Consider the following 56,671-nt stretch of genomic DNA (forward strand, 5'->3'; position numbering starts at 1 on the left):
AAAGGCGCTTCACGGAAGCATCGATATCGGCGTTGCTGAAGCTCTTGCCAGGGACAATCGTGATGTTCGCACGAACCGTTTCAGCGCTGACGCGCGTGGCTCCGCGGACTTCAACACGACTAATGGTCGCGGCCTCTGCGACGGAAGCGCCTGCGAGCAATCCAACACCAGCGCCAGAAACCACCATACTCGTGGACAGCGCAAACGCCGACACCGCGTTCAAAAACCTTGAACCAGCTTTCATGTTCAAATCTTACCTTTTCCCAACGTCGCGCGGCAATTTCGTGCCGACTCCGGTCACGGTTGCCGTTTTACCCGCTTTTCCCATACAAGCAAGTCAGCTCGTTAATTTCTGTTTACTTCAATTCGAACCGTGGCTTAACGGCCACTACAGATTCGAGTTATCGTAAACAAATCCTTGCTGGACAAGCCATTGAAATCCAATCGTTCACAGTATCGGTCGTCGTCCGCCTCAGATGCTCGCCGGCCGAACGCTAGCCGAAGAACATCGAAATGTCGTTCCAGGTCGCAAAAACCATGAGCATCAGCACCATGGCAAAGCCGATCCGATAAGCGACGTCCTGCGCAGCAGCTCCAACCGGCTTTCCGCGCAAGGCCTCAACCGCATAGAACATCAGGTGGCCGCCATCAAGCACCGGAACCGGCATGAGGTTAAGCAATCCTATGGAAACTGACAGGACGGCTGCAAGCTGCAGCACGGCAGCCACACCCAGTGTCGCCATTTGGCCCGAGGCCTGAGCGACACGGATCGGACCACCAAGCTGATCCGCCTTCATACGTCCCGTAACGAGGTTCGCCAGATAGTCGAACGTGCCGGTGACAATGTGCCAGCTCTGAAGCGCCCCCTGCCCTATGGCTTCGATCGGACCGTAAGTCACCAGTCGGAAATTGCCCGCATCCTGATCGGTGACGATACCGATGATTCCGACCTCCATCTTGTTGCCGAACTGGTCCGATATCTCGGTTCGCTCAGGCACCATCGGAAGATCCAGGAATGAACCGTCCCGCTGGATCCGGATCTTGATTTCCAGTTCAGGTCGCACGCTGACATAGCGGCGAACGTCGTCGAAGGTCGCGACCGGCGTTCCGTCGATGGCGATCAACCTATCGCGCGGAAGAATGCCTGCCTTGGCGGCAGCACTGTTCTCTTTCACCTGGGCAACGACCGGGTCCGCAACCGAACGCCCATAAACGGCGAAGAGAACGGCAAAAATGGCGATGGCAAGGATGAAGTTGGCGATCGGACCGGCCGCAACGGTCGCGGCACGCTTCCACAGCTTGGCGCCCAGGAAGGTTCGTGACCGTTCCTCAGGCGAGATCGCCTCCAGCCGCTTGTAATCGGGCGTACTGGCCGCATCCTCGTCGCCATAGAACTTGACGTAGCCGCCCAGCGGTATTGCACAGAACTTCCACCTCGTGCCGTGTTTATCGGTCCACCCGAGCAGTTCCGGCCCGAAGCCGACCGAAAAAGCCAGGATACGAATGCCCGACCACCGGCCGACGAGGTAGTGTCCCATTTCATGCACGAAGACCAAAAGGGTCAGCACCAACAGGAAGGGTACGATGTAGCCGGTCACGAATTGCAGGCCAACAAGCAGATATGTCATGAACTTTCCTTAAGCCTGCCACCAGCATCACAGGCCGAGCAAGACCGAACCAAAGGCGATCTGACGCCCATCGCTGAGGACATACTGTATCAGCACCAGGACCAGCGTAGCGATGCAGGCAAAGACCAATCCGTCGACCCGATCCATGACCCCGCCATGCCCAGGAATGAGATGGCTCGAATCCTTGACGCCGAATCGGCGCTTTATGAAGGATTCGAAGAGGTCTCCGATCTGGCTCGCGACGGAGAGAACCAGCGCCACAGCCGGGACACGCAGATCTTGCAGCGGAAAATATGCCATAAAAACGGCAATGCCGGCCACAACGCCGGAAATCGTCCCGCCAATGGCGCCCGACCAGGTCTTGCCGGGCGAAATGCGCGGCGCGAGCTTGGGGCCTCCGATCGCCCGACCGACGAAATAGGCAAGAATATCGGTTCCCCAAACGACGGCGAAGACGAACAAGGTCGCGATCAGGCCGGGTTGGTCAACCCCGCGCAGGGCCGCCAGCGAGATGCCGGTCAATCCTGCGTAGACGATGCCGCCGGGCAACCACCAGCTGCCTTTCTTGAGCGATACCCAAAGCACTGCGATAACGACAGCAATGAGCAAGGCCGGCAGACTGTAGCCGATATATCCGAGAAGAATGAGAGCGGCGATTATCGCCAGCGACAGCCAACCGAAGGCATTGCCTTGAAAATCGCGCTCCGGCAGCCCGGTAATCGTCGACCACTCGTAGTAAACGAGCAGTGCGATCAGGACCGAAAGAAGCTGGAAGGCCAAGCCGCCGAACCAGGTCGCACCGAGTGCGACCGCCGCGAGCACCACTCCCGAGGCGATGCGAAGCTTGAGTTCTGTTTGCATTTACGAACCAACCGCTAACGTCGGCTGCGCCAGACCGCCGAAGCGACGCTCGCGGCAGGCGAATTTCTCGAGCGCAGACAGAAACGTCTCACGCGTGAAGTCTGGCCAAAGCTCCGGAACGAACAGCAGTTCGGAATAGGCTCCCTGCCAAAGAAGAAAGTTTGAAAGCCGTTCTTCGCCGCTGGTGCGAATAATGAGATCCGGATCGGGAATGCCGGCCGTATCGAGCGAAGCGGCGATGCGCTCAGGCGTTATGTCCTCTGGCCGCAGACGGCCTTCGGCAACTTCAGTTGCCAGGCGGCGCATGGCGCGCGTCATCTCGTCACGCGCACCATAGTTGAAGGCGATCACCAGCGTAATGCCGGTATTCCCGCTCGTCGTCTCCTCAGCCTCGATCAGCAGGGGCAGGATGTCGCCGCGCAGGTTCGATCGCTCCCCGATGACGCGGATGCGAACGTTCTCGCGGTGCAGGTCGGCAAGGTCGCGACGAATGAAGGCCTTGAGCAAGCCCATCAGATCCGTCACTTCGGCCTGCGGCCTGTTCCAGTTTTCGGACGAGAAGGCAAACAGCGTGAGGTAACGGATCCCCGCTTCAGCCGCCGTCTTCACCGCGTCACGAACCGCTTCAACACCCTTGCGGTGTCCCATCGTGCGCGGCAGACCGCGCGCATTCGCCCAGCGCCCGTTGCCATCCATGATGATGGCAACGTGTTCCGGAACGGTGATCGGGATGAGATTTTGCATAAGGCGTCCGCGAAAGGAGACTCAGATCAAGAGCAGATCAGACCTGCATAATTTCCTTTTCCTTATCGACGAGCAAGCGGTCGATATCGGAAATCGTTTCATCGGTCATCTTTTGCACCCGCTCAGACTGAGCACGGCTAATATCCTGTCCGATGTCGCCATCCTTTTCGGCTTTTTTCAGGTCGTCCATACCATCGCGCCGAACATGGCGGACCGCGACCTTGGCCTTCTCGGCATAGTCGTGCGCCACCTTGACCAGCGACTTGCGGCGCTCCTCGTTGAGTTCAGGCAGCGGGATGCGCAGGTTCTGGCCGTCGATGATCGGGTTCAGGCCGAGGTTCGATTCGCGGATGCCACGGTCGACAGCGCCGACCATCTGCTTGTCCCATACCGAAACGGACAGCATGCGCGGTTCCGGCACGGTGATGTTTGCCACCTGATTGAGCGGAACACGCGAGCCGTAGGCTTCAACGGTTACCGGATCGAGAACATTCGCCGACGCGCGGCCGGTGCGCAGCGACGCGATATCGCTCTTGAATGCGGAGATAGCGCCGTCCATGCGACGCTTCAGTTCCTTCAGGTCTACACCTTCACTCATGGCTGGAAACTCCCGTTCTGTCTTTCATCGGCCGATAGCCGTCTTGCAGCTCTTAATTGTCGGTAACGATGGTGGCGCGGCCGCCACCCGTCAATATTTCAGCGAAGCCACCCTTCTCGTGGATCGAGAAGACGACGATCGGAATGGCGTTCTCGCGTGCGAGCGCCACCGCTGCCACGTCCATGACCGCGAGGCCCTTTTCCAGGACTGCGCTGTGGGTCAGGCGGTCGAAGCGTGTGGCCGTCGGATCCTTCTTCGGATCAGCGGAATAAATGCCGTCGACCTGCGTGCCCTTGAAGATCGCCTGTGCGCCCATTTCGGCGGCGCGCAAGGCAGCGGCAGAATCGGTCGTGAAGAACGGATTGCCCGTGCCGCCTGCAAAGATCACAACGCGTCCGAGCGACAGATGATAAAGCGTTGCGCGCTGCGAGAAGCTCTCGCAGATTTCCGGCATTGCGATTGCCGAGAGCACCACCGTGTCGATGTCGAGCTTGCGCAGAGACGTCGCCAGCGCCAGCGCGTTGATGACGGTCGCCAGCATGCCCATATGGTCGCCAGTTACCCGGTCGCCGCCCTTGGAGGCAACGGCCACGCCGCGGAAGATGTTGCCGCCGCCAACGACGACGCCCACTTCGACGCCCATGGCGCGTGCTTCGGCAATGTCGGCGGCAATGCGGTCGGCAACCGCCACATCGATACCGAAGCCCTGGCTTCCCATCAGGGCTTCACCGGAGGCTTTGAGTAGAACACGCTTGTAGATTGGCTCGGCCGACATCATCGCTCCTGAACAGATCGGTACGCGGGCGCACAAAACGGCGCGCTGCGTATAAGGACATATTGCGCTACCCGGTTTCAACCGCTGCGGAGCTTTTTCCGGCGGGTCCGGCGCATTGACGAAGCCGGATACACGAAGGGCACCGCGTTGTCACGCGATGCCCCAAGGTTTTCCAAACAAGGGTGAAGAAATCAGCCCTTGGCGACAGCCGCAACTTCGGCTGCGAAGTCCGATTCTTCCTTCTCGACGCCTTCGCCGAGCAGAAGGCGCGCCATGCCGGTCACTTCGATCGGTGCGCCAGCGAGCTTTTCAGCGTCCTTGACGGCCTGACCGACGGTGATTTCCGGGTTCATGACGAAGGCCTGCGACAGCAGGGCGACTTCTTCGAAGAACTTGCGCATACGGCCTTCGACCATCTTTTCGATGATGTTGTCCGGCTTGCCCGAAGCGCGCGACTGTTCGATGAACACGTTGCGCTCGCGCTCGGCGACAGCGGCGTCGACTTCGTCGGCGCGGATTGCCAGCGGGTTGGTGGCAGCAATGTGCATGGCGACCTGACGACCGACCGAGAACAGAACTTCCTTGTCGCCAACCGACTTCAGCGCAACGAGAACGCCGAGCTTGCCGATGCCGTCGCCGGCAGCGTTGTGGATGTAGGTGGCAACGACGCCATCTTCGACCTTGAGCAAGGCTGCGCGGCGAAGCGTCATGTTCTCGCCGATCGTGGCAATCGCGTCCTTGATCGTCTCGTCGACCGACTTGCCGGTTGCCGGGTAGTTGGCATTGGCAATGGCTTCGACAGAACCGTCGGTGCCGAGCGCGACGTTGGCAACGCCACGAACGAGTTCCTGGAAGGCTTCGTTGCGGGCAACGAAGTCGGTCTCCGAGTTGACTTCGACGACAACGGCCTTGACGCCGCCGCTGACAATACCGATGAGGCCTTCAGCAGCCGTGCGGCCCGACTTCTTGTCGGCCTTGGCGATGCCCTTGGCACGCAGCCAGTCGATCGCAGCTTCCATGTCGCCGTTGGTTTCGGCGAGCGCCTTCTTGCAATCCATCATGCCTGCGCCGGTCTTTTCGCGCAGTTCCTTCACCATTGCTGCAGTTACACTCATCTTTTTGCCTCTTTGTCTGTTTGGCTGGCGCGCTGCCCGCAAGTGGCGCGGCACCAGGAGGTGTGGCAGGGGAATGGCTTGCGTATGTGACACCGTGATGAACGCGCCCACCGCGATGATATCCGGGGCGCGGATCGCCGGCCCAAGCCGCTTCATCCCTCGCTGAAAAGAACAAGGCCGTTCAGACTTTTCATCACAAACGGCCTCGCCCCGACATTAGATTGGTGCGGCGGTTCATGCCCGCCGCGCCTTCCGATCAGGCTTCGGAGGCTTCGTCGAGCGCCGGCTCGATCATAGCTTCAGCCGATGCGCCGAGATCGCGGCCCGATGCGCCCTGCTGACGGGCAATGCCGTCGATGGCTGCACGAGCGATGAGATCGCAGTAAAGAGCGATCGCACGCGAGGCGTCGTCATTGCCCGGGATCGGGTAGTCGATCTGGTCCGGATCGCAGTTGGAGTCGATAACGGCAACAACCGGGATGCCAAGACGCTTGGCTTCGTCGATTGCAATCGATTCCTTGTTGGTGTCGATGATGAACATCAGGTCCGGCGTGCCGCCCATGTCGCGGATACCGCCGAGAGCGCGGTTGAGCTTTTCGCGTTCGCGCTCGAGGTTCAGGCGCTCCTTCTTCGTGAAGCCCGAAGCTTCCGAAGCGAGGATTTCGTCGAGCTTGCGCAGGCGCTGGATCGAGTTCGAAATCGTCTTCCAGTTGGTCATCATGCCGCCGAGCCAGCGAGCATTGACGTAGTACTGGGCCGAACGCTTGGCGGCGTCAGCAATGATTTCCGAAGCCTGGCGCTTGGTGCCGACGAACAGAACGCGGCCGCCGTTGGCGACGGTGTCGCTTACGATCTGCAGGGCGCGCGACAGCATCGGAACCGTCTGTGCGAGGTCGATGATGTGAACGTTGTTACGATCGCCGAAGATGTAGGGCTTCATCTTCGGGTTCCAGCGATGCGTCTGGTGGCCGAAGTGAACACCAGCTTCAAGCAGCTGGCGCATGCTAAAATCAGGCAATGCCATGCCTTTTCTCCTTTTCCGGTTGAACCTCCGCGAGACGTCGAGCTCATCTTTCGAAAAGCCCACCGGCGGAACGATCCGGATTTCTCCCGGAACATCCCATGCCTCACGTGTGGAATGGGCAGCCCCTTAGCGGCTACTGCCCGACAAATCAAGACTTGAAGTCTGTTTTTGTCATATCGACTACTTGCATTCCTCCGATTTGAAGACTTCGAGGTCGGCAAGCTTGCCGCTCAGCACGAAGTCGCCGTAATCCATCGTCAGGTCGCGGGTGATGCCGTTTTCGTAGAGTTTGAACGACATGCGGTAGATCGGCAGCGCGTCGCTGCTGTTGTCGTCGTTGAAATAGGAAATGGTGACCGGCCAATAATTCTCGGCGCCGAGCTTGCCGGCCTTGCCTGCATCCGGCTCATCGGGCGCCGGTTTACGCGACTTGCCGACGAAGGTCGAGGTGATCAGCGTCTTGTCGCCCGAATCGGAACCATCGAAGATCCGTGCCTCGAAAAAGCTCTCGCCCTTCTTGGCACGATCGATGACTTCGACCATGTGCTGGGTCGGAAACCGGCTTGCAGCCAGCTCGACCTCGCGCTTGTCCGGCGCGGTCAGCTCGACCTTGACGCCGGTCTTGTCGTCATGGGCCGTGCCGCGCACCTCCTTGTCGAGCTTTTCGTCGGTGAAGGAGCGGGTCAGAAAGCGGAAGTTGCCCGACTTCAGATCCTCATAGGTGGTCGTCTGCTGGTCGGTCATGCGCGTTTCTTCGCCGGTATTCACCTGCGTCACGAAACGGAAGCTGACCGTATACCCCTCGCAGGCCGATCCGTTGAACTCGTAGACCATGCGGCCGTACATGCCGGAGATACCCGAGCGGTCGGAAGCGTCTTTGAGTTCGAGATCGTAGACCGCCCGATGTGGCACGAGGACACTGGCGCTTGCCGTACCGACGCCCGAAACCGTCATCACCGCGAAGCAGGCGCTGCCTAAACTGGCGAGACCGAAGCCTTTACGAAACATCCGTTTCCTCCTGTTGGACTCGCCGGCAATGCTATAAACAAGCTTTCGGCAGAAGCGAGGCGTCACCACATTTAAATGCCGCATCCCGCTGCGATCCGGTCTGAATGCCGGATTTTAACACAAAAGACAACAACGGAGCTTTCCATGTCCGCAGAGATCGAAACGCGCCTCAAGGACCTCGGCGTCACCCTTCCCCAGGCTGCAGCCCCGGCGGCGAACTATGTGCCCTACGTCATCAGCGGCTCGATGCTCTACATCTCCGGACAGCTGCCAATGGAAGGCGGAAAGATCGCCGTTACCGGCCATGTGGGCAAGGACGTTGACGTCGCGGGCGCCCAGCGCGCCGCCGAACTCTGCGCGATCAACATTCTGGCACAAGCCAAATCCGCACTTGGCGGCGACCTCGGCCGCATCCGCCGGCTGGTCAAGATCAACGGCTTCGTTGCCTCGACACCAGAGTTCATCGAACAGCATCTCGTCCTCAACGGCGCATCCAACCTGCTTGCAAACGTCCTTGGCGACGCCGGCAAGCACGCGCGCGCTGCCGTCGGCATGGCCGCCCTGCCCTTCAATGCCGCCGTCGAGATCGACGCGGTCATCGAGATCGCGTGATCGGGTGCCGGGCATGACAGATATTTCCTGGCTGAAAGCTCAACCGATCGCCCATCGCGGCTATCACGACATGAACAAGCAAGTCTGGGAAAACACGCTTTCGGCGTTTTCCCGCGCTGTTGATGCCGGCTTTGCGATCGAATGCGACCTGCAATACACCGCCGACAGCGTGCCGGTCGTCTTCCACGACGACGACACCGAGCGGCTGTGCGGCATCAAGGGTGACGTGCGATCGAGGACGGCCGGCGAGCTCGGCCTGATGTCCATCGGCGGAACGAAGGACAGGGTGCCAACGCTGTCGCAAATGCTTCGGCTCGTCAAAGGGCGCGTGCCGCTCATCATCGAGCTCAAGGGACGCAAGGACGACGACGAGGGGTTTGCCGCCGCCGTCCTGGAAACGCTCGAAGGCTACAAAGGCCATGTCGCCCTCATGAGCTTCGACCATTGGTTGCTCAAGGATCTGAAAGCGCTCGATGCACCCTATCCGCTCGGGTTGATCGCCGAGGGGGCAAGGCCGGAGACCTTCTTCGTGCATGAAGAGGCCATGCAACTCGGCCTCGACTTCATCTCCTACCACTACGGCCATCTGCCGAACTCGTTCATCACCAAGGAACGTACGCTAGGCCGAACGATCATCACCTGGACCGTTCGCGACAGGCAGGCTGAAGAATATACCTACGCCAACGCCGATCAGATGACCTTCGAGGGTTTCGACCCGCGGGAGGCATTGATTTCCTGAGCTCATGTCCGACGCCGTCACCATCCGCATAGAGCAATCCTTCTCCGAGATACCGGCGGCGCGCTGGAACATGCTTTCCGGCGCGGCGAAGGGACGAGACGGGGCGGTCTACAACCCGTTCGTCTCGCACGCCTATCTCTCGGCGCTGGAGGAATCGGGCTCGGCCACGGCCAAAAGCGGCTGGCTCGGCCAACACCTGCTGATGGAGGGCGCTGACGGAGAGCTTCTTGGGGCGCTCGTCTGCTATCTGAAAAACCATAGCCAGGGCGAATATGTCTTCGACCACGGCTGGGCGGATGCGTTCGAGCGCGCCGGCGGTCGTTATTACCCCAAACTTCAAGGCTCCATTCCCTTCACGCCCGCAACCGGACCGAGGCTCCTGACGGTTTCGGGCCAAGACGGCTCGCCCGTACAGGACGGGCTTGCGGCAGGTCTGAAGGAGCTTGCACGGCGGCATGACGCCTCATCGGCGCATGTGACCTTCGTCCCGGATGCCGAGATGCCGGTATTCGAACGGGCAGGTTTCCTGCATCGAACCGACCAGCAGTTCCATTTCCTGAACGAAGGCTATGGCACGCACGGCGAATTCCTGGAAACGCTGGCATCCAGAAAGCGCAAGGCCCTGAAGAAGGAGCGTCGCGCCGCACTCGAAAACGGCATCACGATCGACTGGTTGACCGGCAGCGATCTGACGGAAGCAATCTGGGACCAGTTCTTCACGTTCTACATGGACACCGGCGACCGCAAATGGGGGCGCCCCTATCTCACCCGCGCCTTCTATTCGCTGATCGGCGAGCGCATGGCGGACGACATTGTGCTGGTGATGGCACGGCGCAACGGCCGCTATATCGCAGGCGCGATCAACTTCATCGGCGGCGACGCGCTCTATGGCCGCCACTGGGGCTGCATCGAGGAGCACCCCTTCCTGCATTTCGAAGTCTGCTATCACCAGGCCATCGATTTCGCCATCGCAAAGTGCCTCAAACGCGTGGAAGCCGGCGCGCAGGGCGAGCACAAGCTCGCCCGCGGCTACATGCCGGTCACGACGCATTCAGCGCACTACATCAGCCATCCCGGCCTCGCCCGGGCGGTCTCGGACTATCTCGTTCGCGAACGAAGGGATGTGGAAGAGACGGCTGAGTTTCTTGCCGAACACGGCCCTTTCCGCAAAGGTGAGCGCCAGGACGATTGAACCGCTCTCGGCGCTGGCCGGATCCAATCTACGAGGAAATACAATGAGCGTTTACGACACCAACAACATCTTCGCGAAGATCCTGCGGGGCGAGATCCCGTCGCACCGGGTCTACGAGGACGATGCGACGATCGCCTTCATGGATGTGATGCCGCAGGCTGAAGGCCACATACTGGTCGTCCCCAAAGCCGCTTCCCGCAATCTGCTGGATGCCGACGCTACGAGCCTGCCGGCACTGATCACCGCCGTTCAGAAAATCGCCGTCGCAGCCAAGGAAGCCTTCGACGCCGACGGCGTGACGATCATGCAGTTCAACGAGGCTCCTGCCGGCCAGTCCGTCTTCCACCTGCACTTCCACGTTATCCCGCGGCGCGACGGAATTCCGCTGAAGCCGCATTCCGGCACGATGGAAGATGGCGCGGTATTGGCCGCCAACGCCGAGAAAGTGCGCCAGGCACTTTAAATGCGAATCTGACGGTCGCACCAGCGGCCGTCGCCGGCTGCGTATTGAGCCCCTAAAGTATGTCCCGCAAAAGTGTTCAGCGGTTTTGCGATAACGACATACGCAAAAACAAAAGCTTAAAGCGCATCAAGTGAATCTGAAAGATCGCGACGCACTTTAGAAGCCCAGCCACCATAGGCCTGCAGCCAACGTTGCGATCGTTGTTGCTATGCCGATTGCCGGTTTGCGGCCAAGCAGGAAGAATGCCGTTGCCCCTATCGCGACGGCTCCCAGACGCAGCCATAACGGCGATTGCTCAAGAACGCCTGTCGGATAGAGTATGAGCTTGGCAATGACGGCTGCGACGAGCGCAGTCGCCACCGCCCTCACCCAGTTCAATGCCTCGGAATCGTCGCGCAGCCGGTTTCCGGCGATAACACCCAGCCAGCGCCAGATGTCGGTCGCGAGCCAGCCGGCGATCGCGATGAAGGCGTAGGCCCACCAACCGTCCTGCCAGGTCATGCGCCGATCTCCCGGCGACGGCGCCAGAGCCCTTCCACCGCCCAGGCCAGCGTGCCGCCGCCAACGCCTGCGAGCAGGATGTCAAATTCAGGGGCGAGCCAATAGAACAGCGGACTGGCGATAAGACCGAAGAGCAGCGCGATGTAGACCACCGGATGACGTGCCGAATGCCAGATCGAAGCCAGGAAGTAGATCGGCGTCAGGAAGAACAGGCAGCCGGCGACAATCGGCGGAAAATCGGCGACAAAGTGATAGACGATGGCGACCAACACCATGTTGGCGACGACGAGCGTGATGCCAAAGCCGGCGAAGAAGGCAACGCGCTTCTCGCGTGGCACCGCCTGCACCTTTTCCATGGCAAAGACCCAGGCGGTGATCGCGACAAAGTGCGACAAGAACAGCAGTAGCCATGTCGGCGTTTTCGCTGTGCGCAGCTCCGGAATGAGTGCTGCAACCATCGGCATCAACCGGACAGACGAAAGCGACACAGCGAGGAAAGCAGCCGCGAGACTGGCACCGCTCATCATCGAACTGACGAGAATGACCTTGGCCGGCAGTGCCCACACCATGCCGGTCATGAAAACGACCTGCTCCGGCGGAATTCCAGCCTGAGCCGTCAGGGAACAGAAGCCGACGAAGGACAGCATCAGGATAAAGGCCGGAAGGCTGAACAGGCCACGCATCCCAGTCAGAAACCAGACGACCGACGACTGGTCGTTTTCATCACTCTTCATCAGTCATTCCGGGATTGTTTTCATTCAGAGAAACGCTGCCGGATGAGACCATCCGGCAGCGCCAAACATCATGCCCGATCGGGCTACTTCTTGCGTGGCACCTTCGGCACCGTCTTGCCCTTTCGTGGGCTCGCCTCGCCGGCAGCCTTACCGTCGTCGTCCGAAGACGACTTGGTTGCTACCTTCTTCGGCTTGGCCTTCGGTGCCGGTTCAGCGCCGACGGCTTCCTTTTCCTCGGCCTTCTTCGGTTTGGCGCTCTTCATCGCGGGGCGGGTCACTTCCGCCTTCGGCCTGATTGGCGCCGTTTCCGGAACGGCATCAAGCAGCAACCCCTTGGTTCCGTCGGCCTTCGTGCCGATCGTCACGCGCAGTACGCCGCCCTTCTTCAACTTGCCGAACAGAATCTCGTCGGCGAGCGGTTTCTTGATGTGCTCCTGGATGACGCGGGCGAGCGGCCGCGCACCCATCTTCTCGTCGTAGCCCTTCTCGGCAAGCCACGCGATGGCATCGGGCGCCAGATCGAACGTGACGTTGCGTTCGGCCAACTGGGTTTCCAGCTGCATGACGAACTTCTGCACGACCTGATGGATAACCGGCGTCGGCAGCGATGCGAACGGGATGACCGCATCGAGACGGTTGCGGAACTCGGGCGTGAACAGGCGGTTCAACGCTTCTTCGTCCTCGCCGGTGCGCTTGGACGACCCGAAGCCGATAGCGGCCCGTGCCATTTCCGAAGCGCCCGCATTGGTCGTCATGATCAGGATGACGTTACGGAAGTCGATCTTCTTGCCGTTGTGATCCGTGAGCGAGCCATGGTCCATGACCTGCAGCAGGATGTTGAACAGGTCTGGATGCGCCTTCTCGATTTCGTCAAGCAGCAGCACGCAATGCGGATGCTGGTCGACGCCATCGGTCAGAAGGCCGCCCTGGTCGAAGCCGACATAGCCGGGAGGTGCACCGAGCAGACGCGACACGGTGTGCCGCTCCATGTATTCCGACATATCGAAACGTAGGAGCTCGACGCCGAGCGACGTCGCAAGCTGCTTGGCGACTTCGGTCTTGCCGACGCCGGTCGGACCGGAGAAGACGTAGCAGCCGATCGGCTTGTTCGGTTCACGCAGGCCCGCGCGGGCGAGCTTGATCGACGAGGCAAGCGCCTCGATCGCCAGATCCTGGCCGTAGACGACGGAACGCAGTTCCTTCTCGAGGTTGGCCAGCACCGCCTCGTCGTCCTTGGAGACGGTCTTCGGCGGAATGCGGGCCATTGTCGCGACGGTGGCTTCGATCTCCCGCTCGGTGATCAGCTTGCGGCGCTTGCTGACCGGCAGCAACATCTGGGCTGCACCGGATTCGTCGATCACGTCGATCGCCTTGTCCGGCAGCTTGCGGTCGTTGATGTAGCGGGCCGAAAGCTCGACCGCCGCCTTGATCGCCTCGTTCGAGTATTTCAGATGATGATAATCCTCGAAGTAGGGCTTCAGGCCTTTCATGATCTCGATGGTATCGGCGATCGTCGGCTCGTTGACGTCGATCTTCTGGAAGCGGCGCACCAGCGCGCGGTCCTTTTCGAAGAACTGCCGGTATTCCTTGTAGGTGGTCGACCCGATGCAGCGGATCGCGCCCGACGAAAGCGCAGGCTTCAACAGGTTCGACGCATCCATAGCGCCGCCTGAGGTGGCGCCGGCACCGATGACCGTATGGATTTCATCGATGAACAGCACCGCACCCGGGTAGTCCTCGAGTTCCTTGACGACCTGCTTCAGGCGCTCTTCGAAATCGCCGCGATAGCGCGTTCCGGCCAGCAGCGTGCCCATGTCGAGCGAAAAGATCGTCGCGTCCTGGAGCGCCTCCGGCACCTTCTTTTCGATGATGCGCTTGGCAAGGCCCTCGGCGATCGCCGTCTTGCCGACGCCGGGGTCGCCGACATAGAGCGGGTTGTTCTTCGAACGGCGGCAGAGAACCTGGATCGTGCGGTTGACCTCGGCGTGGCGGCCGATCAGAGGATCGATCTTGCCGGACTTCGCCTTTTCGTTGAGATTGACGCAATAGGCCGTCAGGGCATCCTGCTGCTTTTTGGCGCTTGCCTCTTCGTTTTCGCGTGCAGGCTTCTGCTCGGATTCGTGTTCCTCAGCTCCGCGCACCGGACGTGCCTCGGAGCTTCCCGGCCGTTTGCCGATACCGTGCGAGATGAAGTTGACCGCGTCGTAGCGCGTCATCTCCTGCTCCTGCAGGAAATAGGCGGCATGGCTCTCGCGCTCGGCGAAGATGGCAACGAGAACGTTCGCCCCCGTCACTTCCTCGCGTCCGGACGATTGGACATGAATGACGGCGCGCTGGATGACGCGCTGGAAACCGGCGGTCGGCTTCGAATCCTCGTCATAGCCGGTGATCAGGTTCGACAATTCGTTGTCGACATAATCTGTCACGGTCTTGCGCAGCGTCTCGAGATTGACGTTGCACGCGCCCATCACGGCCGCTGCGTCGGCATCGTCGATCAATGCCAGAAGCAGATGCTCAAGCGTCGCATATTCGTGGTGGCGCTCGTTGGCAAAAGTCAGTGCCTGGTGCAGCGCCTTTTCGAGGCTGGGCGAAAATGTTGGCACGTTAGTTCCTCATTTCTTTTCCATGACGCATTGCAACGGATGCTGATGCTGGCGGGCGAAATCCATCACCTGCGTCACCTTCGTTTCGGCGACTTCGTACGTAAAGACGCCGCACTCCCCCACACCGTGATTGTGGACGTGGAGCATAATGCGAGTCGCCTCTTCCGGGTTCTTCTGAAAAAAACGTTCCAGAATGTGGATGACAAACTCCATTGGCGTGTAATCGTCATTCAAAAGCAGAACGCGATACAAACTCGGCTTCTTGGTCTTCGGCTTGGTGCGCGTGATGACGGAGGTGCTGCGATTGCTTCCGCCTCCTTCGTCGTCGCTTCCTTGCTGCATCCGGACCGGCATGGCGATCATTCGTGTCTTTTCCTTAGTACAAGCCGCGGATCCATCTGATGTGGCCGCAGCGTGCTTGCCCTTTATCTAATGGTTCGTTTCTAGATTTTAAGACCGAACCAACGCACTGCAATCATAATCGCACGGAGAGGCAGAAGATTGATCAACTTTCTTCGATCCACCGCGAAGTGCGCGAAACAGCAAAAAGGCCGGTCGCTGTATCGGCGACCGGCCTTCCAAATGACGGCAATGATCCGTTGCGTTACGCGGCAGCAGCAGCCTTGACCGCTGCGGTTGCCTTGGCAACCGGCGCTTCGTACGGCTTGTAGGCGTCCTTGGCGAGGTCGGCATACATCTCGCCGATCTTGGTTGCCTCGGCAAAGAAGCCTTCATAGCTCGACTTCAGGAAATTGGTCTGCAGTTCGAAGGCCGTCTCGACGCTCTTGACGCTGGAGAGCTTCTCCACATGGGCAACGCTGTCTTCGAAGGACTTCTTGGAAAAATCGGCAGCCTCGGTCGCAATGGCCTGAAGGCCCTTGGTCCAGGCGGAATAGCTTTTCACAGCCACGTCAATGGCTTCTTTGCTTTTCTTGTTTGCATCATCGAAGTTGAACATCGGGTGTCTCCTTAGTGACGGCCTGATCTGAAGGCTTTAGTTTATGTGCACTGCACAAAAAGTCAAGTCCAGCGTGCAGTGCAATAAAACACAATACTTGCAACAGCTTGATGAAAAAACGCAGCCGACGTTCAAAATTCTTCGACTTTACGCCCTGAAAAAACATGAAAGCATTGAAAAACCCGGCGCGATCGCTCGCCACCGGGTCATTTCCTGAAACCATCGATCAGCGACTTAGAGGTCGATGTCAAGGATCGCCATGGAGAAGTTGTAGGACAGTTCGCCATCTTCTTCGTCGCGGAAGACGACGCCGAGGAATTCGTCACCGAGATAGACTTCAGCCGACTCGTCCTTCTTCGGGCGAGCCTTGACGACCATCGACTGGTTGAACGTGCGCTTGAGGTAGGCTTCAAGCTTGCGGATTTCTTCGGGCTTCAAATGTCTTCTCCGTAGCCGTTTTTGATGTGCGGCGCTTCTCGCACGCTGCATTGGCGGGTGTAAACCCCTCGAAAGCAGCTACGCACCGGTTCCCGATGGTTCAAATTTCGAAGCTGCTCAGGATCTGGTCCATCTGGCGCGACGGTTCGGAACACCCGGCTTCGCCGACGACCTTGGCGGGAACGCCCGCAACCGTCGTTTTCGGCGGCACCGGTTTGAGGACGACCGAGCCGGCAGCAATGCGCGAGCAGTGGCCGATGTGGATATTGCCGAGGATCTTGGCGCCTGCACCGATCAGCACGCCGTCGGCGATCTTCGGATGACGGTCGCTGCCTTCCTTGCCGGTGCCGCCAAGCGTGACCCCATGCAGGATTGAAACGTTGTCGCCGATGACAGCGGTTTCGCCGACCACCAGCCCGGTGGCGTGATCGAGGAAGATACCGCGGCCGATCCGGGCAGCCGGATTGATGTCGGTCTGGTAGACGCTGGATGCCCTGCTCTGCAGATAGAACGCGAAATCCCGGCGCCCGCGCTTCAGGAGCCAATGGGCGAGACGGTGCGTCTGGATCGCGTGAAAGCCTTTGAAGTAAAGCACGGGCTCAAGGAAGCGGGTGCAGGCCGGGTCTCGATCGTAGACGGCCTGGATGTCGACGCGCAGGATCGCGCCCCATTCCGGCCAATCCTCCAGCATTTCGGCAAATGTCTGCCGCAGCAGGTTCGCCTGCAGATCGGGATGATCGAGGCGCTCGCAGATACGGTAGATGACGCTTTCTTCCAGCGAATGCTGGTTGACGACCGTCGAATAGAGGAACGCTGCCAGCATCGGATCCTGCTCGGCGGCAAGACGGGCCTCCTCGCGCAGGCTGCTCCAGATCGGGTCCATCAACTTGAGGGATTCCGTCTGACGAAGTTCGGTCGTCGCGACCATCGTCGCACTCCTTCTTAATCGGTCGATGCCTTCAATATAGGGGAAATCCGGCAGGACATAAATGGCCGGGCCACAGTTCGACCAGAGGTCGTAGACACACCTAAGCTCGCCCCACCTCTTCGAGAAATTCGAGTACCGCCTTCTTGAACACCCGATCACCGACCGCAAGCATATGGTCCCTGCCCGGAATATCAAGCGCACAGGCATTCGGCATCAGGTCTGCAAGTTCCTGCGGCGAGCCGGCGATATCGTCCGTTGTGCCGACGCCGATCAAGGTCGGAGCGTCGATGCGGCCCATATCCTCGGCGGTCAGAAGGTCACGCGACGTCGATATGCAGGCGGCCAGTGCCTGACGATCGCTCTTGGTCTGGTCGGCAAACGCGCGGAACATGCGGCCGCGTGCATGCGTCACCACATCGAGCGACGGCGCAACCAGCGCGTCGGCGATCGGGTCCCAATCGCCGACCCCGGTGACCATGCCCATACCGAGGCCACCGAACACCAGAGAGCGCACGCGGTCGGGATGGGCAAGCGCCAGGAATGCGGAGATGCGCGCGCCCATCGAATAGCCCATCACATGCGCCTCTGCGATGCCGAGATGCCCGAGCAGTGCGACCGCATCGCCGGCCATCTGCTGGGGATGGTAGAGGGCTGGATCGTATGGCTTGCTACTTTTGCCATGGCCACGGTTGTCGAACGCGATTACCCGGTAACCGGCATCGCCAAGCGTCTTCAGCCAGCCGGGAAAAACCCAGTTGACGTTGGCGCTCGAAGCAAAGCCGTGAACGAGCAGGATCGGCGCACCGGAAGGATCGCCCTCGTCGAAGAAGGCGATATCCAGCCCTTCATGCGTGAAGTGCGAAAATGGCGGCGGATTGAGATCCATCATTCTGGTCCTTGAGGCGGCATCGGTTTGGCGCAACCTAATTTGTCGTCCCGTAGAGGGGAACCCCGGCCCGGCAAAAACCACAGGTGCGGCGTGTTTGCCGCTACACTTTTGCAACAAAGCTCACTATGGTGCCGGCAAATTCGACCCTCAAAGACTTGCATACATCGGAGCATGACATGGCCGGCCACAGCATCCCCCATTTCCAGAATGACGGCGGACATCAGGCAATCGAGATCGGCGTCAAGGAATTCATGTGCACCGGCGCGTCCGTTCCCTACGACCACCCGCACATCTTCATCGACATGGGCGACGACAATGAAAAGGTCTGCTCCTACTGCTCGACGCTCTATCGCTACAATCCGAAGCTGAAGGCGACCGAAACCAACCCGCCGGGCTGTCTCTTCACCTTCCAGGCGACCTGATACCCGCGCGGATGTCAACCGCGGTCGCGATCGTCGGTGCCGGCATCGGCGGGCTCACGGCGGCCCTGTGCCTCGCGCATCGCGGCTTCGACGTCGACATTATCGAACAGGCGGCCGTTCTGACCGAAGTCGGCGCCGGGCTTCAGCTTTCCCCGAATGCATCGCGCATCCTCAGCGAACTCGGCTTGCTCGACGCGCTCGAATCCGTCTGGACCGAGCCGGATGCGATCACGCTCGTCGATGGAAAGTCGCTTCGCGCGCTTGCACGCGTTCCCTCGGGGCGTTTTGCCCGTGACCGCTGGAGCGCGCCCTACGGCGTGTTACACCGGGCAAGCCTTCAACGAATCCTGATTGCCGCCGTGACGGCCGAGCCGCGCTGCCGTCTCCACCTGGGACACCGCATCGAAGGCGATGCCGAACAGGCGATTGCCTCCACTACCGGGCGGACGCCGGCGCTGATCATCGGTGCCGATGGCATCTGGTCGCGCCTGCGCAATGCGATTGCGGGTGCTGGCACCGTCCAGTTTTCGGGCAATGTCGCCTGGCGCTTGACGGTCACGCGCGCTGCCGCCGACAACCTTCTGCAGCCGGATCGCGTTACCGCCTTTCTTGGCGCACGGGCGCATCTTGTCGCCTATCCCCTGCGAGAAATTGGCGGCTTCAACCTGGTTGCGATCATCGAAGGCAAGGAAACCGACGGCGTCTGGGTCGGCAAGGATTCCGAAGTCAGGCGTCGCGACTACCTTGACGCCTTCTCAACCTGGAACAACGGCCTGCAAACATTGCTGAAAAACGCCGACGCGCCGACCTATTGGCCACTTTGCACAGTGACTGACGGCGCTTGGCAGGATGGACGAAAGATCGTTCTGATCGGGGACGCTGCCCATGCGATGACGCCGTTTGCGGCGCAAGGCGCTGCCATGGCGATCGAAGATGCAGACGCACTTGCAGCCTGCCTCAGCAGCGCAAACGACATCAGCGAAGCGCTGAGGGCCTTCGAGGCCACACGCCGGCCACGCATCGCCCAAGTGCGCCGCCGCGCCGCTTTCAACCGCTTCGCCTACCACGCCCGCGGCCCGTTCCGGCTCGGGCGAGATATCGTCCTGTCGATGAAGGGTCCGGAAGCGCTCGCAGCCGATTTCGATTGGCTCTACGGCTACGGCGCTCCCGAACGCTAAAAACGGTCAGACTGCCCTTGCTGCGGCAAGTCCCGCCTCGATATCCCGGCGAATATCGGCAACATCCTCAAGACCGATCTGCAGGCGAAGGACCGGCCCCTCGGTCGGCGCCAACGCCACCTTTCGATCCGACAGGCCAACGTGAAGCGCCAGACTTTCGAAGCCGCCCCAGGAATATCCAAGGCCGAACAGCGACAGCGCATCGAGGAACGCGTGCGCCTTCGCCTTGAAGCGCTCGGGGCTTTCAGCTTTCAGCACGAAGGAAAAGATGCCGCTCGCCCCGGTAAAATCGCGCTTCCAGAGGTCGTGGCCGGGGAAGCTCGGAAGCGCCGGATGCAGAACGCGGGCAACCTCATCACGGCCTTCCAGCCACGTGGCGAGCGACAGCGCGCTTTCCTGGTGCCGCTCGAGGCGGATGCCCATGGTGCGCAGCCCGCGCAGGATCTGGTAGCTGTCATCCGGAGACACGCAGACGCCGAGCGTGACCATGGCTTCCGTCAGCGCCGGCCAATGGGCGGCGTTGGCGGAGACCGTGCCGAGCAGCACGTCGGAATGGCCTGAGGGATATTTGGTGGAAGCATGGATCGACACGTCGACGCCATGGTCGAGCGGTTTGAAATAGACCGGTGTCGCCCAGGTGTTGTCCATGGTGACAACGCAGCCGTGGCGGTGCGCGACGTCGGCTATCGCCCGGATATCCTGCATCTCGAACGTATTGGAGCCTGGCGCCTCCGTATGAACCAGGCGCGTGTTCGGGCGAACCAGGCTTTCGATCGCAGCGCCAATCATCGGGTCGTAATATTCGACGGTAACGCCGAGACGCTTCAGCATCGTGTCGCAGAAATGCCGGGTCGGGAAATAGACCGAATCGACGATGAGCGCATGGTCGCCGGACGAGAGATAGGCGAGGAACGGCACGGTGACGGCAGCAAGGCCCGAGGGAACGAGGATCGTGCCTGCAGCTCCCTCGAGCTCGTTGATCGCGTCACAGAGCGCATCCGTCGTCGGTGTGCCACGGGTGCCGTAGGTGTATTTCTGCTCGCGCGTCTCCATCGCCCTGGCGTTCGGGAACAGCACCGTGGACGCGTGAACGACCGGTGGATTGACGAAACCGAAATAGTCGGAAGGTTTGTTTCCGGTATGGGCCAGTCGGGTGTTGATACCCATCTTGCCATTCACATTGCCGCTGTCTGCCATTGAATATTCCGATGTTGAAAAACCGATCCGGAACTCTTCGAACGCCCTACAACCGCGGTCAAGTGGCAAAATCCGACAAAGGCGCTTTGCGACCGAAAGCAGCAGCCATTGACGAATTTTCGCCCAGCAATTGCCCGTTCTCTGCAAAACCTGCCTAAACTTCTGGCTTATTTCAGGTTTTTTACTCGCAAGTTCAGAAAATCGGCGACGTCTCTTGACCCTCATTGATTTTGAGCATGAGATAGATTGCACTCGCGCCATGAGGGTGGCGGAGGCTGCACGCGCAGGGAGACGCGCTGGTGCAGACGGGAACGAACGACAACAGAAAAAGGTTCTAAAAATGGCAAGAAGAATTCTGACAGCCCTCGTTGGCGCTGCTGTCATGGGGATTGGCGCACATGCGGCTTCGGCTGCGACACTCGATGACGTGAAGGCCAAGGGCTTTGTCCAATGCGGCGTGAATACCGGCCTCGCCGGCTTCGCTGCCCCGGACGCTTCGGGCAACTGGAGCGGATTCGACATTGATTATTGCAAGGCGATCGCTGCCGCGATCTTCGCGGATGGCTCCAAGGTAAAATACACACCCACTTCGGCCAAGGAACGTTTCCCGGCCCTGCAGTCCGGTGAAGTCGACGTGCTTGCCCGTAACACCACGTGGACGATCAACCGCGACACCGCTCTCGGCTTCAACTTCCGCCCGGTCAACTATTACGACGGCCAGGGCTTCATGGTCCGCAAGGGCCTGAACGTTAAGTCGGCCCTCGAACTCTCCGGCGCCGCCGTCTGCGTACAGACCGGCACCACCACCGAGCTCAACCTTGCCGACTATTTCAAGTCCAACAACCTGCAGTACAACCCGGTCGTCTTCGAAAAGCTCGACGAAGTGAACGCGGCCTATGACGCCGGTCGTTGCGACGTCTACACCACCGACCAGTCGGGCCTCTATTCGCTGCGCCTGACGCTTTCCAAGCCCGACGATCACATGATCCTGCCGGAAATCATCTCGAAGGAGCCGCTTGGTCCGGCCGTCCGCCAGGGTGACGACCAGTGGTTCGATATCGTCAGCTGGGTTCACTACGCGCTGATCCAGGCCGAAGAGTTCGGCGTCACGCAGGCAAACGTCGAAGAAATGAAGAAGTCCACCAACCCGGACGTTCAGCGCTTCCTCGGCGTCGAAGCTGACAGCAAGATCGGCACCGACCTCGGCCTCACCAACGAATGGGCCGTCAACGTCATCAAGGCAGTCGGCAACTACGGCGAAGTCTTCGACCGTAACATTGGCGCCGGCAGCCCGCTGAAGATCGAACGCGGCCTCAACGCGCTGTGGAGCAAGGGCGGAATTCAGTACGCTCCTCCGGTCCGTTAAGACGGCCCGACACGAAAGGGGGAAGCGGCACGCCGCTTCCCCATCCCAACGATAAAAACACCCAAAAGGGTGACAAGGGGAAAGAGGCATTGCATGGCGATTGGCGTCACAACTACGCCTGAGAAGAGCAAACCTTCGGGCTCGTTCATCAACGACCCGCAAGTGCGCGGGATATTTTACCAGGTCATAACCGTCGTTATCCTCGTTGCCGTCGTCTATTGGATAGCGGACAACACGATCGAAAACCTCAAGCGTGCGAACATCGCGTCCGGCTACGGCTTCCTCAAGGGGCGTGCCGGTTTCGACGTCGGACAGTCCTTGATCGCCTATACCAGCGATTCCACCTACGGGCGCGCGCTCGTCGTCGGTTTCGTCAATACGCTGCTGGTTGCCGTGACCGGCATCATCACCGCAACGATCATCGGCTTCATTGTCGGCATCGGGCGGCTCTCGCACAATTGGCTGATCGCGAAACTGTCACTCGCCTATGTCGAAGTGTTCCGCAACATCCCGCCGCTGCTGGTCATCTTCTTCTGGTACAGCGGCGTTCTGGCCGTGCTTCCGCAACCGCGGGAATCGGCAGCGCTGCCGCTCAACATCTTCCTCAACAACCGCGGCATTGCCTTTCCGAAGCCGGTCTTCGGCGACGGCTCGCAGTATGTCTTCTACGCGTTCGTGATCGCCGTCATCGCCAGCTTCTTCGTGGCCCGCTATGCGCGCATCAAGCAGGAAGCAACCGGACAGCGCCTCCCGGTTCTGTGGATAGTGCTAGGCCTCGTCGTCGGCCTCCCGCTCCTTGTCTTCCTTGCAACGGGTTCGCCGATCACCTTCGACGTGCCGGTCGCCGGCAAGTTCAACCTCACCGGCGGCTCGGTCATCGGACCGGAGTTCCTGTCGCTGTTCCTGGCGCTTTCCTTCTATACCGCAGCCTTTATCGCCGAAATCGTTCGGGCAGGTATCCGTGGCGTGTCAACGGGACAGACCGAGGCAGCCCACGCGCTGGGCGTCCGGCCCGGTCTCACGACCCGCCTCGTCGTCGTGCCGCAGGCGATGCGGATCATCATTCCGCCACTCACCAGCCAGTATCTCAACCTGACCAAGAACTCGTCGCTGGCGATCGCCATCGGCTACGCAGACTTGGTTGCCGTCGGCGGAACGATCCTCAACCAGACTGGTCAAGCGGTCGAGATCGTGTCGATCTGGATCATCGTCTACCTGTCGTTGAGCCTGTCGACGTCCTTGCTGATGAACTGGTTCAATGCCCGCATGGCCCTGGTGGAAAGGTAAGATCATGAACACGCACCAGGGAAATTTCGTCCGCACTTCGATGATCGAGGCTGCACCCGCTCCCATACTGACGGGCGGCCTTGCCTACTGGCTTCGCAAGAACCTCTTTGCGACGCCGAAGGATTCGATTCTTACGATCATAAGCCTGCTCGTGCTCGCCTGGCTCGTACCGCCGGCAGTGCAATGGCTCTTCATCGATGCCGCCTGGACGGGCGGCGGGCGTGGGGTCTGCGCCACCGTCGCACAGGGCGGCTCGCAGCCGGACGGCTGGAGCGGCGCGTGCTGGGCCTTCGTCAATGCCAAGTTCGACCAATTCCTCTTCGGGCGTTACCCGATCGAGGAGCGCTGGCGGCCGGCCCTCATCGGCATCCTGTTCATCCTGTTCCTGACGCCGATGCTGATCCCGAAGGTCCCCTACAAGAACATTAATGCGATCCTGCTTCTCGTCGTGCTACCGATCCTGTCGCTTATCCTTTTGCCAGGCGGTTGGTTTGGTCTGACCTTCGTCGAAACCCCACTGTGGGGCGGCCTGATGGTGACGCTGGTGCTGTCGTTCGTCGGCATCGCGGTATCGCTGCCCCTAGGCATCCTGCTTGCGCTTGGCCGAAAATCGACCATGCCGGTGATCAAGATGCTGTGCACGTTCTTCATCGAAGTTGTGCGCGGCATCCCGCTCATCACCGTTCTGTTCATGGCCAGTGTCATGCTGCCGCTGTTCCTGCCGCAGGGTGTGACCTTCGACAAGTTCCTGCGCGCGCTGATCGGCGTGTCGTTCTTCGCCTCCGCCTATATGGCCGAGGTGGTGCGCGGCGGTCTGCAGGCGATCGGCAAGGGGCAGTATGAGGGTGCCGATTCGCTCGGCCTCAGCTACTGGCAGAAGATGAACCTCATCGTGCTGCCGCAGGCGCTGAAGCTGGTGATCCCCGGCATCGTCAACACCTTCATCGGACTGTTCAAGGATACGTCGCTGGTTTCGATCATCGGCATGTTCGATCTGCTCGGCATCGTCCGGCTGAACTTCTCGGATGCCAACTGGGCCTCGGCGGTCACGCCGATCTCCGGGCTAATTTTCGCAGGCTTCATATTCTGGCTTTTCTGCTTTGGTATGTCGCGCTATTCAGGCTTCATGGAACGTGTGCTCGACACGGCCCATAAACGATAAAAGGGGGGAACCGCATGGCAAATACAGCCACTGCTTCCAAGATGACCGTATCCGCGACCGACGTTGCGGTCGAAATCAACGGAATGAACAAATGGTACGGGGACTTCCACGTTCTCCGTGACATCAACCTGAAGGTCATGAAGGGCGAGCGTATCGTCATCGCCGGCCCGTCGGGCTCCGGCAAATCGACGATGATCCGCTGCATCAACCGACTGGAAGAGCACCAGAAGGGCAAGATCGTCGTCGACGGCATCGAGCTCACCAACGACCTGAAGAAGATCGATGAAGTGCGCCGCGAAGTCGGCATGGTGTTCCAGCACTTCAACCTGTTCCCGCACCTGACTATCCTGGAAAACTGCACGCTTGCACCGATCTGGGTTCGCAAGATGCCGAAGAAGCAGGCCGAAGAAATCGCGATGCACTTCCTGAAGCGCGTCAAGATCCCCNCTGGAAAACTGCACGCTTGCACCGATCTGGGTTCGCAAGATGCCGAAGAAGCAGGCCGAAGAAATCGCGATGCACTTCCTGAAGCGCGTCAAGATCCCAGAGCAGGCCCTCAAATATCCAGGCCAGCTTTCGGGCGGTCAGCAGCAGCGCGTGGCGATCGCCCGCTCGCTGTGCATGAAGCCAAAAATCCTGCTGTTTGATGAGCCCACTTCGGCGCTCGACCCGGAAATGGTCAAGGAAGTGCTCGATACGATGGTCGGCCTTGCTGAAGAAGGCATGACCATGCTGTGCGTGACCCACGAAATGGGCTTTGCCCGCCAGGTCGCCAACCGCGTGATCTTCATGGACCAGGGCCAGATCGTCGAACAGAACTCGCCTGCCGAGTTCTTCGACAATCCGCAGCATGAGCGCACCAAGCTCTTCCTCAGCCAGATCCTGCACTAGGCATCCGAGCTAGACTTCAAACAGAAAGCCCGCCTTTCCGGCGGGCTTTTTTGCTATCTGGCCGTCGTGAAATGCGGTCACTCGACGTGATAGCGCAGCATACCGACCGACCAGCGGATGCCGCGCTTATCCAGGTCCTCGGTCCAGGTCTTCTGCAACCGCGAGACTATTTCGCTCAAGGTCTCGCGCGCGCGGAGCTCGACCTTGAGTCCCCGTGCCTTCGGCGCGACCGCCGCCAGATCAACGGGATCGTTGACCACCAGGGCAACGAACGCACTCTCACCTTCGCCCGATGCTTCGAAGTCGAAGCCGTAATATTCGTCCGGCAGTGTCAAAGGCACGTTGGCGCTGAGTGGGGTAATCTTCTGCGCGAACTCGTTGGGAAAGATCTGGGTTGCTGCGCCCTCTGCATTGACGTCGAGCAGGATGAGGCTCCCGGCAATCTTGCTTGCGACCGTCAGCTTGAACACGTCACCGGCCTTCATCGACGTTGGCCTGTCGATGCCGAGGGTCACGTCACCAGCGTCGGCCTTGCCGACGATATCGCCGACCGCATCGATTGCATTCGCATCCTGATAGCTTACCTGGCCGGTACTGCTGCCGGTAACGGGCTGATACCGAGCCTTCGCATCCGCACGCGCCTGTACCGGCACTATGGCACTGGCACCGAGGTTCTGCGCCTTCGTCTCCAGTTGCGGGTCGAGGGTCTCGCATTTTTTCTGCGAGGCGCAGTAAGCGGCAGATTGCACCGTGACATATTCGAAAAGCTCGGCGTTGCTGGTCAGGCCATTGGCGTTCGCGTCCGCCGCCGCCCCCATCTGCCCGGCGACATAGGCCGCGGTGAAGACACCGTGACGGCTTTCGACGGGCAGCCGCACATCGTCCCAGGCCACCTGATAGGGCGCGCTTGCGCTCCAGGCAACGGTACCGCTTTCGTTGACGTGGGCCGGCTTGTCGACGACGCCGAGATCGATCCGCAGCCCGCGCGTCAGTGCCTGCTCCACCGGTTTCGCCACGGGGCGCGGTAGGAAACGCGCGCCGTCGATGCCTGCGGACACATCGTTGGAGAGCGACCGCGAGATCGTGCCAGAGTGACAGGCGTCGATCACCAGGGTCACCGCCCTGCCCTTCAAGCGTTCGAGGATGGCATCGAGCTCGTCATCAGTGATGGCGCCATCCCAATCCTTGTTCTTGGCGACCAGATCGAATGGCGCCAGCGCCTCATCCATGCCGTCGTCCTCGTCGTCATCGAGATCCGTCACCTGAAGACCGTGACCCGAATAATAGAGATAGGCCCGGTCACCGGGCTGCGTGCCCGCGACCAGCCATTCTTCGATCGACGACAGGATGGCCGCGCCCGTCGCCTGCTCATCCTTCAGTACTCGGATCGCGGAACGATCGAAGCCGAGTGTGCCTGTCAGCAATCCTTCCATGGCAACGAGGTCGTTTTTCGGGCCGTGCAGGAACAGCTTCGGCGGCAGGTTCTGATAGTTTCCTATCCCGATGAGCAAGGCCCGGTCCGCAGCCAAGACAGGCGAACAGGTCCCCAGCGCCATGAGCGGCAGCAGGAAACGCCAGACACCGATGTCCGCGGTCATTGCCCGCGCTCCCGCGTGTAGAGCGGTTGGATAGCGACGGCACTGTCGGTGCCGTCCAGCCGCTCTTCCAGAAGGCGCAGAAACTCGGATGCCTCGACGCCTGGGCTGGATAAAGCAGCAACCACCGCATCGATCGGGGCGTTTGTCGAGACGACCACAAGATGATCGGCGCCAAAAGGTTTGACCACCTCCAGGTCCCTGAGCTTGAACACATGGCTGCCGGAGCCCGAGACCTGGGCATCGAGAAGCTGGACTTCCCCGGTATTAGCCAGATTGAACACCAGCATGTTCGCGTATCCGGACTGCGGAGCGTCGAAGTTCAGGCGGTCGCCTGATGAATAGATGTCCTTGACCGGCGTCAGCGAGACTTTGCCCGGGTTCTGCGCGGCAAGCACCTTCAGGAAATCAAGAAGGATGAATTTATCGACCACACCCTGCACCATGTCGGCAGCGACATGTTCGCCGGCAACGTCGCCGTTCGGCGTGTAGAATGTGCCGCTCGTGGCATCCCATCGATAGGGAACACCGCTGCCACCGACATTTTCAAGCGTCGGCGCTGTGCCGTTGACGCTGAGCGCCAGCGTTCCTGTCCAACCCATGTCTCGGGCGGGCTTCAGCTTTGACGACCGGCCTGTTGCTGCTGCACCATTGCCGTCTGCCAGCGCCGCACTTCTCGGCAGCGACAGGACGATCTCCCTGTCCGATCGCGGCACCTGTGGTGTGAAGTTCGGCACCTGCAGCGCCTCGGACTGGAGCTTGACGTTGGAGAAGACGTAATCCTCGAGTTCGACCCGCGAAATCAGCCCGTCGCCATCGCGATCGGCGGCCCCCTCAAGCGCGCGGGCGAAACTCCAACTGAGCGCGCCGCGCGGCTCGCCTTCAATCACCACCTCCGGTGTCAGCTGGCTCTCAAGCGATGCGGCAAGGATAGTCACCTGCGACAGGTCCGCATCCTTCACCGCCGCGCCGGAAACCGCCTCTTGCGACGGCGGCGGCAACTGCGCCCGCACCGTCGGTGCGAGCCGCGTCTTGCCGGAGATCGATCGGTTCATGCCGCCGGAATAACAGCTGTCGGAGACAAACAGCACCTGGACACCCTTGGCCTCAGCTTCCGCGAACCAGGCATTGAGTTCATTGTCGACGATGATCTCCTTTGCCGTCTCCTCGGCCCGGCTACGATCGAATCCCGGCAACTCCAGAAACTCATCAAGCCCATCCGGCTCGCTGCCGGCGACAAGTTCCGGCATCTGGGCGCCGTGACCGGCATAAGTGAAGATGATCATGTCGCCTTTTGTCGCGGCACCGACAAGTTCCAGCCAGCCGGCGCGGATCGCGTCCTTCGTCGCCTTTTCGTTGATGAATTCGCGGATGGTGCCGACGTCCGCCGTCTTCAGTGCCTGGGCAACGTCGCGCGCATCCTTGACCGCGCCATCGAGGCTGACCTCATGCGGATAGACGTCGACGCCGACGACAAGCGCCGACGTGGCCGCCAGCGCCGGCAGACCCGCTAGACTAAAGAAAGCGCACGAAATCAGAGCCTTGCGCAGCACAGCCTATTTCTCCACATCAACTTCGACGCGGCGATCCAACTGATGTAGCATCGCTTCGTCGTAGGCACCCGGATCATCCGGTTTGAACGGCTCCTCCTCGCCCTTGCCAATCGTCGTCCAGGTGCCCTTGTAGCCAGCACCGACAAGATAGTTGGCAAGCGCCTCGGCCCTTGCCAACGACAGTTTCAGGTTCGCCTCAGCGCTGCCGATCGGATCAGTATGGCCGATCAAGGTAATTGCATCCGCCTTTGCCGATTTCAGGCACTCGAACAAATCCTTTGCCGACTGCAACCCTTCAGGCGTGAACTCGGCTGTTCCGAAGACATAGCGAACCGGCGTCGCCTTCTTTCTGATCGAGACACCGCGATAGGAGAACTTGCAGGCGCCGCGCATCGCAAGCTTCACCGGCTTGATTGCTGCAAGCCGCATCTCGGAGGCGAGCCGATCGAGGCGCAGAATGTAAGCCTTGTCCGGCGCCATCCACTCGGGCGTCAGTTCCTCGTTGGCCGCATCCTCAAGTGCCTGCTGGTAATAGGTTGCCGCACGTTCATAGTTCTTTCGCTCCCGGTCGATGTCGCCGAGCGCGTCGAGGATCTGCCAAGGCCCACCGACGTCGCTCAGCACAGCTTCAAGCTCACCCTCGAAAGTATCGAGCCTGGCACCGGCCCCGACTGCGTTGGCGATGCGATTGAACGTTGCTAGCGCCGCTACACGCCGGGTAAGCGCTGCCTCGGTACTCGAACATGCATTCGTGCGCTCCGGCGCGGCCGCTGCCCGCGCCCCGACCTCGTCGCCCCTGTTGAGAGCCTCCGAGGTTTTCACTAACGCGTCGCAGGCGCGCGCCGGGTAAGCGAGCGGCAAAAGCATTGCGGATGCGACGATCAACCCTTTCATCAATTCATCCATCGCGCATCCGCTATTCTCTAATCTCGAAAGTTACCATCTGCACGCTGCTGGCGCCGTTGTCGGCCTGCGCCTTCTTCGCGAGATTGACCGCCAATCCGCGCGTCGGCGGCAACTTCGATTGGACGACGAATGCGCGCGCTTTCTCCACCGTGAGCCTTTGATCGGCCAGACCGCCAACCCGGCAGAAGGCCAGCATGGTTTCGGCGGGCGCTGCCGTATCGAAGGTCAGCGTGCCGGTTCCCGGCTGCGGGATCAGCCTGCTTTCGCCGGGCTGCAGCGTCGTGTGGCCGATCATCTCATCTGGGATGATTTCGACATTGCCGTTTTCCTCGACATAGAGGATCTGCAGTTCGCAGGCCTGATTGACGCTGAGTTCGAACGACAGCTGGTCACCGACCTTGGCCGTCGTCGTCGGCACCTTCAAGGCAAGCTCAAGCTTGGTGCCGCCAGCCTTCTCCTGCTTGCGATAGTCAGGCGCGGCTGCGGCTACGGATTGCGGTTTTTCCTCCGACTGCTGCTCGGTGCCGGCAACGACGATCGTGCTGGTATCGAGCGGGCGCCGCTGGGCGAGCGGCTCCAGCAACAGGGCATATTGCTGTTCGACCTCGTTGCGCGGAACAGTCCCGCCAGCTTCGAGCGTCGTGACCCAATCAAGCCCGAGACGCAGGACATCCACTTCCGCTACTCGCTTGATCGCCTCAGAAAACTGCTGCGGCGTCATGTCGAACTCCGCCGCCAGAGCATCGAAGTCGAGCTCATCTTCATACTTGTCGGCAAAGTAGGTGACGATCTCGGCGTCGCCGGGTGCGTGCTTGCTCTGAAGCCCGCCATCCGGCGTCGGTTCGGTTACGTCGAGTTTTTGCAGAGCCTCGACGAAGCGTTCGCGGTCCTTGCGGTAGGCCTCGTCCAGCTCCTCCTGCTTCACGTACATGGCCAACAGCACGCCCTGCTGGTCCTTGCTGAACAGCGTCGACGTGGCGATATGCTCGCGCAACTGATCACGTTTCGACAGAATGCCATCGGCGTGGCAATCGAAGCAGGAGCGGGCATTGACGATCTCCACGCCCTTGCCGATCGGCCGGTCACGGAACGAAACGATGGTCGTCGGCCCGACATCGAGCTGTTTTCCTGCCGCGGTCGACAGATAATAACCCTGCATGCCGTTGGGCAGTGAAAAGATCATCTCGCCACCGTCGTGCTCGAACGGCACAAGGCCGGCATCGAGCGCACCCAACTCCTTGGGTCCATGCGGAAAACGCTTGAGCACCTGTTTGCCGACATCGCCGGCGAAATCGTAGGATTTCCAATAGTAGCCGCCAAACGGCATGTCGTGACGCTCGAGCATGCGATTGTGGTCCGATACGCCGGACGAACCGTCAGCAAAGCCGGCACGCAGAACGTTACGCCGCCTTATGTTGTCGTCGACATCGATCTTGAAGCGCGTTTCCAGCTCGCGAATATGCGTCGGCAGCTTCATCAGTCTGTTATAGACCTCCGGCCGGGCGCCATTGCTCATGAACCAGTCGATCCGCATGATCGGCAGTTGCGTATGCGTCTCGGTGGAAAGCGCCTGAAGCGACGCATCGCTCGTCGGATCAACGCCGTAGAAATAGCGCTTGATCAGGAAATCGTAATCAGCGTTATCCCACTGCAGCTCGCGCAGATCGACCCGGACGAGCAGACCATTGGTGCCGTCCACCTCCGCCGGCACCACCAGCTTCGGGCCATAGGACAAGGAATTCAGCAGCTTCTTGAAGCCACCGGCCAGCACGTCCATGCGCTTCATGAACGTGGCGTCGTCTTCGCAACCCATCATGCCGTTATACTGGTCACGGTAGGAGAAATAGCGCATGTGCTGACGATCAAGCGCACTGACCTTGGAAATGTCCTTGAGCGCCGCCTCGACGAACTGGTCATGGGACAGCATCGGGCGCGATCGGGCGGGTTTGGTGGCTGCCGTCTGCGGCAGGTTCTTTTCGCTGAGCGAATTGATCCAGTCCTCGAGCACCTTGACCTCTTCGTCCGTCGGGCGCTTGCCAAGCGGCATGCGGCCGCTGGTGACCGAGGTGAAGAGGCGCGATTTCGCAGCATTGCCCGGCGTGACGAAATTGGCATCGGCGGCGATCGATGTCAGCTCACCGGCGGGGTAGCTGCCTTGAGAGCTTTCACCCGGCCCATGGCAGTTGCGGCAATACTTGCCGATGAAGGCATCGGCCTGTTGGGCGACTTCGGCATTGTCGCCGGTCAGCGCCGTCGAGGCCGTGGTCTCCTTGCACACTGCCGTCACAGACTGCGCCACCGGCGCCGGTGCTTTCACCTCGCGATCGGACAGGAACGCGTAGATCGCGCGACGATCGTCGTCGCTGAGTATCGAAAGTCCCTTGGCGATCCGTCGCATGACCGGGTCGCTGATCGGTGCGCCCGAAAGCTTCTTGCCTTCGTCTATAAGGCCCGTGGTAAACACTTCCGGCGCAGTGAGCCCCGCCATCTTCGCCTTGCCGATATCCGGTGCGACCGCACCGGTCAGCCCCTTCTCGCCGTGAAAAGCTCTTTCCAGGTCGAGCCCATAAGTCGTCGTGCGCGGCGTGTGACAGTCGCCACAGCCACCGACATTTTCGACCAGGTAACGGCCACGCTCCATCTGCGACGCTTCGCGCGGCTGGTAGGCTTGAACTGTGAAATTGCTGCGTTTCCAGAGAGTTATGGTCGTTTGCCGACTAAAAGGAAAAGCGATCTCATGTTCCTTCGAGACGGCGTCTGATTGCGGCAAGGTCTCGACGTAAGCCTTGATATCGAGCACGTCCTCCGGCTTCATACCGCCATAGGATGTGTAGGGCATGACCGGGTAGAGATTGTTGCCGTCACGATCAAGCCCGACCATGACAGCGTTGAGGAACTGGGCGTTGCTCCAGCCACCGATGCCGTTGGCATGGGGCGAAATGTTCGGCGCGTAGAAAGTGCCGATCGCCGTGTTCATCTCCATGCCGCCGGACAGCAGTCCAGTTTCGTCGCCCGACCCGTGGCAGGCGCCACAACCAGCGGCGTTGAACATGTACTTGCCGTTCTCGACATTCGCCTTGTAGGTCGAGAAGGCGTCCTCGGCGAAAGCGTCGCGCACCGATGCGACGCCGGGACAGAGCATGGCGGCCAGCAGACCGGCGGCCAGAGCCAGTGCGTGCCTATTGCGGATGCCGGCACCTGACGAGACGTTCGCTCGCATTTCACGCAGACTGCGCATGGCCGTACTCCCTTAATCCAAAAATCTTCAATAAAACTGCTATCGAAACTGAAACTGTTCGAACTCTACGCGACGCGGCTTCTTTCCAAGCTCTTTCAACCCTTTGACGATCGCCTCCCGCAGCGGCGCAGGACCGCAGAACCAAAGATCGGCCTCGCCCGGATCGATGACGCTGCCCGCCGCCAGTTTGGCCGCGTCCAGCCGCCCGTCTGTGGCCGAATCGTGCAGCACGAAGCTGAAGTTGCCGAGCTTTTCCGCCTGCGCCTCGAAGGTTTCAAGGCCGATGGCTTCCTTTCGGTCGCGCACGCAATAGACCATGTGGATGTCCTGGTCCTCATCGCCCTTCAAATGGCTGGCCATGGCGAGAAACGGCGTGACCCCGATACCTCCGGCAAGCCAGATCTGCTTCTTCGCCCCGCGTCGGTGATTGAACTGGCCGTATCCGCCTTCGAGCTTCAACCGGTCGCCGACAGCAATCTGATCGCGCAACGCCTGCGTATAGTCGCCGAGCGGCTTGATGGCGAAGCGCACCGTGCCGTTGCCATCGATGTCGGCGATTGTGAAGGGGTGCGGCTCGCGCAGACCAGCCTTCAGGACACGCAGGAAACCGAACTGCCCCGGTTTGGCCCTCAGCGCGCGCCCCTTTGAACGCGCCGAAATGATCGTCGCACCATCGTGCTTTTCGACCTCGGAAACCTCGTAGCATCGCGTCCTCAGCCACGGCAGAAGCTGCGTATAGGCGTAGCTGAGGATCCCGAGTGCTGCGAACGCATTGAGATAGACCGCCAGCAGCGCCGTGCTGTCATAGGGGCGCTTGATGAACATCTGGTGGAACGCGACAAGCGCGAACAAGAGCCCGATGAACCGATGGGTATAACGCCACAGGTGATAGGGTATCTCGATTCTGGTCTTCGGGATGATCTTGACGATGCTGAGAACAAGCAGCGCCGTCAGCCCGTAGAAGCCATACTTGCCGGCGGAGGCAGCAAGCTGGTTCAAACCGCTGGTGAACGACAGCCCCTTGAAATCAGGCGTCAGGAAATAATGGACGAGAATGAGCATCAGCACGGAGATGCCGATCCGGCGATGAAGGTGATAGATGCGGTCGAGCCCGCCGAACAGCGGTTCGATGACGGGCGGACGTGCCGCCATGAACTGCGCAATCGCCATTCCGACGAAAGCCATCGAGGACGCCATCAGCGAGAACGTCGTCTGCGCGTTCGTATGGCTGACCGCCGGGACGGCAAGCAGCCCCGCAAACACAATCAGCGACCAGACCAGAAACGCACCCACCTTCAGCCCAAGCCCCTCAACGTCGATGTCCGACGTTCTTTTTAGAGAAGACTGACAAGCAGTTTCCTCTTCGTCAACACCATTCAAGGCTGGAACGGCCGAACGAGCACTTTTATTCAGGCCATTGAAATCTGAAGCTTTTACCGACTCATAATGATTACTTCGACCAGCATAATCCTTCCTGATTAGTGGTCATCAGTTCGTTTGCCATCGAAACGAAACTGTGCCACGTTCTGATATATCAGAAACTGTGGGATGCGTATGTCGGTTCACTCCCAGGCCCACCTCGCCTATCTCGCCCTCGAGCGACTGATCGTCACGCTCAAGCTTGTGCCCGGCATGCTGCTGACGGAAAAGCAGCTGATCGAGCTTGCCGGTCATGGCCGTACGCCCGTGCGTGAAGCCATTCAGAAACTCGCCTGGCAGGAACTGATGGAGGTTCGCCCGCGTGTCGGCCTGCAGATAACGACAATCGGGCCGGACGATCGAGCGCATGTGATGCAAACCCGTCAAAAGCTGGAACCGCTGGCGGCAAGCCTGGTGGCGGAGCATGCCGACGCGGATGCACGACGAGCCATGAAGGGATGCGCCGCAGAGATGAGCCGATGCGCGGATGCCGGCGATCTCGAAGGCTTCCTCGTGGCCGACAAGGTCTTCGATGAACTGATGGAGGAGGCCTGCCCCAATACGTTCCTGACGGCCGCCCTCGCCCCGCTGCAGACGCACGCTCGACGCATCTGGTTTGCCGACGCAACCGTTGAGCGAATGCGCGGATCGGTCGACCGCCACATCGAGGCGATCGACGCCATCGTGCTTGCCGACGCCGAGGGTGCCGCGGCGGCGATGTCAGCCTTGATGGACTACCTGGCTCGGGATTGAGGCATCAGGCGCCCGGCAACATGCTGCCCGTCTTCAGCCGACGTACATGCCAGTCGAAGGCTTCCTCGAGGATATGCGGCGTCTGCCCCGCACGCGCTGCAACAGCCCGCTTGAAGTAATCCCCCAGCAACTCGCGGTAAGCGGGATGGCAACAGTTGCGGATGATGATCGGCGCGCGCTCGCGCGGCGCCAGCCCGCGGAGATCCGCAAGCCCGTGCTCGGTGACCAGAATATCGACGTCATGCTCCGTGTGGTCCACATGGGAAACCATCGGCACCACGGACGAGATCGCCCCACCCTTGGCCACCGATTTGGCGACGAAGATCGACAGGAAGGCGTTGCGGGCAAAATCGCCGGAACCGCCGATGCCGTTCATCATGTCGGTGCCGCCGACATGGGTCGAATTGACGTTGCCGTAGATATCGAACTCGAGCGCGGTGTTGATGCCGATGACGCCCAGGCGCCGGATGATTTCCGGGTGGTTGCTGACCTCCTGCGGCCGCAGGATCACCCTGTCCTTGTAGGCGCGGATGTTGCGAAAGACGCGATCGGCCCAGGCGCTGCTCAGCGTCATCGATGCCGCCGAGGCGAAGCTGAGCTTGCCGGCCTCAAAGAGCTCGAAGGTGCTGTCCTGCAGCACTTCGCTGTACATGCGCAGATCATGAAAGGGGCTGTCGACGGGGCCGCTCAGAACCGAATTCGCAATAACGCCAATACCCGCCTGCAACGGGTTCAACGTCATGTCGAGCCTACCCTTGCGCACCTCGTCCTGAAGAAAGCCGATCAGGTGGCCCGCGATCGAATTGGTCTCGGCATCGGGCGGCGAAATGCGCGCGGCACTGTCCTGCTTTTCGGTGATGACGATCGCGGCAATCTTGTCCGGATCAACAGGGATATAGGGCGAGCCGACGCGAATGTCGCAGGCAACGACCGGGATCGGCGTGCGCGATGGGCGTTTCGCCGGGATGTAGATGTCGTGCAGCCCCTCAAGCTCCGGGCTGTGGCTGAGATTGAGCTCGACAATCACTTTCTTGGCGAGGATCGCAAAACTTGCGGAGTTGCCGACCGATGTCGAAGGAACGATGCCGCCATCCTCGGTGATCGCCACGGCCTCGACGACGGCATAGTCGATCGGGCTGATCTGGCCGGAGCGGAGTTGCTCGACGGTCTCAGACAGATGCTGGTCGATGAACATGACCTCGCCGCGGTTGATCGCCGCGCGAAGGGCCGGATCGGACTGGAAGGGAAGCCGGCGTGCGAGAACACCCGCTTCCGTCAGGATCTTGTCGATGTCGTGCCCAAGCGAGGCCCCGGTCATCAAGGTGATGCGAAACTTCTCCTGCGCCGCACGCTGCGCCATGGCCAACGGCACCGCCTTGGCGTCGCCTGCCTTGGTAAAGCCGCTCATGCCGATCGTCATGCCATCCTCGATGAGCGCCGCCGCCGCCTCCGGCGTGACGATCCGGTCATGCAACGATTTGCGGCGAATTCTGGTCTCAAGGCTCATGGGCCACTCCCTGCAAGATCCGCTGTCGCCGGCGATCTCCGGCGGGGACTCCTTCTTGGCCGTTCGTTCCGCATGGACGCGGTCGAGCGACATATGAAAATGCTGGGGAACGATAGTGTCTGCGAAAGGCTGCCGGTACGCTGATTGCTCAGATCGGGGCTGCCGGAAACGCATAGCTCATGCTCCGGTCGCGACTGTCGCACAGATGCGAAAAAGGGCGCACCCGATGATGCGCCCTCCAAATGCTGCGACGATGTTTCGTATCTTGTCGTCAGTTAGCCGACAAAGGCGCGCTCGATGACGAACTCGGCCGGCTTGTTGTTGGACCCCTCGGTCAGGCCTGCGGCCTCGAGGATTTCCTTGGTGTCCTTCAACATTGCCGTCGAGCCGCAGATCATTCCGCGATCGATGGCTGGGTCGAGCGGCGGCAGACCGAGATCGGCAAAGAATTTGCCGTTGACCATCAGGTCGGTCACACGGCCCTTGAAGGGATAGTCCTCGCGGGTCACCGTCGCATAATGGCGAAGCTTGTCGCCGACGATCTCGTTCAGGAATTCGTGATTGCGAATTTCCTCGACGAGGTCGAAACCGTATTTCAGCTCGGCCACATCGCGGCAGGTGTGCGTGAGGATGACTTCCTCAAACTTCTCGTAGGTCTCGGGGTCGCGGATCAGGCTGGCGAAAGGCGCAATGCCGGTGCCGGTCGAGAACATGTAGAGCCTGCGGCCGGGAACCAGCGCGTCGAGCACCAGCGTGCCGGTCGGCTTCTTGCGCATCAGCACCTTGTCGCCTGGCTTGATCGCCTGCAGGTGAGATGTCAGCGGGCCATCAGGAACCTTGATCGAGAAGAATTCGAGTTCCTCGTCCCAGGCCGGGCTTGCGATCGAGTAGGCGCGGTAGACGGGTTTGTCGCCGACCATCAAACCAATCATCGCAAACTCGCCGGAGCGGAAGCGGAACTCCGCAGGACGGGTCATGCGGAAGCGGAAGAGCCGATCCGTATAGTGGGTGACGCTCGTCACCGTTTCAACGAAGACACCGGCGGGTGCCTGGATCGCGAAATCTTCCGTTTTTGCCGGAGCATTCATCGTGGCTACAGTCCTGTAAATGATGACCCTGTCTATCAACAATACGCGGATATTCCAAGCCGCACTCAACGGGAAGGAATTCCCTTCTAAATATAGTCGCTTTCGCGCATTTCGGCGTGCTTCACACTGTCGCGGTCAGCACTGCCTTCAAGAAACGCGCCGCCAGCTATAGGACCTGGCGTCAGCAGAGGGTCTCGCGGTCGGCTGATAGTGGTTGGCGATACCGGCCAACCGGCCTTCCGTCAGACGCTTCAGGGCCATGGCATTGGTTACCGCGAAACTGTCGACGCCGCAACGCAGCATCAACGGGATCTGATCGATCAGAACGTCGCCGACAGCCCTCACCTCACCGGCAAAACCAAGCCGCGCGCGCAGCAGCGACGCATGGCTGAAAGCCCGCCCGTCATTGAAGGCCGGGAACGCGACCGCGACCAGCGCAATACGATCGAGATAGGGTTGTAGCTTGGCAACGTCATCTGCAGGAGCGACGACTACGCCTAAACCCACCTCGTCCGTCTCAGCCACCTTGGCGAGAAACGTCTCGAAGCCGAGTATCGCCTTCTCGTTGGAACCCGCTTTGGTCTCGTCGTTTTCGATGATCCAGGGATCGTCGCTCACAAAGCCGGTTTCTTTCCAGATTTTTGTCATGTCCGTTCCTTGCGCCTCAAGCGGCTTCCTGTGCGCTGCCGCCGTAGAGCGCGTCCTTGAAGGGTTGCGGGCCGACGCGACGGTACGCTTCGAGGAACGTCTCCGACTTGTCATTGCGCAGCCCGAGATAGGTATCGACGATCGTTTCGATCGCGTCGGTCACCTTTTCCGGTTCGAAACCGCGACCGATGATCTCGCCGATCGACGTGTTCTCGTCGCCGGAGCCGCCGAGCGTGATCTGATAGAGTTCCGCCCCCTTCTTCTCTACGCCGAGCAGGCCGATATGGCCAACGTGGTGATGGCCGCAGGCATTGATGCAGCCGGAGATCTTGATCTTCAGTTCGCCGATCTCAGCCTGACGTTCAGGCGCGCCGAAGCGCGTCGAGATCTCCTGCGCCACCGGGATGGAGCGCGCATTTGCAAGCGCGCAGTAGTCGAGCCCGGGACAGGCAATGATATCGGTGATCAGTCCGGCATTGGCTGTCGCCAGGCCGGCAACGACGAGCGCCCGGTAGATCGGCTCCAGATCAGCCAGAGCCACATGCGGCAGGATCAGGTTCTGCTCGTGGCTGACACGGATCTCGTCGAAGGCATACTCCTCGGCGATGTCTGCAACAGCCTCCATCTGCGCGTCGGTCGCGTCCCCCGGAATGCCGCCGATCGGCTTCAGCGAGATCGTCACCATGCCGTAGTCCGGATGCTTGTGCGGCTGCACGTTCTGGTGAACCCAGCGTGAGAATTCCGGATCGGTCTTCTTCCAGCGCGCCAGACTTTCCCAGCCCTCGGCACGCGGCTCCAGCGCTGGCGGCGCGAAATAGGTGGAGATGGCCTGAATATCAGCTTCTGGAAGCTTCAGCTCCGTATCCTTCAGCGCCGCGAACTCGACCTCGACCTGACGGGAAAGCTCTTCGGCACCGGTTTCGTGGACGAGGATCTTGATGCGCGCCTTGTACTTGTTGTCGCGACGGCCATGCAGGTTGTACACGCGCATGATCGCCGTCGTGTAGGACAGCAGGTCCTCTTCCGGCAGGAAGTCCCGGATCTTCTTGGCAATCATCGGCGTGCGGCCCTGTCCGCCACCGACATAAACGGCAAAGCCGATGCGGCCGTCCTCATCCTTTTTCAGGTGCAGGCCGATGTCGTGCACCTGGATCGCGGCGCGGTCGCGCTCAGCACCTGTGACAGCAATCTTGAACTTGCGCGGCAGGAACGAGAATTCCGGGTGAACGCTCGACCATTGTCTGAGGATTTCGGCATAAGGCCTTGGATCAGCGACTTCATCGGCAGCAGCGCCGGCGAAATGATCGGCCGTCACATTGCGAATGCAATTGCCCGACGTCTGCAACGCGTGCATCTCGACGCTTGCCAGCTCATCCAGGATATCCGGCGTGTCGGAAAGGCGCGGCCAGTTGTACTGGATGTTCTGACGGGTGGTGAAGTGGCCATAGCCGCGGTCATACTTGCGGGCGATGTGGGCGAGCATACGCATCTGGCGGCTGGACAGCGTGCCATAGGGGATCGCAACGCGCAGCATGTAGGCGTGCAACTGCAGGTATACGCCATTCATCAGGCGCAGCGGCTTGAATGCGTCTTCGGCCAACTCGCCACTCAGGCGGCGCTCGACCTGATCGCGGAACTGGTCGACGCGCGAGGAGACGAAGGCATGATCGAATTCATCGTAACGGTACATGTTGTATCGGTTCCTCAGGCAGCAAAGTTCGGGCCGGCAAGGCCATTGTATCCGGCGGCATAGGGGATCGAAGGGCCTTCGGCCCGGATACGCTCGCGCATGCGCAAGGGCCGCAGGGTGCCGTTGACTTCCTCGACGTCGACGACATTGGCATCGACCACCTTGTTGTCGTCGAAGGCAACCTTGCCTGTCGCTTCCAGTGCGGTGACCGCCTCGGCATGGCGGGCGATGAAGGCCTGCTGGAGCGATTCGACCCAGTTGCCCGAGGCATCCAGCCAGACGGATATGCCATCCGAAAGCCGATTTGCCGTCAAAACCTTGTTCACCATGACGTTTCCCTTAGTTCAGAATCTGTTCGCTGCGCTCCGCAGCTTCGATCTTCGTTTGCTTGTTGGTGCGTTTGCCCGCCACCAGAGGCTCGGAACGCTCGAAATTCGCGCCGGCGACAGCGTCACCGATAATGACCATCACCGGGCCGGAAAGTTCCGTGCGGCCCTCTAGGTCCGGCAAGTCCTTCAGCGTGCCATGCATCAGCCGGCGATCGGCACGGCTGGCGTTCTCGATCACAGCCACGGTGGTTTCTGCGGGCAAGCCCGCCTGCATCAAGCGACCGGCAACCGACGCAGCGACAGTGCGGCCCATATAGACGGCGATCGTGGCGCCGGAGACGGCAAGCCGCGCCCAGTCGGGCAGCACTTCACCGGTCAGATCGTGGCCGGTTGTAAAGACCAGTGACGACGCGACGCCGCGCAGGGTCAGCGGCAGTTCGAAATCGGCAGCAGCGGCAAAGGCGGAAGTGATGCCCGGCACGATCTCATAGGTAATGCCCGCATCGCGCAATGCTGCCATCTCTTCGCCAGCACGGCCGTAGACAAGCGGATCGCCGGATTTCAGGCGAACGACGCGCTTGCCCTCACCCGCGAGCTCCACCAGCAGCTGGTTGATCTCGTCCTGCGACTTCGTGTGGCAACCCTTGCGCTTGCCGACGGAGAGCCTTTCCGCATCGCGGCGACCCATATCGACGATCGCCTGCGGCACCAGCGCATCATAGACGATCGCATCGGCTTCCATCATCACGCGCTGCGCCCTGAGCGTCAGCAGGTCTTCGGCGCCCGGACCGGCGCCGACGAGCCAGACGTGGCCCGCGGTGGCATGCGCGGCATCAAGCAGGCGAGAAGCCTCGCGGCGCGCGGCGGCGACATCACCCAGCGCAACCTTGTCCGCAACCGGCCCCTGGAAGAAACGGCGCCAGTACAGGCGGCGCGCAACGCCGCGCGGCACCAGTCGATCGACGGCATCACGATAGCTGGCTGCGAGCGACGCAACGAGCCCCAGCGACGGCGACAGCAGCTGGTCGATCTGTGCCCGGATCATCTGGGCAAGCACCGGGCCGGCGCCTTCGGTGCCGATCGCAACGGCAACTGGTGCGCGATTGACGAGCGCCGGCGTGAAGAAATCGCAGTAGTCGGGCTGGTCGACGGCATTTGCCGGGATTTTCTGTTCGCGTGCAGCAATGACGATCTGGCGATCCTTGGCCGCATTGCCAGTCGCGGCAAACACAAGGATGACGCCTTCAAGCTGGTGCGGAGCGAAGGTATCGCGCACGGTTTCAATCACGCGCTCGCCGAGGTATGCCGCGAAGTCTGCCTCGGGCGCGTCCGCGTAGACGACGATCGAAGCTTCGGTGTTGAGCAGCAACCGCACCTTTGCAAAGGCCTCGTCGCCATTGCCGAACACCGCCACGCGCTTTTGCGCGACGCGAAAGAATGCGGGAAAGACGGAGAGCTGCTGCACCATGTTCTTGCAATCGGTTCCTACTACAGGCTCCGCTGAATATCCCGCATAGCCCACGGCAATTGAAGAAACAGAAATTTCAATGGCTTTCGGGTCACGTATTGTTTTGCTCGGCCATGCAGCATTTTGAGCAAATATCTCCGGAAGGGCCGGCCGGTGGCGCTGTCGGTGGCCATTGCGCCAAAGGGGCAACCTCCGTTAAATGCCGCAACACATCTGCCGGAGACTGAAGACATGACACAATCCGAACTGGCCGAACGGCTGCTCAACGTGATCGAGCAGGACATCCTGCCCCTGACGGAAAAGGGTGTCGCCGCAGGCAACAAGGTGTTCGGCGCCGCGATCCTGCGCAAAACAGACCTTTCTCTCGTTCTCGCCGAGACCAACAACGAGACCGAAAACCCGCTCTGGCACGGTGAAGTGCACACGCTCAAGCGCTTCTACGAGATGGCAGAAAAGCCTGACACGCGCGATCTGATCTTCCTTTCCACGCACGAGCCTTGCTCGATGTGCCTGTCGGCGATCACCTGGGCGGGCTTTGACAATTTCTACTATTTCTTCAGCCACGAAGATTCGCGCGACAGCTTCTCCATTCCGCACGACCTGAAGATCCTGAAGGAAGTGTTCCTGCTTGAACCCGGCGGCTACGCGCAGAACAACGCCTTCTGGACGTCGTCGTCGATCGCAGCGGTCGCAAAGGACGCCGACCAGTCAACGCGAGAGAAGCTTGCGGCCCAGGACGCGCGCATCCGCGAGCGCTATCAGCACCTGTCCGACAGCTACCAGTCGGGCAAAAACGACAACGCCATTCCGTTGAACTGATCCCATGGAACCATCACGCGACATCAAGGGCCTTCTCGACATCATGCAGGCGCTCAGGCAGCCGGAGACCGGCTGCCCCTGGGACGTCGTCCAGACGTTCGAAACGATCAAGCCCTATACGATCGAGGAAGCCTACGAAGTTGCCGACGCAATCGAGCGCGGCGACATGCATGACCTTTGCGACGAGCTGGGCGACCTGCTGCTGCAGGTGGTTTTTCACGCCCGCATGGCCGAAGAGGCCGGCGAATTCGCCTTCGGCGATGTCGTCGAGGCCGTTACGCGCAAGATGATCCGCCGCCACCCGCATGTTTTCGCCCGTTCGGACGCCGACACGCCGGAAACGGTCAAGACCCAGTGGGACAAGATCAAGCAGGCTGAAAAGGCCGAGCGCCAGGCGCGGCGCGCCACACGCGGCCTGCCATCCGACGGCGCTGCCAGTCATCTGGGCTCGATCCAGCGCAGCTTCCCGGCCCTTATCGAGGCGCTGAAGCTTCAGGAGCGCGCCGCCAAAGTCGGTTTCGACTGGTCGGAGCCGGAACCGATCCTCGACAAGATCGAGGAAGAGATCGGCGAGCTGCGCCAAGCGCTGCGGGAAAAGGACCGTGCGAAGGTAGCCGATGAACTCGGCGACCTGATCTTTGCGGTGGTGAATATCGGCCGGCATGTCGGCGCCGACCCTGAAATGGCGCTGCGCGGCACCAACACCAAGTTCCGCCGCCGTTTTGCCCATATCGAGCATGAGCTTGAAGCTCACGGAGAAACGCTCGAGGCGGCAACGCTGGAACGGATGGAAGAACTCTGGCAAGCGGCCAAGGCGATCGAACGGCAATTGGCCTGAGGCGATAGCGCCTCAGGCAGAAGATCTTACCAGTCTTCGGCGACCGGCTTCGGCCCGTTGCCGAGACGCCGCTCCAGGTCCACAGCCTCGTTTTCGGTCAGGCGCAGATCGAGGCTGACCGTGCCGTCCTCGAGATCTTCGCGACCATCGACGATCGCGTGTTCGTAGACCCAGGGCAGAAGCTGCAACTGATCGACGCCGAGAACGACGGTGCACTCTGTCAAGACGCCGGACAGACGACGACCGATCTCGGCAAGCAGCACGTCGACGCCCTCGCCTGTAATCGCCGAGACCGCCACGGTGTTATCAGTGCTTGCAGCCTTGTTCGTCAGGGCTTCGCGCGCTTCCGGCTCAAGCCGGTCGATCTTGTTCCAGACTTCGACAAGCCTCGCTGCCGCTTCCTTCTCGTCGATACCGAGATCAGCAAGGATGCGCAGAACGTCACTTGCCTGCGCCTGATTGTCCGGATCGGAAAGATCGCGCACATGCAGGATCAGGTCGGCTTCGAGCACCTCTTCGAGCGTCGCACGGAAGGCGGCGACAAGATGCGTCGGCAGGTCGGAGATGAAGCCGACTGTGTCGGACAGGATCACCATGCGGCCATGCGGCAGTTTCAACCGCCGCAGCGTCGGGTCGAGCGTTGCAAACAGCATGTCCTCGGCCAGCACGCCGGCTCCGGTCATTCTGTTGAACAGCGTCGATTTGCCGGCGTTGGTGTAGCCGACAAGCGCCACGATCGGGTGCGGAACCTTCTTGCGCTTGGAGCGATGCAATTGCCGGGTGCGGCGAACCTGCTCCAGCTCGCGCTCGAGCTTGACGATGCGGTCCTGCAGCAGGCGCCGGTCGGCCTCGATCTGAGTTTCGCCGGGGCCGCCCATGAAGCCGCCACCACCGCGCTGACGCTCAAGGTGGGTCCAGCTGCGCACGAGCCGGCCCTTCTGATAATTGAGATGCGCCAGATCGACCTGCAGCGTGCCTTCCTTGGTGGAAGCGCGTCGCCCGAAGATTTCAAGGATCAGGCCCGTCCGGTCGATGACCTTGGCGTTCCATTCCTTTTCCAGGTTGCGCTGCTGCACGGGCGTCAGCGGATGGTCAACGATGACGAGGCCGGCATCCTGTTCGACGAGGATGTGGCCAATCTCTTCGATCTTGCCGGTGCCCAACAGCGTCCCCGGCTTTGGCTGAGCCACTGAAACGATGGCGCCATGAACGACGTTCAGGTCGATCGCCCGAGCCAGGCCAGTCGCCTCCTCCAGCCGACTTTCGTCGGTGCGGGTGCTGGTTGCAGAGAGAGTTTCAGCCGCCTGCCTGCCGGTCTTTTTCAGAACCGGCACGATCACGACCGCGCGCATGTCGTCGCGGAGCGTTTCAAGCTCCGGAATGATCGACGACGACTTTGAATCCCGTTTGGTAATGTGCCTAACGTCCCGTCAGGATGCGGCTTCTTCGTTCTCGAACATCTGCAGCGGCTGGCCCGGCATGATGGTCGAGATCGCGTGCTTGTAGACGAGCTGCGAATGACCATCGCGGCGCAACAACACACAGAAATTGTCAAAAGACGTGACGACGCCCGTCAATTTGACGCCATTGATAAGAAAAATTGTCAGAGAAATCTTCTGTTTGCGGACCGTATTGAGAAAAAGATCCTGCAAGTTCTGAGAACGTTCCGCCATCGCGCCGATTCTTTCTTATTTGCCGACGTCTCGCGCCGGTGCATTTTGTCTATTTTTTCAATCAGAGGCGTCACAAGTACGCTTCCCCCGACACCTCTGTCAGTTTGGTATCAAATCAATGTCTTTTCCGCAACGCCGAAAAAGGCTTCACGAATATTCTGTGCTATGCTTCCCGGATGACCGTTGCCGATCGGTTTGCCGTCGATGGAAACGACCGGAAAACAGATGCTCGTGGCGGCAGTGATGAAGACTTCGCGGGCTGCGAGCATGTCGTCGACGGTGAATGCTCTTTCCTCGATCCTGATGCCAAGAGGTGCTGCGACGTCCATCAGGGTCGTGCGGGTGATGCCTCTCAGGATACCGTGATCGGCCGGGCGCGTGCGCAGCACGCCGTCGCGATCGACGATCCAGACGTTGGTGGCGGCGCCCTCTTTCACCGTACCATCGGGGTCGACGAAGATCGCCTCGTGGGCGCCCTCCTCCTTGGCCCTCTGGCGGGCAAGCACGTTCGGCAACAAGCCGACCGACTTGATGTCGACGCGATCCCAGCGGTTCTCCGGAACCGTGATCGCGGAGATGCCTTCGGCATTTTTCCTGGCGATCACTGCGGCATCGGTGCGTTTCGCCGTCACCACGATGGTCGGCACAGTACCCTTTGCCGGAAACACGTGATCGCGGCGCGCGGTACCACGCGTCACCTGCATGTAGAACAGGCCGTTTCGCACCCGGTTGCGGCGCAGCACCTCGCGGATAACGTGGATCAGCGCGGCTCGGCTCATCGGCCAATCGATGCGAAGTTCGCTTAAGGATCTGCTGAGGCGGTCGAGATGCCGGGTCAGATCGACGATGAAGCCATGACGGATCTCGCAGACTTCGTAGACCCCGTCGGCGAACTGGTAGCCGCGGTCTTCGATGTGGATGGCAGCATCGGCGTGCGGCACGTAGGCGCCGTTGACATAGGCAATTCTCGGCATGGCTTTTGTTTGACCTCAGAAGAACTGGATGCTGACGCGGAAAAGCTGCTCGACATGGCGCACCGAATCGGCAGACGCAAAGAGCACCACGCGGTCCTTGGCCTTGATCTTGGTGTCACCGTGCGGGCGAATGAATGTCTGGTCCCGGTAGAGGGCGCCGATGCGGATGCCGTCGGGCAGATCCAGCTCGCGTAGCGCCTTGCCGACCAGCGGCGACGTCTCCAGCGCTTCTGCTTCGATCACTTCCGCCATCCCCTTCTGGACGGCATAGACCGAGCGGATGCGCCCCTTGCGCACATGCTGGAGAACGCGCGAGATCGTGACCGCACGCGGGTTGATATAGGCATCAACGCCGGCGGTTCCCGCGAAGTCCTGGTAGGACGGCTCGTTGATCAGGACGAGTGTCGATTTGGCACCGAGGCGTTTTGCCATCATGCTGCCGAGGATATTGATCTGGTCGTTGTTGGTCAGCGCCACGACCAGGTCTGCGTCCTGCACGTCGGCCTGCATCAGGATGCGCTGATCCATCGCCGAACCGTTGAGGACGACCGTGTTGCTGAGCTTGTCAGCCATCATCACGGCTCGGTCGCGGTCGCTTTCGATCAGCTTGACGCGGGTTCTCGGCTGGTTTTCCTCGATCGCCTTGGCGACGAAATAGCCGATATTGCCGCCGCCGAGGATGACGATACGACGCGCTTCCTGTTCTTCGTGGCCGAACAGAGACAGTGTCCGGCGCGCATGATCCCGGTCGCAGACAACATAGGCAAGGTCGCCGGTCTGCAATTGATCCGTCGAATGCGGCACGATCAGCTTGCCGTTGCGGAAGATGCCGGTCACGGTTGCCTGCAGATCGGGAAACAGCTCGCTCAGCTGCTGCAGCGGCGTGTCGACGACCGGGCAGTCTTCCATGCACTCGATCGCCACCATGGCAATACGGTCGTCGGCAAAGCGCACAACATCCGTAGCGCCGGGGAACGAAATGCGCCGAAGCACCAATCGCCCGACTTCGACCTCGGGCGAAATGGTCACATCGATCGGGACGTTCTCGCGGGAGAACAGGTTGGCGTATTCCGGCGCCAGATAATTCTGCGCTCTGATACGGGCGACCTTGGTCGGCACGCTGAAGATCGCATGCGCCACTTCGCAGGCGACGATGTTGACTTCGTCGAACAGCGTGACCGCAATCAGCATGTCGGCCTGGTCGGCACCGGCTTTTGCCAGCACATCCGGATGGGCGCCGTGTCCAACATAGCCGCGCACATCGAGGCTTTCGGTAATGTTGGCAATCAACGCCGCCGAGGTGTCGATCACCGAGACGTCATTGTCTTCCTGAGCAAGCCGTTCGGCGATGCCGTAGCCGACCTGCCCCGCACCACAAATGATCACCTTCATGTCGTTGTTTCACCCAGGAACAGGCGGCCACCAGCCGGAAGAAGTTTACCGCTCAAACGCCCAGCGACTTTAGCTTGCGATGAAGCGCCGACCGCTCCATTCCAACGAATTCGGCGGTGCGGGAAATATTGCCGCCGAATCGGTTGATCTGAGCGATCAGATAATCGCGCTCGAACATTTCGCGAGCCTCGCGCAGCGGCAGCGTCATGATGTGCTGGTCGCCCTGCGCGGAGATCTTCGGCAAGGTATCGCCAACCTCGGTCGGCAGCATGTCGGCCGAGATCGGCGTGTCAGGACCGTCGCTGCGGGCAAGGATCATCAGGCGCTCGATATTGTTGCGCAGCTGGCGAATGTTGCCCGGCCAGTCGTGGGCCTGCAGCACGGCAAGCGCATCGTCGCCGATCTTGCGCGGGCGAATGCCCGCCTGCTCGCTGACCTGGCGCATGAACATATCGACGAGAAACGGAATGTCCTCACGGCGCTCGGCCAGCGCCGGCACCCGCACGGGGATGACCGCGAGCCGGTGGAAGAGATCTTCGCGGAAAAGACCTTCGGAGATCATATTTTCGAGGTTGTAGGCTGTCGAGGAGATGATGCGGACATCGACCTTGACGCGCTTGGTGCCGCCGACCCGTTCGAACTGCTGATCGACGAGAACACGCAGGATCTTGTTTTGCGTTTCACGCGGCATTTCGCCGACCTCGTCGAGATAGAGGATGCCGCCATGTGCCTCTTCGAGCGCACCCGTTCTGCGCGGCTGCCCCGGCGTTCCCTCGGTTCCGAAAAGCGCGATCTCCATCCTGTCGGGTGTGATCGCCGCAGCGTTCAACGCCACGAACGGCCCGGTCGAGCGTGTCGACTTGCGGTGGATCATGCGCGCCACCAGCTCCTTGCCGGAGCCGGACGGTCCCTGGATCATGATGCGGCTGTTGGTCGGCGCGACCTTTTCGACGGTCTGCCGGAGTTGCGAAACGGCAACGGAGGTACCGATCAGCTCGACCGGGTCGCCCGACTTCTTCTTCAGCTCCGAGACTTCGCGCTTCAGCTTGGAGTTCTCGAGCGCGCGCTCGGCGATCAGGATCAGACGGTCGGCCTTGAACGGCTTCTCGATGAAATCATAGGCGCCGCGCTTGATGGCGTTGACGGCCGTCTCGATGTTGCCGTGACCCGAGATCATGACAACAGGCAAATCGGGATGGCGTCCCTTGATCTCGTCGAGCAAAGCGAGGCCGTCGAGGCGGCTGCCCTGCATCCAGATATCGAGAAAGACGAGCCGCGGCACGCGGTCGCTGATCGCTGCGAGCGCACTGTCGCTGTCGAAAGCCGTTCGGGTCTCGTGCCCCTCGTCGGACAAGATGCCGGATACGATCTCGCGAATGTCTTCCTCATCGTCCACAACCAGAATGTCAGCGGCCATCGCTCGTACCCTTACCCTTCAAAGTGTCTTCGCCCCCGGCTTCTCCGGCGGGCGGCAGGATCACGCGGATCATTGCTCCGACGCCGCCATCGAAATCGGCCGGTGCGTCGTGCAATTCCAGTTGTCCGCCATGGTCCTCAATGATCTTCTTGACGATGGCGAGGCCAAGGCCCGTGCCCTTCTCGCGCATCGTCATATACGGTTCTAAAATTCTATGCCGGTTCTCGGTCGGCAGGCCTTTGCCATTGTCGATGACATCGACGACAAACCGGCCGCTGGTTCCGTCCCGTTGGCTCCGTACGTGCACTTTCGGCTCGCCACGGACAGCGTCCGTCGGCACCGCTTCGATCGACTCCACGGCATTCTTGACGATATTGCCGAAAGCCTGGCCGAGCATGCGGCCATCGAACATGCCCTCAAGCGGCTCGTTGCCAAAATCGCGAATGAAGCTGATGTGGTTGTTGCCCATTTCGCGCAGGAAGACCGCGTCCTTCAGGATGGCGCGCAGATCCACCTTCTCCTTCGTCGGCTTCGGCATGCGGGCAAAGGCAGAAAACTCGTCGACCATTCGGCCGATATCCTCGACCTGCCTGACAATCGTGTCGGTGCATTGATCGAAGACGACCCTGTCTTCCTGGTCGATCTGCTTGCCGTAGCGACGCTTCAGACGTTCGGCAGAAAGCTGGATCGGCGTCAGCGGGTTCTTGATTTCATGTGCGATGCGGCGCGCGACATCGGCCCAGGCGGTCGAGCGCTGTGCGATTACGAGATCTGTGATGTCGTCGATGGTGATGACGTAGGATTCGTTTGCCTCGCCGCCCTCTTCACGCGTCACCTGGACGTTCAGCGTGCGCTCGGTTCCGCCGCGCATGATGTTGATCTGCTTGCGGAAGTTGTTGCGGTACCGGCTTTCAGCTTCGACCAGCACTTCCTCGATCTCAGGCGCAACCGCGCGCAGATCGGCACCGAGCAGATCCGGCGCTGTCTTTTTCAGAAACTCTTCTGAAGAAGAGTTGGCAATGGTGATCTGCCGATCGCGGCCGACGCCGATGACAGCTGCCGTCACGCCTGAAAGCACGGCCTCGATGAACCGCCGCCGATGATCGACCTCATCCTTGGCCTCCAGAATCTGCTCCTGCTGGGTGCGGATTTCGGAGACCATCTTGTTGAACGTGCGCGAAAGATTGCCGACGTCGCCGTCGACGGCACGCACCGGCACCACGACGTCGAGATTGCCCGAGGCAACGCTGTCGGCGGCGCCGATCAGTTGCCGGATCGGCCGAACGATACGGTCGGCAACCGCGATTGCCGTCCAGATCGCCGCCAGCAGCACGATCAGCGCAAAGCCGATGTAGAGAACGCCGAAGGCGATCTGCGTGAAGGCGCGGCCCGCCTCTAGGGTCTTATATTCGGCGGTGTTTTCTTCCATCAGCCGCAGCGAACGCATCACTTCCGGATCGACGTTACGAACGGTGTAGAGATAGGTGCCGGGAATGTCGTCAAGCGGGATCACCGCCCCCACCAGGTTGGTAATCCCTGGTGGTATCAATGTCGGCTGGCCGGAAACCGAGCTTTTCAGCGCGTCCGGCGGGATGGCCGGCAAGGGCTTCTCCGTCGAGATATTGGCCTGGAGAATGGCGCTACCATCGGCACGGACGAGGAAGGCGCCAAGCATGCCGCGGCCCCTCGCCTGGCGCGTCACCAGCTCGGTAAAGCCGGTTCGGTCGAGGCTGTAGAGTTGCCGATTGCGCTCCAGATCGTTCGCCATCGACACGGTCTGGCCCTGCAGATAGCTGGCATTTTCCAGCACATAGGCTTGGGCGACGCTGATCGACGAGCGAACGATCGCTTGCGTCCGCAGCGAGAACCAGCGGTCAAGGCCGACATCCAGCGTTATGCTGGCGAAGATCGCGACCAGAATGGCAGGCGTGATGGCGACGATCGAAAACAGCGCGACGATGCGCACGTGAAGCCGTGCGGCAGCGCGGCCCTTGCGACGCGCGCGAAGCAATCTGAGGATCTCGCGAACGATGAGGTAGATCAGGCCGATCACGAACAGGCCGTTGATCGCCGCGCAGGCGATGAAGACGTTGCGCTCCAGTCTGATCGGCGTCAGCCCAAGCAAAACGAGCAGCGACAGGGTTGCGCAGACCAGGGCACCGATCGCCAGCATGAGGCCCGGCAGGGCAAAGGACGCGCGGCGGTCCTGCGCCGCGACTCCGTCATCTGTCCCCAGCGGCAAGGCCATTGCGTCCACCATATAAAGACATTCCCCCAACCGACGCCCGTGGGCACCGGCAATTCTCACTCACATTCCGGGTCAAGGTATTGACCGGACCGTCAATCGGGGCTGTTGCGCATGAGCCACAGCTCCAACGGCCAGGCAAAGCAGCGCAACACCGCTCGACTCGGCGGTCATAACACGTTCAAGCAACGTATTGTGGCGAAAATGCAACGGTGGCTGTGACCAAGTCAAGCCGTGCGTGAACTGCGATAGACTGACACGCCGAGTTCGCGGATCTTCTTGCGCAGCGTGTTGCGGTTGAGCCCGAGCAGATCGGCCGCCTTGATCTGGTTTCCGCGCGTCGCCGTCAAAGCCGCAAGAATCAGCGGATACTCCATCTCGGCAAGCACACGCTCGTAAAGACCGCTCGGTGGAAGCGCGTCACCGAAGCCGGCGAAATATTGCCGCATGTTCTCCTCGACCGCCTGCGAGATCGAAAGGGAACCGCTGCGCGCCTGTGTTTTTCCAATCGGACTGTCGGGGATCTCCGAGCGCAACTCGTTTTCGATGATTTCCCGCGTGATGACGTCCTGCGGGTAAAGCGCAGTCAGTCGGCGCACGAGGTTTTCGAGCTCGCGCACGTTGCCCGGCCACGGATGCGCCTTCATCAGTTCGAGCGCTTCCTGATCGAAACGCTTGACGTCCAGACCTTCCTTCTCGGCCTGCTGCACGAAGTGGCGCACAAGATCGGGAATGTCTTCCGCGCGGTCGCGCAGCGGCGGCAGGCGCAGCGGCACCACATTCAACCGATAGTACAGGTCCTCGCGGAAGAGACCTTGGTTGATCGACTGCTTCAGGTCCTTGTTGGTTGCCGCGACGATGCGCACATCGGAGCGGATCGGCGTGCGACCGCCAACCGTCGTGTACTCGCCCTGTTGCAGCACACGCAGCAACCGCGTCTGTGCGTCCATCGGCATGTCACCGATTTCGTCGAGGAACAGCGTGCCGCCTTCGGCCTGCTCGAAACGACCGGTCGAACGCGTCTGGGCGCCGGTGAAGGCGCCCTTTTCGTGACCGAACAATTCCGATTCGATCAGATCGCGCGGGATTGCCGCCATATTGATCGCAACGAAGGGGCCGTTGCGGCGCTTGCCGTAGTCATGCAGTGCGCGTGCCACCAGTTCCTTGCCCGTGCCGGATTCGCCGGTGATCATCAGCGTCAGATCGGTCTGCATCAGGCGGGCGAGAACCCGGTAGATTTCCTGCATCGCTGCCGAGCGACCGACGAGCGGCATGCCATCCTGCGAATCGTCGTCGACCTTGGACGGGCGGCGCTTCGGTTCGGCCAGCGCCCGACCGATGATGCCGATCAGCTCGGTCAGGTCAAAGGGCTTCGGCAGATAATCATAGGCGCCTTTTTCGGAGGCCTTGATCGCCGTCATGAACGTGTTCTGCGCGCTCATGACAAGAACCGGCAGATCGGGACGCGCCTTCTTGATGCGCGGCAGCAGATCGAATGCATTCTCGTCGGGCATGACAACGTCGGTGACGACAAGATCACCATCGCCGGCGGAAATCCAGCGCCAGAGCGTGGCCGCATTCGACGTGATCCGGACATCGTAGCCGGCGCGGCTCAGCGCCTGATTGAGCACGGTGCGAATGGCTGCGTCGTCATCCGCGACGAGGATGGTGGCACCCGTCATGCAATGTTTCCTTTTGTCATAGGCAGTTCGTCTTCGTCCGCCGCCTGCCCCTTGGAGGCCGGCATCAGGACGCGGAAAGTCGTGCGGTTCTGCTGGCTGTCGCATTCGACGATGCCGCCATGGCCGCCGATGATTTTGGCGACGAGCGCCAGTCCGAGGCCCGAACCATTGGTCTTGGTCGTAATGAACGGATCGAACAGATGCGGCAGCAAGTCAGAAGGAACGCCGGGACCATTGTCATGCACGCAGAATTCGAGCGGCAGCGAGATTTTTTCTCGGGTGCCCGCGACCGAAAGCCGGATACCGGGCCTGTAGGCGGTCGTCAGCATGATCTCGCCTTCGTGGCGATCACCGATCGCTTCCGCTGCGTTCTTGACGAGATTGAGAAACACCTGCACGAGCTGGTCGCGGTTGGCAAAGACCGACGGAAGCGATGGATCGTAATTCTCCGTCACCTTGATCCGGCGCGCAAAGCCCGCCTTGGCGATCGCCTTCACATGATCGAGCACCGAGTGAATGTTGAGCGGCACGCGATCGACGGGTCTCTCGTCGGAAAACACTTCCATCCGATCGACCAGCGAGACGATCCGGTCGGTCTCGTCGCAGATCAACCGCGTCAGCGCCCGATCCTCGTCGTTGACGGAAGTCTCAAGCAATTGCGCGGCCCCTCGAATGCCGGAAAGCGGGTTCTTGATCTCGTGCGCCAACATCGAGGCAAGGCCGGTGACCGACCGCGCCGCCGTCCGATGTGTCAGCTGGCGATCGATCTTGTCGGCCATCGACCGCTCCTGGAAGACGACCACGACGGAGCCGGGCTCCGAAATGACTGGCGCCACATAGAGATCAACCAGCTTGTCGGCGCCCAGCCGCGGCGAACTGAGATCGACGCGATACTCGTTGACCGGGGCCCTGCGCTCGCGCACCTGCTCGATCAACGTCAGAAGTGGGCTGCCAAACGGAATGAAGGCGCTGATATCGTGCCGGGCCAGATGATTGGCGCTGGCACCGAAAAAGGACTCCGCTTCCCAGTTGGCGAAGGCGACGAGACCGTTCTCATCGACAAGGATCACCGGATTTTGAATGGCATTCAGCACCGCCATCGACAGCCCGTTGGCAGCAGCCAAGGCTTCCGGATTGGGTTTTTCGGTCATGCGGCGATCCCTTCGCCAGAGAAGGTCGCAAGCGAACTTTGAATTGCATCGGATGCGCGCGCGGCGACTGATCTGGCATCGGTCGATGTCAGGATCGCCCCCTTCTCTGCCCCGGCAAGATCAGGTGCGAAACGGTCGAGATACCAGCCGACATGCTTGCGTGCATGCCTCAGGCCCGTGTCGGCACCGTAAAATTCGAGCATCATCTCATAGTGCTCCACGAAAATGTCGGCGATCTCAGCCTGGTCGGGATGGCTTGACGCGCCAGCGAGAACGCCGACATGCCAAGGACGGCCCTGCGAAGACCGCCCGGCCATGACGGCGTCGGCGCCGGAGCGCCTGAGGATCTCTTCGGCATCCGCCACCGTATCGACGTCGCCATTGGCAACCAGCGGCACGGAAATGACCTCGCGCACGGCGCGGATCGCATCCCAATCGGCCCTGCCGGTGTAGAACTGCATCCGGGTGCGGCCGTGCACGGTAATCGCCTGGACACCGGCCTCCTGCGCCCTTCTTGCAATCAGCGGCGCATTGATCGAGTTTTCGTCCCAGCCAAGCCGCATCTTCAGCGTGACCGGTACATCCACGGCGTTGACCGTTGCCTCGACCAGGGACAGAGCATGGTCAGGATCGCGCATCAGCGCCGAGCCGGAATAGCCACCCGTCACCTTCTTTGCCGGGCAGCCCATGTTGATATCGATGACGTCGGCGCCATTAGCGGCAGCGATTTTTGCCGCCTCGGCCATCCAATGGGCCTCACGTCCGGCAAGCTGAACAATATGCGGCTTGATGCCGGAGTTCTTCAGCCTGGCCCAGGATTCCGACGCGTTGCCGACCAGTTCGCGGCTCGCCACCATTTCCGTCACGACGAACCCTGCGCCGAAGCGCCAGGCAAAGGTGCGGAATGGCAGGTCCGTGACGCCAGACATCGGGGCGAGCGCCACCCGGTTGCGGATTTCGATATTCCCGATCCGAAGCGGTGTTGACAGAGCCGGAGCTGGCAAATGCATATCTTTCAGGCACATGTTGTTCTTGCACTATTTTTAGACATTGTTCTTTGGCTTGCCAAGCGATTTCGATGCGTCGGGCAAATTTCCCTGCTCGGCTGGCAAAGCACGGACCTTCGCGGTACATCACGGCGAAGATTGGCGAAATCCGGGACCACATACAGAAGATGCAGCCTGAAGAACAGCTTTCCTGCGGCGTCGTGATTGTTGCAGCAGGGCGCGGCGAGCGCGCGGGACAGTCGGCCGAAGGGCCGAAGCAGTACCGCACCATCGGCGACAAGCCCGTTATCGCCCATACGCTTGACACTTTCGCGACATGGCCGGGGACCGGCCCGATCGTGGTTGTCATCCACCCCGATGACGAGGATCTGCTGGCAGCGGCACGCAGGCGATCGCTGGCGCGCGAGTTGATCGTGGTCCACGGCGGCGCAACGCGACAGCAATCGGTTCTCGCAGGCCTTGAAGCCGTAGCGGCAACCGGCTCACGCAACGTGATGATTCACGACGCCGTGCGCCCCTTTGCCGACCACGCCCTGCTGTCGCGCTGTGCCGATGCGCTGACAAGGGGAGCGCGTGCCGTGCTGCCGGCGCTTGCCGTTTCCGATACGCTCAAGCGCGCCGATGCCGCCGGCATGGTGACCGAAACCGTTCCGCGCAATCACCTTCATGCGGCACAGACACCGCAGACCTTCGACCTCAAGACCATCCTCGACGCCCACCGAGCCGCAGCGACAAGCGGCCGCACAGATTTCACCGACGACGCGTCAATCGCCGAATGGGCGGGGATCCCTGTTACCCTCGTCGAAGGCACGGTCGACAACGTCAAGCTCACACTGAAAAGGGACATCGCCATGGCCGACGAAAAACTCAAGCGACATCTGATTCCGGACGTTCGCACCGGCAATGGCTATGACGTACACCAGCTGGTCGAAGGTGATGGCGTTACGCTTTGTGGCGTCCTTATTCCGCACACCAAGAAGCTCTCCGGCCATTCCGATGCCGACGTTGCCTTGCACGCGCTCACAGATGCGCTGCTTGCTACCTGCGGTGCCGGTGATATCGGCGATCACTTCCCGCCGTCCGACCCGCAGTGGAAGGGTGCCGCATCGCGCATCTTCCTCGAACATGCGGCAAACATTGTGCGTCAGCGCGGCGGCACGATCACCAATGCCGATATTTCGCTGATTGCCGAGGCCCCGAAAGTCGGGCCGCATCGCCAGGCGATGCGGGAGAACCTTGCCGACATGCTCGGCATCGATCTTGACCGCTGCTCGGTCAAGGCGACGACGAACGAGCGGCTCGGTTTCATCGGCCGCGACGAGGGTATCGCCGCAATCGCGACCGCAACCGTTGTCTACACCGGAGGGGGAGCCCATGATGTGGCCGAATGACATTCAGGCGACGGCCGGCAAAATCATTGCCGATTTCACCGCGCGCGGTCTCAAGGTGGCAACCGCCGAATCCTGCACGGGAGGCCTGATTGCCGGGGCACTGACGGAAATTTCCGGATCATCCGCCGTCGTCGACCGCGGTTTCGTCACCTACTCCAACGACGCCAAGATCCAGATGCTCGGTGTCGATCCGGCAACGCTCGCAGCGCACGGCGCAGTTTCAAGGCAGACCGCCATCGAAATGGCGCGCGGCGCGGTTGCGCGCTCCGAGGCAGACTTTGCCGTTGCCGTGACCGGCATTGCCGGCCCGGGCGGCGGATCGATGGAAAAGCCTGTTGGCCTGGTCCATCTGTCAGCAACCGGCCGCAACGGCGCAGCCCTCCACCGCGAGATGCGCTACGGCGATATCGGCCGCGACGCCGTGCGGTTGGCAACCATCCGAACGGCGCTCGAGATGCTGACCGAGGTCGCTCAGACGGCGTAGATCTTGTCGGCGCGCTTCTCGAAGGCGTCGGAGAACATGCGGAAGGCACGGTCGAACATCGAGCCCATCAAGGCGCCGAGAATGCGGCTCT

At 60.8% G+C, this 56,671-nt stretch carries 55 protein-coding genes and 1 pseudogene (2 of these 56 only partly in view); 16 read left to right on the forward strand and 40 right to left on the reverse strand.

Features of this window, described 5'->3' with window-relative positions; translation table 11 throughout:
- The 9 genes from bamA to ASD03_RS13905 form a co-directional block, all read right to left on the reverse strand.
- Window positions 1–244 carry the start of an outer membrane protein assembly factor BamA gene (gene bamA, locus ASD03_RS13865; RefSeq protein ID WP_025426825.1) on the reverse strand. 2,090 nt of this gene lie to the left of the window's left edge, so the window shows 244 of its 2,334 coding nt (coding positions 1–244); the start codon lies at window positions 242–244; the stop codon falls past the left edge of the window.
- Window positions 245–494: 250 nt separating this feature from the next.
- Window positions 495–1,628 carry an RIP metalloprotease RseP gene (rseP, locus tag ASD03_RS13870; protein WP_025426824.1) on the reverse strand — a complete coding sequence of 378 codons (1,134 nt, stop codon included), beginning with the start codon at window positions 1,626–1,628 and terminating at the stop codon, window positions 495–497.
- Window positions 1,629–1,655: 27 nt separating this feature from the next.
- Window positions 1,656–2,489 (reverse strand): phosphatidate cytidylyltransferase, encoded by an 834-nt coding sequence (locus ASD03_RS13875; RefSeq protein WP_025426823.1) that lies wholly within the window; start codon window positions 2,487–2,489, stop codon window positions 1,656–1,658.
- A complete protein-coding gene (locus ASD03_RS13880; RefSeq protein ID WP_025426822.1) occupies window positions 2,490–3,233 on the reverse strand; it encodes an isoprenyl transferase in 744 nt (247 codons plus the stop codon).
- Between the two features lie 37 nt (window positions 3,234–3,270).
- Window positions 3,271–3,831 carry a ribosome recycling factor gene (gene frr / locus ASD03_RS13885; RefSeq protein WP_025426821.1) on the reverse strand — a complete coding sequence of 187 codons (561 nt, stop codon included), beginning with the start codon at window positions 3,829–3,831 and terminating at the stop codon, window positions 3,271–3,273.
- Between the two features lie 52 nt (window positions 3,832–3,883).
- Window positions 3,884–4,606 carry a UMP kinase gene (pyrH, locus tag ASD03_RS13890; RefSeq protein ID WP_025426820.1) on the reverse strand — a complete coding sequence of 241 codons (723 nt, stop codon included), beginning with the start codon at window positions 4,604–4,606 and terminating at the stop codon, window positions 3,884–3,886.
- Window positions 4,607–4,797: 191 nt separating this feature from the next.
- Entirely contained in the window at window positions 4,798–5,721 is a 924-nt protein-coding gene (gene tsf, locus ASD03_RS13895; protein ID WP_025426819.1) for a translation elongation factor Ts, read from the reverse strand.
- Window positions 5,722–5,977: 256 nt separating this feature from the next.
- The gene (gene rpsB, locus ASD03_RS13900; RefSeq protein WP_038576045.1) at window positions 5,978–6,745 is read right to left on the reverse strand and encodes a 30S ribosomal protein S2; all 768 of its coding nucleotides are present in this window, start codon (window positions 6,743–6,745) and stop codon (window positions 5,978–5,980) included.
- A 180-nt stretch (window positions 6,746–6,925) separates the two neighbouring features.
- The gene (locus ASD03_RS13905) at window positions 6,926–7,753 is read right to left on the reverse strand and encodes a cell envelope integrity EipB family protein (RefSeq protein ID WP_025426817.1); all 828 of its coding nucleotides are present in this window, start codon (window positions 7,751–7,753) and stop codon (window positions 6,926–6,928) included.
- Between the two features lie 144 nt (window positions 7,754–7,897).
- On the opposite strand from ASD03_RS13905, the gene ASD03_RS13910 reads away from it, so the two are divergent.
- The 4 genes from ASD03_RS13910 to ASD03_RS13925 are packed head-to-tail and all read left to right on the forward strand — an operon-like array spanning window position 7,898 to window position 10,759.
- Window positions 7,898–8,365: a RidA family protein gene (locus ASD03_RS13910; protein WP_025426816.1), complete on the forward strand. Its 468-nt coding sequence runs from the start codon at window positions 7,898–7,900 to the stop codon at window positions 8,363–8,365.
- A gap of 13 nt (window positions 8,366–8,378) precedes the next feature.
- Window positions 8,379–9,104: a glycerophosphodiester phosphodiesterase gene (locus ASD03_RS13915; protein ID WP_057214206.1), complete on the forward strand. Its 726-nt coding sequence runs from the start codon at window positions 8,379–8,381 to the stop codon at window positions 9,102–9,104.
- A gap of 4 nt (window positions 9,105–9,108) precedes the next feature.
- Window positions 9,109–10,296, forward strand: a complete 1,188-nt coding sequence (locus tag ASD03_RS13920) for a GNAT family N-acetyltransferase (protein WP_057205064.1) — start codon at window positions 9,109–9,111, stop codon at window positions 10,294–10,296.
- A 43-nt stretch (window positions 10,297–10,339) separates the two neighbouring features.
- Complete coding sequence (locus ASD03_RS13925) at window positions 10,340–10,759, forward strand: HIT family protein (RefSeq protein WP_025426813.1); 420 nt, start codon at window positions 10,340–10,342, stop codon at window positions 10,757–10,759.
- A 156-nt stretch (window positions 10,760–10,915) separates the two neighbouring features.
- On the opposite strand, the gene ASD03_RS13930 is transcribed toward ASD03_RS13925, so the two are convergent.
- The 9 genes from ASD03_RS13930 to ASD03_RS13965 form a co-directional block, all read right to left on the reverse strand.
- Window positions 10,916–11,260 carry an AzlD domain-containing protein gene (locus tag ASD03_RS13930; RefSeq protein WP_038576042.1) on the reverse strand — a complete coding sequence of 115 codons (345 nt, stop codon included), beginning with the start codon at window positions 11,258–11,260 and terminating at the stop codon, window positions 10,916–10,918.
- Window positions 11,257–11,994: an AzlC family ABC transporter permease gene (locus ASD03_RS13935; RefSeq protein WP_025426811.1), complete on the reverse strand. Its 738-nt coding sequence runs from the start codon at window positions 11,992–11,994 to the stop codon at window positions 11,257–11,259. Before ASD03_RS13935 ends, ASD03_RS13930 begins: the two co-directional genes overlap by 4 nt.
- An 83-nt stretch (window positions 11,995–12,077) precedes the next feature.
- Window positions 12,078–14,597, reverse strand: coding sequence for an ATP-dependent Clp protease ATP-binding subunit ClpA (gene clpA, locus ASD03_RS13940; protein ID WP_025426810.1), 2,520 nt, complete (start codon window positions 14,595–14,597; stop codon window positions 12,078–12,080).
- Between the two features lie 9 nt (window positions 14,598–14,606).
- On the reverse strand, window positions 14,607–14,960 hold the full coding sequence (gene clpS / locus ASD03_RS13945) for an ATP-dependent Clp protease adapter ClpS (protein WP_025426809.1): 354 nt from the start codon (window positions 14,958–14,960) through the stop codon (window positions 14,607–14,609).
- 241 nt (window positions 14,961–15,201) lie between these two features.
- The gene (locus ASD03_RS13950; protein WP_025426808.1) at window positions 15,202–15,555 is read right to left on the reverse strand and encodes a phasin family protein; all 354 of its coding nucleotides are present in this window, start codon (window positions 15,553–15,555) and stop codon (window positions 15,202–15,204) included.
- Entirely contained in the window at window positions 15,539–15,757 is a 219-nt protein-coding gene (locus tag ASD03_RS38945) for a hypothetical protein (RefSeq protein WP_128090394.1), read from the reverse strand. The genes ASD03_RS13950 and ASD03_RS38945 overlap by 17 nt, the downstream gene beginning before the upstream one ends.
- 32 nt (window positions 15,758–15,789) lie before the next feature.
- Window positions 15,790–15,993: a DUF3126 family protein gene (locus ASD03_RS13955; RefSeq protein ID WP_003535016.1), complete on the reverse strand. Its 204-nt coding sequence runs from the start codon at window positions 15,991–15,993 to the stop codon at window positions 15,790–15,792.
- A gap of 100 nt (window positions 15,994–16,093) precedes the next feature.
- Entirely contained in the window at window positions 16,094–16,921 is an 828-nt protein-coding gene (cysE, locus tag ASD03_RS13960) for a serine O-acetyltransferase (RefSeq protein ID WP_025426807.1), read from the reverse strand.
- 100 nt (window positions 16,922–17,021) lie between these two features.
- Entirely contained in the window at window positions 17,022–17,807 is a 786-nt protein-coding gene (locus ASD03_RS13965) for an alpha/beta hydrolase (protein ID WP_025426806.1), read from the reverse strand.
- Window positions 17,808–17,986: 179 nt separating this feature from the next.
- Between ASD03_RS13965 and ASD03_RS13970 the strand changes: the two genes are divergently transcribed.
- Both ASD03_RS13970 and ASD03_RS13975 read left to right on the forward strand, forming a co-directional pair.
- Entirely contained in the window at window positions 17,987–18,232 is a 246-nt protein-coding gene (locus ASD03_RS13970; protein WP_025426805.1) for a zinc-finger domain-containing protein, read from the forward strand.
- 11 nt (window positions 18,233–18,243) lie between these two features.
- On the forward strand, window positions 18,244–19,410 hold the full coding sequence (locus tag ASD03_RS13975; RefSeq protein ID WP_025426804.1) for an FAD-dependent monooxygenase: 1,167 nt from the start codon (window positions 18,244–18,246) through the stop codon (window positions 19,408–19,410).
- 6 nt (window positions 19,411–19,416) lie between these two features.
- On the opposite strand, the gene ASD03_RS13980 is transcribed toward ASD03_RS13975, so the two are convergent.
- Window positions 19,417–20,607, reverse strand: coding sequence for a cystathionine beta-lyase (locus ASD03_RS13980; protein WP_025426803.1), 1,191 nt, complete (start codon window positions 20,605–20,607; stop codon window positions 19,417–19,419).
- A gap of 340 nt (window positions 20,608–20,947) precedes the next feature.
- Between ASD03_RS13980 and ASD03_RS13985 the strand changes: the two genes are divergently transcribed.
- The 5 genes and pseudogenes from ASD03_RS13985 to ASD03_RS38955 all read left to right on the forward strand — a co-directional run.
- A complete protein-coding gene (locus tag ASD03_RS13985) occupies window positions 20,948–21,973 on the forward strand; it encodes an amino acid ABC transporter substrate-binding protein (protein ID WP_025426802.1) in 1,026 nt (341 codons plus the stop codon).
- Window positions 21,974–22,066: 93 nt separating this feature from the next.
- A complete protein-coding gene (locus ASD03_RS13990) occupies window positions 22,067–23,260 on the forward strand; it encodes an amino acid ABC transporter permease (RefSeq protein ID WP_025426801.1) in 1,194 nt (397 codons plus the stop codon).
- 4 nt (window positions 23,261–23,264) lie between these two features.
- Window positions 23,265–24,422, forward strand: coding sequence for an amino acid ABC transporter permease (locus ASD03_RS13995; RefSeq protein ID WP_025426800.1), 1,158 nt, complete (start codon window positions 23,265–23,267; stop codon window positions 24,420–24,422).
- A 14-nt stretch (window positions 24,423–24,436) separates the two neighbouring features.
- Window positions 24,437–24,868, forward strand: a 432-nt coding sequence (locus ASD03_RS38950; protein WP_156407970.1) for an ATP-binding cassette domain-containing protein, incomplete at its 3' end; no start/stop codon positions are given.
- A 1-nt stretch (window position 24,869) separates the two neighbouring features.
- A pseudogene (locus tag ASD03_RS38955) lies at window positions 24,870–25,313 on the forward strand (amino acid ABC transporter ATP-binding protein); the annotation flags it as partial.
- Between the two features lie 77 nt (window positions 25,314–25,390).
- Here the strand turns inward: ASD03_RS38955 and ASD03_RS14005 are convergent.
- The 5 genes from ASD03_RS14005 to ASD03_RS14025 are packed head-to-tail and all read right to left on the reverse strand — an operon-like array spanning window position 25,391 to window position 33,898.
- Window positions 25,391–26,911, reverse strand: a complete 1,521-nt coding sequence (locus ASD03_RS14005; protein ID WP_025426798.1) for a caspase family protein — start codon at window positions 26,909–26,911, stop codon at window positions 25,391–25,393.
- Window positions 26,908–28,461, reverse strand: a complete 1,554-nt coding sequence (locus tag ASD03_RS14010) for a caspase family protein (protein ID WP_025426797.1) — start codon at window positions 28,459–28,461, stop codon at window positions 26,908–26,910. Before ASD03_RS14010 ends, ASD03_RS14005 begins: the two co-directional genes overlap by 4 nt.
- 3 nt (window positions 28,462–28,464) lie before the next feature.
- Window positions 28,465–29,355, reverse strand: a complete 891-nt coding sequence (locus ASD03_RS14015) for an OmpA family protein (protein WP_158071682.1) — start codon at window positions 29,353–29,355, stop codon at window positions 28,465–28,467.
- A gap of 22 nt (window positions 29,356–29,377) precedes the next feature.
- Window positions 29,378–32,605: a c-type cytochrome gene (locus ASD03_RS14020; RefSeq protein ID WP_057205076.1), complete on the reverse strand. Its 3,228-nt coding sequence runs from the start codon at window positions 32,603–32,605 to the stop codon at window positions 29,378–29,380.
- A 39-nt stretch (window positions 32,606–32,644) separates the two neighbouring features.
- Window positions 32,645–33,898, reverse strand: coding sequence for a ferric reductase-like transmembrane domain-containing protein (locus ASD03_RS14025; RefSeq protein ID WP_025426794.1), 1,254 nt, complete (start codon window positions 33,896–33,898; stop codon window positions 32,645–32,647).
- A 261-nt stretch (window positions 33,899–34,159) separates the two neighbouring features.
- Between ASD03_RS14025 and ASD03_RS14030 the strand changes: the two genes are divergently transcribed.
- On the forward strand, window positions 34,160–34,777 hold the full coding sequence (locus tag ASD03_RS14030; RefSeq protein WP_025426793.1) for a GntR family transcriptional regulator: 618 nt from the start codon (window positions 34,160–34,162) through the stop codon (window positions 34,775–34,777).
- 4 nt (window positions 34,778–34,781) lie between these two features.
- Here ASD03_RS14030 and ASD03_RS14035 read toward each other — a convergent pair whose 3' ends face one another.
- The 6 genes from ASD03_RS14035 to cysG all read right to left on the reverse strand — a co-directional run bounded on the left by ASD03_RS14035 (window position 34,782) and on the right by cysG (window position 41,507).
- Window positions 34,782–36,284: an acetyl-CoA hydrolase/transferase family protein gene (locus ASD03_RS14035; protein WP_057214233.1), complete on the reverse strand. Its 1,503-nt coding sequence runs from the start codon at window positions 36,282–36,284 to the stop codon at window positions 34,782–34,784.
- 275 nt (window positions 36,285–36,559) lie between these two features.
- Window positions 36,560–37,372 (reverse strand): ferredoxin--NADP reductase, encoded by an 813-nt coding sequence (locus ASD03_RS14040; protein WP_025426791.1) that lies wholly within the window; start codon window positions 37,370–37,372, stop codon window positions 36,560–36,562.
- Window positions 37,373–37,519: 147 nt separating this feature from the next.
- Entirely contained in the window at window positions 37,520–38,020 is a 501-nt protein-coding gene (locus ASD03_RS14045) for a DUF934 domain-containing protein (RefSeq protein ID WP_057214209.1), read from the reverse strand.
- Window positions 38,021–38,036: 16 nt separating this feature from the next.
- The gene (locus ASD03_RS14050) at window positions 38,037–39,710 is read right to left on the reverse strand and encodes a nitrite/sulfite reductase (protein WP_025426789.1); all 1,674 of its coding nucleotides are present in this window, start codon (window positions 39,708–39,710) and stop codon (window positions 38,037–38,039) included.
- 14 nt (window positions 39,711–39,724) lie between these two features.
- Window positions 39,725–40,039, reverse strand: a complete 315-nt coding sequence (locus ASD03_RS14055; protein ID WP_025426788.1) for a DUF2849 domain-containing protein — start codon at window positions 40,037–40,039, stop codon at window positions 39,725–39,727.
- 10 nt (window positions 40,040–40,049) lie between these two features.
- Window positions 40,050–41,507 carry a siroheme synthase CysG gene (cysG, locus tag ASD03_RS14060; RefSeq protein WP_025426787.1) on the reverse strand — a complete coding sequence of 486 codons (1,458 nt, stop codon included), beginning with the start codon at window positions 41,505–41,507 and terminating at the stop codon, window positions 40,050–40,052.
- Between the two features lie 231 nt (window positions 41,508–41,738).
- On the opposite strand from cysG, the gene ASD03_RS14065 reads away from it, so the two are divergent.
- Both ASD03_RS14065 and mazG read left to right on the forward strand, forming a co-directional pair.
- Window positions 41,739–42,326 carry a nucleoside deaminase gene (locus ASD03_RS14065; protein WP_025426786.1) on the forward strand — a complete coding sequence of 196 codons (588 nt, stop codon included), beginning with the start codon at window positions 41,739–41,741 and terminating at the stop codon, window positions 42,324–42,326.
- Window positions 42,327–42,330: 4 nt separating this feature from the next.
- Window positions 42,331–43,164 carry a nucleoside triphosphate pyrophosphohydrolase gene (gene mazG, locus ASD03_RS14070; RefSeq protein WP_025426785.1) on the forward strand — a complete coding sequence of 278 codons (834 nt, stop codon included), beginning with the start codon at window positions 42,331–42,333 and terminating at the stop codon, window positions 43,162–43,164.
- A 26-nt stretch (window positions 43,165–43,190) separates the two neighbouring features.
- Here the strand turns inward: mazG and hflX are convergent, their stop codons facing one another.
- The 9 genes from hflX to dusB all read right to left on the reverse strand — a co-directional run bounded on the left by hflX (window position 43,191) and on the right by dusB (window position 54,723).
- Window positions 43,191–44,516, reverse strand: coding sequence for a GTPase HflX (gene hflX / locus ASD03_RS14075; protein WP_057205085.1), 1,326 nt, complete (start codon window positions 44,514–44,516; stop codon window positions 43,191–43,193).
- A gap of 78 nt (window positions 44,517–44,594) precedes the next feature.
- Window positions 44,595–44,837 carry an RNA chaperone Hfq gene (gene hfq, locus ASD03_RS14080; RefSeq protein WP_003535434.1) on the reverse strand — a complete coding sequence of 81 codons (243 nt, stop codon included), beginning with the start codon at window positions 44,835–44,837 and terminating at the stop codon, window positions 44,595–44,597.
- Between the two features lie 110 nt (window positions 44,838–44,947).
- Window positions 44,948–45,811, reverse strand: a complete 864-nt coding sequence (locus tag ASD03_RS14085) for a D-amino-acid transaminase (RefSeq protein WP_025426783.1) — start codon at window positions 45,809–45,811, stop codon at window positions 44,948–44,950.
- 15 nt (window positions 45,812–45,826) lie between these two features.
- On the reverse strand, window positions 45,827–47,203 hold the full coding sequence (gene trkA, locus ASD03_RS14090; protein WP_025426782.1) for a Trk system potassium transporter TrkA: 1,377 nt from the start codon (window positions 47,201–47,203) through the stop codon (window positions 45,827–45,829).
- Between the two features lie 52 nt (window positions 47,204–47,255).
- The gene (gene ntrX / locus ASD03_RS14095; RefSeq protein ID WP_025426781.1) at window positions 47,256–48,620 is read right to left on the reverse strand and encodes a two-component system response regulator NtrX; all 1,365 of its coding nucleotides are present in this window, start codon (window positions 48,618–48,620) and stop codon (window positions 47,256–47,258) included.
- Complete coding sequence (locus ASD03_RS14100) at window positions 48,610–50,880, reverse strand: PAS domain-containing sensor histidine kinase (protein ID WP_025426780.1); 2,271 nt, start codon at window positions 50,878–50,880, stop codon at window positions 48,610–48,612. The genes ntrX and ASD03_RS14100 overlap by 11 nt, the downstream gene beginning before the upstream one ends.
- Before the next feature lie 212 nt (window positions 50,881–51,092).
- Window positions 51,093–52,547 carry a nitrogen regulation protein NR(I) gene (gene ntrC / locus ASD03_RS14105; protein WP_025426779.1) on the reverse strand — a complete coding sequence of 485 codons (1,455 nt, stop codon included), beginning with the start codon at window positions 52,545–52,547 and terminating at the stop codon, window positions 51,093–51,095.
- Window positions 52,544–53,698 (reverse strand): nitrogen regulation protein NR(II), encoded by a 1,155-nt coding sequence (locus ASD03_RS14110; protein WP_025426778.1) that lies wholly within the window; start codon window positions 53,696–53,698, stop codon window positions 52,544–52,546. The genes ntrC and ASD03_RS14110 overlap by 4 nt, the downstream gene beginning before the upstream one ends.
- On the reverse strand, window positions 53,695–54,723 hold the full coding sequence (dusB, locus tag ASD03_RS14115) for a tRNA dihydrouridine synthase DusB (RefSeq protein WP_025426777.1): 1,029 nt from the start codon (window positions 54,721–54,723) through the stop codon (window positions 53,695–53,697). Before dusB ends, ASD03_RS14110 begins: the two co-directional genes overlap by 4 nt.
- Before the next feature lie 149 nt (window positions 54,724–54,872).
- Between dusB and ASD03_RS14120 the strand changes: the two genes are divergently transcribed.
- Together ASD03_RS14120 and ASD03_RS14125 are read left to right on the forward strand one after the other, a co-directional pair.
- Window positions 54,873–56,096, forward strand: a complete 1,224-nt coding sequence (locus tag ASD03_RS14120) for a bifunctional 2-C-methyl-D-erythritol 4-phosphate cytidylyltransferase/2-C-methyl-D-erythritol 2,4-cyclodiphosphate synthase (protein WP_107027692.1) — start codon at window positions 54,873–54,875, stop codon at window positions 56,094–56,096.
- Complete coding sequence (locus ASD03_RS14125) at window positions 56,083–56,580, forward strand: CinA family protein (RefSeq protein ID WP_025426775.1); 498 nt, start codon at window positions 56,083–56,085, stop codon at window positions 56,578–56,580. Before ASD03_RS14120 ends, ASD03_RS14125 begins: the two co-directional genes overlap by 14 nt.
- Here the strand turns inward: ASD03_RS14125 and ASD03_RS14130 are convergent.
- Window positions 56,568–56,671 carry the end of a type II toxin-antitoxin system RatA family toxin gene (locus tag ASD03_RS14130; RefSeq protein ID WP_025426774.1) on the reverse strand. The gene runs 346 nt beyond the window's last position, so the window shows 104 of its 450 coding nt (coding positions 347–450); the start codon falls outside the window, past its right edge — the gene reads right to left on this strand; the stop codon is at window positions 56,568–56,570. The genes ASD03_RS14125 and ASD03_RS14130 overlap by 13 nt on opposite strands.

This window comes from Ensifer sp. Root127 (genome assembly GCF_001425225.1).
Taxonomy (GTDB): domain Bacteria; phylum Pseudomonadota; class Alphaproteobacteria; order Rhizobiales; family Rhizobiaceae; genus Ensifer; species Ensifer canadensis.

Excerpts from the sequence above, each read along its gene's own strand:
- ASD03_RS14030 (WP_025426793.1), top strand. The coding sequence starts at position 34,160 with ATGTCGGTTCACTCCCAGGCCCACCTCGCCTATCTCGCCCTCGAGCGA.
- cysE (WP_025426807.1), bottom strand. The coding sequence starts at position 16,921 with ATGGTCGCGACGACCGAACTTCGTCAGACGGAATCCCTCAAGTTGATG.
- rpsB (WP_038576045.1), bottom strand. The coding sequence starts at position 6,745 with ATGGCATTGCCTGATTTTAGCATGCGCCAGCTGCTTGAAGCTGGTGTT.
- trkA (WP_025426782.1), bottom strand. The coding sequence starts at position 47,203 with ATGAAGGTGATCATTTGTGGTGCGGGGCAGGTCGGCTACGGCATCGCC.
- ASD03_RS13905 (WP_025426817.1), bottom strand. The coding sequence starts at position 7,753 with ATGTTTCGTAAAGGCTTCGGTCTCGCCAGTTTAGGCAGCGCCTGCTTC.
- ASD03_RS14005 (WP_025426798.1), bottom strand. The coding sequence starts at position 26,911 with ATGACCGCGGACATCGGTGTCTGGCGTTTCCTGCTGCCGCTCATGGCG.
- ASD03_RS14120 (WP_107027692.1), top strand. The coding sequence starts at position 54,873 with ATGCAGCCTGAAGAACAGCTTTCCTGCGGCGTCGTGATTGTTGCAGCA.
- ASD03_RS14065 (WP_025426786.1), top strand. The coding sequence starts at position 41,739 with ATGACACAATCCGAACTGGCCGAACGGCTGCTCAACGTGATCGAGCAG.
- clpS (WP_025426809.1), bottom strand. The coding sequence starts at position 14,960 with ATGATCGCCATGCCGGTCCGGATGCAGCAAGGAAGCGACGACGAAGGA.
- ASD03_RS14110 (WP_025426778.1), bottom strand. The coding sequence starts at position 53,698 with ATGACCGAAAAACCCAATCCGGAAGCCTTGGCTGCTGCCAACGGGCTG.
- ASD03_RS13875 (WP_025426823.1), bottom strand. The coding sequence starts at position 2,489 with ATGCAAACAGAACTCAAGCTTCGCATCGCCTCGGGAGTGGTGCTCGCG.
- ASD03_RS14100 (WP_025426780.1), bottom strand. The coding sequence starts at position 50,880 with ATGGTGGACGCAATGGCCTTGCCGCTGGGGACAGATGACGGAGTCGCG.
- ASD03_RS13930 (WP_038576042.1), bottom strand. The coding sequence starts at position 11,260 with ATGACCTGGCAGGACGGTTGGTGGGCCTACGCCTTCATCGCGATCGCC.
- pyrH (WP_025426820.1), bottom strand. The coding sequence starts at position 4,606 with ATGTCGGCCGAGCCAATCTACAAGCGTGTTCTACTCAAAGCCTCCGGT.
- tsf (WP_025426819.1), bottom strand. The coding sequence starts at position 5,721 with ATGAGTGTAACTGCAGCAATGGTGAAGGAACTGCGCGAAAAGACCGGC.
- ASD03_RS13970 (WP_025426805.1), top strand. The coding sequence starts at position 17,987 with ATGGCCGGCCACAGCATCCCCCATTTCCAGAATGACGGCGGACATCAG.
- ASD03_RS14040 (WP_025426791.1), bottom strand. The coding sequence starts at position 37,372 with ATGAATGCTCCGGCAAAAACGGAAGATTTCGCGATCCAGGCACCCGCC.
- ASD03_RS13910 (WP_025426816.1), top strand. The coding sequence starts at position 7,898 with ATGTCCGCAGAGATCGAAACGCGCCTCAAGGACCTCGGCGTCACCCTT.
- ASD03_RS14125 (WP_025426775.1), top strand. The coding sequence starts at position 56,083 with ATGTGGCCGAATGACATTCAGGCGACGGCCGGCAAAATCATTGCCGAT.
- ASD03_RS13915 (WP_057214206.1), top strand. The coding sequence starts at position 8,379 with ATGACAGATATTTCCTGGCTGAAAGCTCAACCGATCGCCCATCGCGGC.
- mazG (WP_025426785.1), top strand. The coding sequence starts at position 42,331 with ATGGAACCATCACGCGACATCAAGGGCCTTCTCGACATCATGCAGGCG.
- ASD03_RS14020 (WP_057205076.1), bottom strand. The coding sequence starts at position 32,605 with ATGCGCAGTCTGCGTGAAATGCGAGCGAACGTCTCGTCAGGTGCCGGC.
- frr (WP_025426821.1), bottom strand. The coding sequence starts at position 3,831 with ATGAGTGAAGGTGTAGACCTGAAGGAACTGAAGCGTCGCATGGACGGC.
- ASD03_RS13995 (WP_025426800.1), top strand. The coding sequence starts at position 23,265 with ATGAACACGCACCAGGGAAATTTCGTCCGCACTTCGATGATCGAGGCT.
- ASD03_RS13935 (WP_025426811.1), bottom strand. The coding sequence starts at position 11,994 with ATGAAGAGTGATGAAAACGACCAGTCGTCGGTCGTCTGGTTTCTGACT.
- ASD03_RS13880 (WP_025426822.1), bottom strand. The coding sequence starts at position 3,233 with ATGCAAAATCTCATCCCGATCACCGTTCCGGAACACGTTGCCATCATC.
- ASD03_RS14085 (WP_025426783.1), bottom strand. The coding sequence starts at position 45,811 with ATGCCGAGAATTGCCTATGTCAACGGCGCCTACGTGCCGCACGCCGAT.
- ntrC (WP_025426779.1), bottom strand. The coding sequence starts at position 52,547 with ATGACGGGTGCCACCATCCTCGTCGCGGATGACGACGCAGCCATTCGC.
- ASD03_RS14045 (WP_057214209.1), bottom strand. The coding sequence starts at position 38,020 with ATGACAAAAATCTGGAAAGAAACCGGCTTTGTGAGCGACGATCCCTGG.
- ASD03_RS13985 (WP_025426802.1), top strand. The coding sequence starts at position 20,948 with ATGGCAAGAAGAATTCTGACAGCCCTCGTTGGCGCTGCTGTCATGGGG.
- hflX (WP_057205085.1), bottom strand. The coding sequence starts at position 44,516 with ATGCGCGCGGTCGTGATCGTGCCGGTTCTGAAAAAGACCGGCAGGCAG.
- ASD03_RS14050 (WP_025426789.1), bottom strand. The coding sequence starts at position 39,710 with ATGTACCGTTACGATGAATTCGATCATGCCTTCGTCTCCTCGCGCGTC.
- ASD03_RS13920 (WP_057205064.1), top strand. The coding sequence starts at position 9,109 with ATGTCCGACGCCGTCACCATCCGCATAGAGCAATCCTTCTCCGAGATA.
- ASD03_RS13950 (WP_025426808.1), bottom strand. The coding sequence starts at position 15,555 with ATGTTCAACTTCGATGATGCAAACAAGAAAAGCAAAGAAGCCATTGAC.
- ntrX (WP_025426781.1), bottom strand. The coding sequence starts at position 48,620 with ATGGCCGCTGACATTCTGGTTGTGGACGATGAGGAAGACATTCGCGAG.
- hfq (WP_003535434.1), bottom strand. The coding sequence starts at position 44,837 with ATGGCGGAACGTTCTCAGAACTTGCAGGATCTTTTTCTCAATACGGTC.
- ASD03_RS13990 (WP_025426801.1), top strand. The coding sequence starts at position 22,067 with ATGGCGATTGGCGTCACAACTACGCCTGAGAAGAGCAAACCTTCGGGC.
- dusB (WP_025426777.1), bottom strand. The coding sequence starts at position 54,723 with ATGTGCCTGAAAGATATGCATTTGCCAGCTCCGGCTCTGTCAACACCG.
- cysG (WP_025426787.1), bottom strand. The coding sequence starts at position 41,507 with ATGGTGCAGCAGCTCTCCGTCTTTCCCGCATTCTTTCGCGTCGCGCAA.
- rseP (WP_025426824.1), bottom strand. The coding sequence starts at position 1,628 with ATGACATATCTGCTTGTTGGCCTGCAATTCGTGACCGGCTACATCGTA.
- ASD03_RS14015 (WP_158071682.1), bottom strand. The coding sequence starts at position 29,355 with ATGAAAGGGTTGATCGTCGCATCCGCAATGCTTTTGCCGCTCGCTTAC.
- ASD03_RS13975 (WP_025426804.1), top strand. The coding sequence starts at position 18,244 with ATGTCAACCGCGGTCGCGATCGTCGGTGCCGGCATCGGCGGGCTCACG.
- ASD03_RS13925 (WP_025426813.1), top strand. The coding sequence starts at position 10,340 with ATGAGCGTTTACGACACCAACAACATCTTCGCGAAGATCCTGCGGGGC.
- ASD03_RS13965 (WP_025426806.1), bottom strand. The coding sequence starts at position 17,807 with ATGGATCTCAATCCGCCGCCATTTTCGCACTTCACGCATGAAGGGCTG.
- ASD03_RS14055 (WP_025426788.1), bottom strand. The coding sequence starts at position 40,039 with ATGGTGAACAAGGTTTTGACGGCAAATCGGCTTTCGGATGGCATATCC.
- ASD03_RS13980 (WP_025426803.1), bottom strand. The coding sequence starts at position 20,607 with ATGGCAGACAGCGGCAATGTGAATGGCAAGATGGGTATCAACACCCGA.
- ASD03_RS14035 (WP_057214233.1), bottom strand. The coding sequence starts at position 36,284 with ATGAGCCTTGAGACCAGAATTCGCCGCAAATCGTTGCATGACCGGATC.